This window comes from Pseudomonas sp. MWU16-30323, assembly GCF_020515595.1.
Lineage (GTDB): Bacteria > Pseudomonadota > Gammaproteobacteria > Pseudomonadales > Pseudomonadaceae > Aquipseudomonas > Aquipseudomonas yamanorum.
In genome coordinates this window covers 57,165-112,494 of the sequence record NZ_JAIWYM010000016.1, presented here as the reverse complement: position 1 = coordinate 112,494, position 55,330 = coordinate 57,165, and the positions used below count along the sequence as shown (strand labels likewise).

The 55,330-nt window shown below is 61.1% G+C and carries 56 protein-coding genes (2 of these 56 only partly in view); 21 read left to right on the top strand and 35 right to left on the bottom strand.

From position 1 onward, the window contains the following. From msrB to LIY45_RS19145, 3 genes are all read left to right on the top strand, one after another. Positions 1–316 carry the 3' portion of a peptide-methionine (R)-S-oxide reductase MsrB gene (gene msrB, locus LIY45_RS19155; protein WP_226477239.1) on the top strand. Its footprint begins 77 nt before the window's first position, so the window shows 316 of its 393 coding nt (coding positions 78–393); its start codon lies off the left edge, out of view; it ends in the stop codon at positions 314–316. Between the two features lie 132 nt (positions 317–448). Next, positions 449–934, top strand: coding sequence for a glutathione peroxidase (locus tag LIY45_RS19150; RefSeq protein WP_226477238.1), 486 nt, complete (start codon positions 449–451; stop codon positions 932–934). Next, positions 931–1,383, top strand: a complete 453-nt coding sequence (locus tag LIY45_RS19145; protein WP_017479956.1) for a MarR family transcriptional regulator — start codon at positions 931–933, stop codon at positions 1,381–1,383. The genes LIY45_RS19150 and LIY45_RS19145 overlap by 4 nt, the downstream gene beginning before the upstream one ends. Here the strand turns inward: LIY45_RS19145 and LIY45_RS19140 are convergent. Then, positions 1,367–3,676: a response regulator gene (locus LIY45_RS19140; protein ID WP_226477237.1), complete on the bottom strand. Its 2,310-nt coding sequence runs from the start codon at positions 3,674–3,676 to the stop codon at positions 1,367–1,369. The two genes, LIY45_RS19145 and LIY45_RS19140, sit on opposite strands and share 17 nt — an antisense overlap. 167 nt (positions 3,677–3,843) lie before the next feature. Here LIY45_RS19140 and LIY45_RS19135 point away from each other — a divergent pair, with 167 nt between their 5' ends. Further along, positions 3,844–4,734, top strand: a complete 891-nt coding sequence (locus tag LIY45_RS19135; RefSeq protein ID WP_003209065.1) for an ATP-binding protein — start codon at positions 3,844–3,846, stop codon at positions 4,732–4,734. Continuing rightward, on the top strand, positions 4,731–5,213 hold the full coding sequence (locus tag LIY45_RS19130) for a GAF domain-containing protein (protein WP_226477236.1): 483 nt from the start codon (positions 4,731–4,733) through the stop codon (positions 5,211–5,213). Before LIY45_RS19135 ends, LIY45_RS19130 begins: the two co-directional genes overlap by 4 nt. Before the next feature lie 116 nt (positions 5,214–5,329). On the opposite strand, the gene LIY45_RS19125 is transcribed toward LIY45_RS19130, so the two are convergent. From LIY45_RS19125 to LIY45_RS19090, 8 genes are all read right to left on the bottom strand, one after another. Continuing rightward, a complete protein-coding gene (locus tag LIY45_RS19125) occupies positions 5,330–8,962 on the bottom strand; it encodes a transporter substrate-binding domain-containing protein (RefSeq protein WP_226477235.1) in 3,633 nt (1,210 codons plus the stop codon). Between the two features lie 8 nt (positions 8,963–8,970). Then, complete coding sequence (locus LIY45_RS19120; RefSeq protein WP_017479961.1) at positions 8,971–9,597, bottom strand: response regulator transcription factor; 627 nt, start codon at positions 9,595–9,597, stop codon at positions 8,971–8,973. A gap of 241 nt (positions 9,598–9,838) precedes the next feature. Continuing rightward, the gene (locus LIY45_RS19115) at positions 9,839–10,255 is read right to left on the bottom strand and encodes a response regulator (RefSeq protein WP_226477234.1); all 417 of its coding nucleotides are present in this window, start codon (positions 10,253–10,255) and stop codon (positions 9,839–9,841) included. Positions 10,256–10,480: 225 nt separating this feature from the next. Continuing rightward, positions 10,481–11,812, bottom strand: coding sequence for a deoxyguanosinetriphosphate triphosphohydrolase (locus LIY45_RS19110; protein WP_017479963.1), 1,332 nt, complete (start codon positions 11,810–11,812; stop codon positions 10,481–10,483). 72 nt (positions 11,813–11,884) lie between these two features. Beyond that, a complete protein-coding gene (locus LIY45_RS19105; RefSeq protein ID WP_226477233.1) occupies positions 11,885–13,048 on the bottom strand; it encodes an EAL domain-containing protein in 1,164 nt (387 codons plus the stop codon). Between the two features lie 92 nt (positions 13,049–13,140). Next, positions 13,141–13,482, bottom strand: a complete 342-nt coding sequence (locus LIY45_RS19100; RefSeq protein ID WP_063032051.1) for a hypothetical protein — start codon at positions 13,480–13,482, stop codon at positions 13,141–13,143. After that, positions 13,479–13,865, bottom strand: a complete 387-nt coding sequence (locus LIY45_RS19095) for a phage holin family protein (RefSeq protein ID WP_003209078.1) — start codon at positions 13,863–13,865, stop codon at positions 13,479–13,481. Before LIY45_RS19095 ends, LIY45_RS19100 begins: the two co-directional genes overlap by 4 nt. Positions 13,866–13,867: 2 nt before the next feature. After that, on the bottom strand, positions 13,868–14,182 hold the full coding sequence (locus LIY45_RS19090; protein WP_026078283.1) for a YqjD family protein: 315 nt from the start codon (positions 14,180–14,182) through the stop codon (positions 13,868–13,870). A 348-nt stretch (positions 14,183–14,530) separates the two neighbouring features. Here LIY45_RS19090 and LIY45_RS19085 point away from each other — a divergent pair, with 348 nt between their 5' ends. Beyond that, complete coding sequence (locus tag LIY45_RS19085) at positions 14,531–15,739, top strand: ammonium transporter (protein ID WP_226477232.1); 1,209 nt, start codon at positions 14,531–14,533, stop codon at positions 15,737–15,739. Here the strand turns inward: LIY45_RS19085 and LIY45_RS19080 are convergent. Then, complete coding sequence (locus LIY45_RS19080; RefSeq protein WP_226477231.1) at positions 15,726–17,447, bottom strand: monovalent cation:proton antiporter-2 (CPA2) family protein; 1,722 nt, start codon at positions 17,445–17,447, stop codon at positions 15,726–15,728. The genes LIY45_RS19085 and LIY45_RS19080 overlap by 14 nt on opposite strands. Positions 17,448–17,588: 141 nt before the next feature. On the opposite strand from LIY45_RS19080, the gene LIY45_RS19075 reads away from it, so the two are divergent. The 3 genes from LIY45_RS19075 to LIY45_RS19065 all read left to right on the top strand — a co-directional run bounded on the left by LIY45_RS19075 (position 17,589) and on the right by LIY45_RS19065 (position 19,190). Next, positions 17,589–17,825 carry a glutaredoxin family protein gene (locus LIY45_RS19075; RefSeq protein ID WP_226477230.1) on the top strand — a complete coding sequence of 79 codons (237 nt, stop codon included), beginning with the start codon at positions 17,589–17,591 and terminating at the stop codon, positions 17,823–17,825. Positions 17,826–17,899: 74 nt separating this feature from the next. Further along, on the top strand, positions 17,900–18,235 hold the full coding sequence (locus LIY45_RS19070) for a hypothetical protein (RefSeq protein WP_003209087.1): 336 nt from the start codon (positions 17,900–17,902) through the stop codon (positions 18,233–18,235). A gap of 64 nt (positions 18,236–18,299) precedes the next feature. Continuing rightward, positions 18,300–19,190: a pseudouridine synthase gene (locus LIY45_RS19065; protein ID WP_226477242.1), complete on the top strand. Its 891-nt coding sequence runs from the start codon at positions 18,300–18,302 to the stop codon at positions 19,188–19,190. Between the two features lie 56 nt (positions 19,191–19,246). Here the strand turns inward: LIY45_RS19065 and LIY45_RS19060 are convergent, their stop codons facing one another. Both LIY45_RS19060 and mobA read right to left on the bottom strand, forming a co-directional pair. Next, on the bottom strand, positions 19,247–19,468 hold the full coding sequence (locus LIY45_RS19060; RefSeq protein WP_003209090.1) for a YgdI/YgdR family lipoprotein: 222 nt from the start codon (positions 19,466–19,468) through the stop codon (positions 19,247–19,249). 80 nt (positions 19,469–19,548) lie between these two features. Then, complete coding sequence (mobA, locus tag LIY45_RS19055) at positions 19,549–20,151, bottom strand: molybdenum cofactor guanylyltransferase MobA (protein ID WP_226477229.1); 603 nt, start codon at positions 20,149–20,151, stop codon at positions 19,549–19,551. A 75-nt stretch (positions 20,152–20,226) separates the two neighbouring features. Between mobA and moaB the strand changes: the two genes are divergently transcribed. Further along, on the top strand, positions 20,227–20,766 hold the full coding sequence (moaB, locus tag LIY45_RS19050; protein WP_003209092.1) for a molybdenum cofactor biosynthesis protein B: 540 nt from the start codon (positions 20,227–20,229) through the stop codon (positions 20,764–20,766). Next, complete coding sequence (gene glp, locus LIY45_RS19045) at positions 20,750–21,976, top strand: gephyrin-like molybdotransferase Glp (protein WP_226477228.1); 1,227 nt, start codon at positions 20,750–20,752, stop codon at positions 21,974–21,976. The genes moaB and glp overlap by 17 nt, the downstream gene beginning before the upstream one ends. A 143-nt stretch (positions 21,977–22,119) precedes the next feature. Here glp and LIY45_RS19040 read toward each other — a convergent pair whose 3' ends face one another. From LIY45_RS19040 to minC, 5 genes are all read right to left on the bottom strand, one after another. After that, positions 22,120–23,409, bottom strand: a complete 1,290-nt coding sequence (locus LIY45_RS19040) for a M18 family aminopeptidase (RefSeq protein ID WP_087694780.1) — start codon at positions 23,407–23,409, stop codon at positions 22,120–22,122. 171 nt (positions 23,410–23,580) lie between these two features. Continuing rightward, the gene (locus tag LIY45_RS19035) at positions 23,581–24,216 is read right to left on the bottom strand and encodes a pseudouridine synthase (protein WP_017479975.1); all 636 of its coding nucleotides are present in this window, start codon (positions 24,214–24,216) and stop codon (positions 23,581–23,583) included. Between the two features lie 191 nt (positions 24,217–24,407). Then, positions 24,408–24,662, bottom strand: coding sequence for a cell division topological specificity factor MinE (gene minE / locus LIY45_RS19030; protein WP_003175252.1), 255 nt, complete (start codon positions 24,660–24,662; stop codon positions 24,408–24,410). A gap of 3 nt (positions 24,663–24,665) precedes the next feature. Continuing rightward, on the bottom strand, positions 24,666–25,478 hold the full coding sequence (gene minD, locus LIY45_RS19025) for a septum site-determining protein MinD (RefSeq protein WP_003209098.1): 813 nt from the start codon (positions 25,476–25,478) through the stop codon (positions 24,666–24,668). Positions 25,479–25,678: 200 nt separating this feature from the next. Further along, the gene (gene minC, locus LIY45_RS19020; RefSeq protein WP_017479977.1) at positions 25,679–26,416 is read right to left on the bottom strand and encodes a septum site-determining protein MinC; all 738 of its coding nucleotides are present in this window, start codon (positions 26,414–26,416) and stop codon (positions 25,679–25,681) included. Between the two features lie 118 nt (positions 26,417–26,534). Between minC and LIY45_RS19015 the strand changes: the two genes are divergently transcribed. Next, positions 26,535–27,470 carry a lipid A biosynthesis lauroyl acyltransferase gene (locus LIY45_RS19015; protein ID WP_226477227.1) on the top strand — a complete coding sequence of 312 codons (936 nt, stop codon included), beginning with the start codon at positions 26,535–26,537 and terminating at the stop codon, positions 27,468–27,470. 32 nt (positions 27,471–27,502) lie between these two features. Beyond that, complete coding sequence (locus LIY45_RS19010) at positions 27,503–28,654, top strand: patatin-like phospholipase family protein (protein WP_226477226.1); 1,152 nt, start codon at positions 27,503–27,505, stop codon at positions 28,652–28,654. Between the two features lie 141 nt (positions 28,655–28,795). On the opposite strand, the gene LIY45_RS19005 is transcribed toward LIY45_RS19010, so the two are convergent. The 8 genes from LIY45_RS19005 to puuE all read right to left on the bottom strand — a co-directional run bounded on the left by LIY45_RS19005 (position 28,796) and on the right by puuE (position 36,071). Then, on the bottom strand, positions 28,796–29,581 hold the full coding sequence (locus LIY45_RS19005) for an outer membrane protein OmpK (RefSeq protein WP_017479980.1): 786 nt from the start codon (positions 29,579–29,581) through the stop codon (positions 28,796–28,798). Continuing rightward, positions 29,578–29,973, bottom strand: a complete 396-nt coding sequence (locus tag LIY45_RS19000; protein ID WP_152416422.1) for a hypothetical protein — start codon at positions 29,971–29,973, stop codon at positions 29,578–29,580. The genes LIY45_RS19005 and LIY45_RS19000 overlap by 4 nt, the downstream gene beginning before the upstream one ends. Positions 29,974–30,016: 43 nt before the next feature. Continuing rightward, entirely contained in the window at positions 30,017–31,369 is a 1,353-nt protein-coding gene (locus LIY45_RS18995; RefSeq protein WP_226477225.1) for a nucleobase:cation symporter-2 family protein, read from the bottom strand. A gap of 191 nt (positions 31,370–31,560) precedes the next feature. After that, the gene (locus LIY45_RS18990; RefSeq protein WP_026078287.1) at positions 31,561–32,862 is read right to left on the bottom strand and encodes a urate hydroxylase PuuD; all 1,302 of its coding nucleotides are present in this window, start codon (positions 32,860–32,862) and stop codon (positions 31,561–31,563) included. Positions 32,863–32,912: 50 nt separating this feature from the next. Next, the gene (locus tag LIY45_RS18985; RefSeq protein ID WP_017479983.1) at positions 32,913–33,416 is read right to left on the bottom strand and encodes an ureidoglycolate lyase; all 504 of its coding nucleotides are present in this window, start codon (positions 33,414–33,416) and stop codon (positions 32,913–32,915) included. A 140-nt stretch (positions 33,417–33,556) separates the two neighbouring features. Beyond that, complete coding sequence (gene alc, locus LIY45_RS18980) at positions 33,557–34,552, bottom strand: allantoicase (RefSeq protein WP_003209112.1); 996 nt, start codon at positions 34,550–34,552, stop codon at positions 33,557–33,559. A gap of 80 nt (positions 34,553–34,632) precedes the next feature. Next, a complete protein-coding gene (uraD, locus tag LIY45_RS18975) occupies positions 34,633–35,148 on the bottom strand; it encodes a 2-oxo-4-hydroxy-4-carboxy-5-ureidoimidazoline decarboxylase (protein WP_226477224.1) in 516 nt (171 codons plus the stop codon). After that, positions 35,145–36,071 (bottom strand): allantoinase PuuE, encoded by a 927-nt coding sequence (gene puuE, locus LIY45_RS18970; protein WP_226477223.1) that lies wholly within the window; start codon positions 36,069–36,071, stop codon positions 35,145–35,147. Before puuE ends, uraD begins: the two co-directional genes overlap by 4 nt. Positions 36,072–36,531: 460 nt before the next feature. Between puuE and uraH the strand changes: the two genes are divergently transcribed. Beyond that, complete coding sequence (gene uraH, locus LIY45_RS18965) at positions 36,532–36,885, top strand: hydroxyisourate hydrolase (RefSeq protein WP_226477222.1); 354 nt, start codon at positions 36,532–36,534, stop codon at positions 36,883–36,885. 159 nt (positions 36,886–37,044) lie between these two features. Further along, positions 37,045–42,225: a DUF6543 domain-containing protein gene (locus tag LIY45_RS18960; RefSeq protein ID WP_226477221.1), complete on the top strand. Its 5,181-nt coding sequence runs from the start codon at positions 37,045–37,047 to the stop codon at positions 42,223–42,225. On the opposite strand, the gene LIY45_RS18955 is transcribed toward LIY45_RS18960, so the two are convergent. The 3 genes from LIY45_RS18955 to LIY45_RS18945 form a co-directional block, all read right to left on the bottom strand. After that, positions 42,222–42,848 (bottom strand): LysE family translocator, encoded by a 627-nt coding sequence (locus LIY45_RS18955; protein ID WP_017479988.1) that lies wholly within the window; start codon positions 42,846–42,848, stop codon positions 42,222–42,224. The genes LIY45_RS18960 and LIY45_RS18955 overlap by 4 nt on opposite strands. 63 nt (positions 42,849–42,911) lie before the next feature. Next, positions 42,912–44,243, bottom strand: coding sequence for an NCS2 family permease (locus tag LIY45_RS18950; protein WP_226477241.1), 1,332 nt, complete (start codon positions 44,241–44,243; stop codon positions 42,912–42,914). Positions 44,244–44,460: 217 nt separating this feature from the next. Further along, positions 44,461–44,895, bottom strand: coding sequence for a MarR family transcriptional regulator (locus LIY45_RS18945; RefSeq protein WP_226477220.1), 435 nt, complete (start codon positions 44,893–44,895; stop codon positions 44,461–44,463). 82 nt (positions 44,896–44,977) lie between these two features. Between LIY45_RS18945 and LIY45_RS18940 the strand changes: the two genes are divergently transcribed. Both LIY45_RS18940 and LIY45_RS18935 read left to right on the top strand, forming a co-directional pair. Further along, positions 44,978–46,144 (top strand): PLP-dependent aminotransferase family protein, encoded by a 1,167-nt coding sequence (locus tag LIY45_RS18940; RefSeq protein WP_226477219.1) that lies wholly within the window; start codon positions 44,978–44,980, stop codon positions 46,142–46,144. A 10-nt stretch (positions 46,145–46,154) separates the two neighbouring features. Continuing rightward, positions 46,155–46,757: a glutathione S-transferase family protein gene (locus LIY45_RS18935; protein WP_017479992.1), complete on the top strand. Its 603-nt coding sequence runs from the start codon at positions 46,155–46,157 to the stop codon at positions 46,755–46,757. Between the two features lie 109 nt (positions 46,758–46,866). Here the strand turns inward: LIY45_RS18935 and LIY45_RS18930 are convergent, their stop codons facing one another. After that, the gene (locus LIY45_RS18930; protein WP_226477218.1) at positions 46,867–47,763 is read right to left on the bottom strand and encodes a LysR family transcriptional regulator; all 897 of its coding nucleotides are present in this window, start codon (positions 47,761–47,763) and stop codon (positions 46,867–46,869) included. A 131-nt stretch (positions 47,764–47,894) separates the two neighbouring features. Here LIY45_RS18930 and LIY45_RS18925 point away from each other — a divergent pair, with 131 nt between their 5' ends. The 3 genes from LIY45_RS18925 to LIY45_RS18915 are packed head-to-tail and all read left to right on the top strand — an operon-like array spanning position 47,895 to position 50,837. After that, positions 47,895–49,187 (top strand): citrate:proton symporter, encoded by a 1,293-nt coding sequence (locus LIY45_RS18925; RefSeq protein ID WP_003213142.1) that lies wholly within the window; start codon positions 47,895–47,897, stop codon positions 49,185–49,187. A gap of 1 nt (position 49,188) precedes the next feature. Next, complete coding sequence (locus tag LIY45_RS18920) at positions 49,189–50,520, top strand: acyclic terpene utilization AtuA family protein (protein WP_226477217.1); 1,332 nt, start codon at positions 49,189–49,191, stop codon at positions 50,518–50,520. Continuing rightward, entirely contained in the window at positions 50,517–50,837 is a 321-nt protein-coding gene (locus tag LIY45_RS18915; protein ID WP_226477216.1) for a hypothetical protein, read from the top strand. Before LIY45_RS18920 ends, LIY45_RS18915 begins: the two co-directional genes overlap by 4 nt. A 108-nt stretch (positions 50,838–50,945) precedes the next feature. Here LIY45_RS18915 and LIY45_RS18910 read toward each other — a convergent pair whose 3' ends face one another. The 5 genes from LIY45_RS18910 to LIY45_RS18890 form a co-directional block, all read right to left on the bottom strand. Then, a complete protein-coding gene (locus LIY45_RS18910) occupies positions 50,946–51,317 on the bottom strand; it encodes a glutathione S-transferase N-terminal domain-containing protein (RefSeq protein WP_017479997.1) in 372 nt (123 codons plus the stop codon). 103 nt (positions 51,318–51,420) lie between these two features. Continuing rightward, the gene (folE, locus tag LIY45_RS18905; protein ID WP_003204506.1) at positions 51,421–51,966 is read right to left on the bottom strand and encodes a GTP cyclohydrolase I FolE; all 546 of its coding nucleotides are present in this window, start codon (positions 51,964–51,966) and stop codon (positions 51,421–51,423) included. Between the two features lie 79 nt (positions 51,967–52,045). Beyond that, positions 52,046–52,603 carry a Smr/MutS family protein gene (locus LIY45_RS18900; RefSeq protein ID WP_226477215.1) on the bottom strand — a complete coding sequence of 186 codons (558 nt, stop codon included), beginning with the start codon at positions 52,601–52,603 and terminating at the stop codon, positions 52,046–52,048. Between the two features lie 75 nt (positions 52,604–52,678). Next, positions 52,679–52,999, bottom strand: coding sequence for a hypothetical protein (locus LIY45_RS18895; RefSeq protein WP_003213133.1), 321 nt, complete (start codon positions 52,997–52,999; stop codon positions 52,679–52,681). A gap of 130 nt (positions 53,000–53,129) precedes the next feature. Further along, positions 53,130–53,720: a cysteine hydrolase family protein gene (locus LIY45_RS18890; protein WP_008433198.1), complete on the bottom strand. Its 591-nt coding sequence runs from the start codon at positions 53,718–53,720 to the stop codon at positions 53,130–53,132. Positions 53,721–53,960: 240 nt separating this feature from the next. Between LIY45_RS18890 and prmB the strand changes: the two genes are divergently transcribed. Then, the gene (prmB, locus tag LIY45_RS18885) at positions 53,961–54,869 is read left to right on the top strand and encodes a 50S ribosomal protein L3 N(5)-glutamine methyltransferase (protein WP_017480000.1); all 909 of its coding nucleotides are present in this window, start codon (positions 53,961–53,963) and stop codon (positions 54,867–54,869) included. A 135-nt stretch (positions 54,870–55,004) separates the two neighbouring features. Here prmB and LIY45_RS18880 read toward each other — a convergent pair whose 3' ends face one another. Further along, positions 55,005–55,330, bottom strand: partial view of a hypothetical protein gene (locus tag LIY45_RS18880; RefSeq protein WP_003213127.1) — the 3' portion only. It continues 478 nt past the right edge of the window; the window shows 326 of its 804 coding nt (coding positions 479–804); its start codon lies off the right edge, out of view; it ends in the stop codon at positions 55,005–55,007.

The window sequence follows — 55,330 nt, the reverse complement described above, 5'->3', positions numbered from 1 at the left end:
AGGCACCGAGCGACCGTTCAGCGGCAAGTACAACGGCACCAAGACCGACGGCGTTTACCACTGCATCTGCTGCAATGAGCCGCTGTTCGATTCCAAGGCCAAGTTTGACTCCGGCTGCGGCTGGCCCAGCTTCTACGAGCCGATTGCCAAGCAGGCAATGGTCGAGATTCGCGATATCAGCCACGGCATGATCCGTACTGAAGTCACCTGCGCCAAGTGCGATGCGCACCTGGGTCACGTGTTCCCGGATGGTCCGCCGCCGACCGGGTTGCGTTACTGCATCAATTCGGTGTGCCTGGACCTGGTGCCGCGCTGAACCGTCAAGCTCCTGCGGGCCTTCGTGTCCGCAGGGGCCGTTATATCAAGGCATAAGTCCCGGCAATTAAATTGCACACAATTGAATTGCCTACTATCGTTCAGGTCTTCTTATTTCTTTCGAGGCACTGCCATGAGCGACAACCTGCTGAGCATCCCGTGCACCACCATCAAGGGGGAGCAAAAGACCCTGGCCGATTTTGCCGGCAAGGCGATTCTTGTGGTCAACACTGCCAGCAAGTGCGGCTTCACCCCGCAATACAAAGGGCTTGAGGAACTCTGGCAGCATTACAAGGATCAGGGCCTGGTGGTGTTGGGTTTTCCCTGCAACCAGTTCGGCAAGCAGGAGCCGGGCAACGAAGGTGCCATTTCGGAATTTTGCGAGCTGAACTTCGGTGTCAGTTTCCCGCTGTTCAAGAAGATCGACGTCAACGGCAGCGATGCTCACCCGTTGTTCGTACAGCTTAAAAAACAGGCCCCGGGTTTGCTGGGTTCCAAGGGCATCAAGTGGAACTTCACCAAGTTCCTGATCGGCCGCGACGGCCGGGTGGTCAAGCGTTTCGCCCCGACCACCAAGCCTCAGGACCTGACCCAAGAGATCGAAGCCCTGCTCAAATGACCGACCTGTCTTTGGCGCTTGACGACCAACTGTGCTTCAAGCTCTACGCCGCCTCCCGTGCGGTTACCCGAGCCTACAAGCCGATGCTCGACCAGTTGGGGCTGACCTACCCGCAATACCTGGTGATGCTGGTGCTGTGGGAATGGCAGGCTGCAGCGGTGTCGCAGCCTACGGTCAAGGCCTTGGGCGAGCGCTTGATGCTGGATTCCGGCACGCTGACGCCGCTGCTCAAGCGCCTGGAGCAGCTGGCTCTGGTGCGGCGTCAGCGCAGTGCGCAGGATGAGCGTGAAGTGCACCTGAGCCTGACCGATGAAGGTCGACACTTGCGTGACCAGGTGCAGCCGCTGAAGGCTCGCCTGTTGTGTGACAGCGGGGTTGACCTGAATCAGGCGGACGCCTTGCGTGACGGCCTGGATCAGCTGTTGCGACAGATCAAAGACTTGTCGTAGTCGGCACCCACAGGTCGAGCAAGGCCTTGAGTTCTTCCCGGCGAAACGGCTTGGCCAGGTAGTCATTCATGCCTGCCGCCCGGCAGCGCTCGCGCTCCTCGGACATCGCGTTGGCCGTCAGCGCGACAATCGGCAGGTCCGGCCAGCGCCCGCTGCGACGGATTTGCCGGCTGGCCTCATAGCCATCCATCACTGGCATATTGCAGTCCATCAACACCATGTCGAAGCTTTGCTCTTCCAGCAGCTTGAGGGCTTCGCCACCGTGGGCGGCGACGATTACCTCGCAGCCGAGCTTGCCGAGCATGCCCTTGGCCACCAGTTGATTGACCGGGTTGTCTTCCACCAGCAGGACGCGTGCCCGGTGAGCGAGGGGGCCGGTTTCCAGCTGGATCAGGTCAAGCACCACGTCCGGATCGATGCGCAGGTTGCGTTGCAGAATCTGATACAGCGCCGTGCGGCTCAGGGGCCGGGCTTGTTGTTGCAACGGCGCCAGAGCCGCGACTTCTCCGCTGGGCATGAAGTTGCCGTAGGCGGTCACCACCAGGATCGGCGCGGTGATCGACGGGCGCAGGCGAAACAGGCATTCGGGACAGTCGGTGATCAACAGGTCAGGATGCTGCCCGCTCAAGTCATCGTCGATGGAGTAGCAGCGCGGCGTCAGACCCCAACTCGGCAGCAGGCTGTTGAGGAGTTCCGCCAGGCCGCTGCTGCTGCTGGTGATCGCGATCACGTCCCCTGCCAGCGGCGCCAGGCGCACAGCCGGTAAATGCGTCGGCAGTGGCAGGTCCGCGCAGAACTGGCTGCCAAAGCCGGCCTCGGAGCTGATGCTCAGGCGGCCCTTCATGGCCTCGCACAGGTTATGGGTCAGTGCCAGGCCCAGGCCGGTCCCGCCAAACTGGCGGGTGATGCCCGCACCGGCTTGGGTGAACGGCTGGAAGATTTTGACCTGAGCATCCTGCGCAATCCCGATACCGGTGTCGCATACCTCGATTCTGACCCGGCCGGCCTGGGCGCTGAGGCGCACGTCCACCCGGCCAAAGCGCGTGAACTTCAGGGCGTTGGACAGCAAATTGCTGACGATCTGCCGTACCCGCGTCGGGTCGCCCAGCACTTGGGCGGGAAACTGTGGGTCGATCAGGCACGTCAGTTCCACGCTGGGTGCGGCGTTTTGCGAGAGCAGGTTGGCGGTGTCTTCCACCAGTGAGCCGAGGTCGAACGGGATGCTTTCCAGTTCCAGTTGGCCGGCGTCGAACTTGGACAGGTCGAGGATATCGTTGAGCAACTCCACCAGCACTTTGCCCGAGTCATGGGCGATCGACAGTTGCTGACGTTGCTCGGCATTCAGCGGGCTGTCGAGGGAGAGGGCGATCATCCCCAGCAGGCCGTTGAGCGGCGTACGGATTTCATGGCTCATGTTGGCGAGGAACGCCGCCCGTGCCTGGGCCATGGACAGGGCCGTCATCTTCGCCGCTTCCAGTTCGTCGTTCGACAGCGTCAGTCGATGATTGATGGCCTTGAGTTCGGTGGTGCGCGCAGAAACGATGTCTTCCAGTTGCCCGAGGTATTCAGTCAGGCGGTTTTCGGCGTGTCGGCGTTGCTGGATCTCAGTCTCCATGTTTTCAAACTGCTGGTTGGCAACGTTGACCAGTACGCCGATCTCGTCGTGCTCGTGCCCCGGCGGGCAGTCCAGGCGCTCGTGCTTGCGTGAGCTCAGCTCGCGGATGATGCGCACCAGCGGCTTGGTCAGCATCACGTAGAACAGCGCCAACAGAATGCCGGTGAGGATCAGACTGCGGGCAAAGCCGTTGAGCAGGGTAATCTCGGCGCGGCGCAGGAAGCGGCTGCCGAACGCGTAGGTGTCGACGTCCAGGCGCAATACGCCAAGGGCGTCATTGGGCATATGAGTGAGGTACAGCCGGTCTTCGAATTGGCGGTTGGCGCCAAACAGAAAGTCGCTGATGGGACGGTAGCTGCTTTCCTTGCGCGCGCGCTGGACATCGGCCAGGACCAAACCGTTGTTGTCGATCAGTTGGGCGCGGGTGATGGCAGGGGAGTGCAACAGGCCCAGGGTCAGTTCCTGGGCCAGTTCGGCGTCGATGTTATAGGCGATGCGTGAAGCCGGGTTATGGCTGATTTCAATCAGCGCACGTATTTCCCGGTTGATGGAAGCGTCTTCGCTGGCATAATCAATCCCAATCTGTATCAGGCTGAGCAAGGTTCCCAAGACGAATCCGACCAGCACTGTCAGTCTGGCTTGTTTATAAGACAAGCGGTGGGCGAACTTGATATCCATCGGGTGCTGTACCACTTTACGTTTCCTTTCGCCCGGCAAGCATAGCTGAACATCCACAGGCTCAAACTTGCCCGGCATGAATCGATTTTATTCGGTGCAGCCCTGCACGGTCTGCCCCAGGGTTGCCAATACGCCATCTTTTACAAGAACTTGCCAGAGGAATAGTCGTGGATTCTCGATTGAATGCCTTTCTTGAGCGTGCCGACGCGGTGCTCGCTCGCCTGGAGCCCCTGTTACCCGCCCCACGCGAGGCGGTTGACTGGAACCATTGCCTGGCTGCCCGCTGGCAGCGCGAAGGTCGCAGCGGCTTTTTGTTGCCGCTGGAAGTCAGCCTGGACATGCGCCTGTCCGACTTGATCGGCGTGGATAAACAGCGCGAACAATTGGCCCGTAACACCCAACAGTTTCTCGACGGCCTGCCGGCCAACCATGCGTTGCTCTGGGGTTCGCGCGGCACCGGTAAATCGTCCATGGTGCGCGCCTTGCTGGCCCAGCATGCCAAGGCCGGTTTGCGCCTGATCGAGATCGAGCGCGATCACCTGGCGGACCTGCCGCGAGTGGTCGAGCAACTGATCAAATTGCCACAGCGCTTTGTGTTGTTCTGCGATGACCTGTCCTTCGAAGCCGGCGAGAGCGATTACCGTGTGCTCAAGAGTGTACTCGACGGTTCCCTGGAGCAGGCGCCGGAAAACGTCCTGTTGTATGCCACCTCCAACCGCCGTCACCTGGTGCCCGAGAACCAGAGCGACAACGAAAACTGGAAAACGATAGACGGCGAACTGCATCCCAACGAAGCGGTGGAGGACAAGATTGCCCTGTCTGACCGGTTTGGTTTGTGGCTGTCGTTCTACCCGTTCAATCAGGAGCACTTCCTGGATGTGGTCGAGCACTGGATCGGTGAGTTGGCGAGCAAGGCCGGTTTGCAGTGGCAGCGCGACGAAGAGCTGGACATCCTCGCGGTGCGCTGGGCAACCGGGCGTGGCAATCGCAACGGCCGTTGTGCCTATCAGTTCGCCCGCTATTGGGTGGGCCTCAAGTTGTTGGAGCGTCAACCATGATCGATTTGCAACCGGCCGGAGCCGGCCTTGATGGCTACGCCATGCTGCATGCACAGCTGGAGTCGCTGTTGGCGGATGAGCGGGATTTCATCGCCAATGCGGCGCAGTTTTCGGCGTTTCTGTTCAACCAGCTGGATGACTTGAACTGGGCGGGCTTCTACCTCAACCGCAATGAAGAGTTGGTGCTCGGGCCTTTCCAGGGGCAGATCGCCTGTGTACGCATTCCATTTGGTCGCGGTGTGTGCGGTGCGGCAGCGGTCTCGCGGCAAACCCAGCGGGTGGAAGACGTGCATGCATTCCCGGGGCATATCGCCTGCGACAGCGCGTCCAACAGCGAACTGGTGGTTCCGCTGGTCAAGGACGGGCGCTTGATTGGTGTGCTGGACCTGGACAGCCCGTCGCTGTCGCGGTTTACCCCGCAGGATCAGGCCGGCATCGAGGAGTTGGCGGCGATTTTCCTGCGGTTGACCGATTGCTGACGGACTGAGTCTCCTGTAGGCGCGAGCTTGCTCGCGAAAAACCAAAGAACACCGCGTGCATCCAGAATGACCGCGTTATCGTTGACGATTTTCGCGAGCAAGCTCGCTCCTACAGTTTATCGACGGGCCAGCACGTCCAGTTGCATCTGCAGCATCCTTTCCAGCTCAAGCATGGATTTCTCCATCGCCTTGATACCCACCTCGATAACGTGCCGATTCTCGCCTTGGCCACAGGCCTGCTCCAGCGCCTCGCATTGTCCGGCCAGGATGTCCGCCTGGATGATCCGTGCGGCACCCTTGATCTTGTGAGCCTGCTCGATCAGGTCCTGGGGGGCAGCTTGTTGCGCCAGCAGGGCCATCAGCTCGGCTCGATCATGCCGGCTGCTGCTGAGTAACTCTTCAAGCAGACGCTGGCTCAACTGAGGGTCGCCGCCTGTCATCGCGTCCAGGCTTTGAAGGGTGAACACGCTGCGCATGGGCAGCGGGCAGACTTGCGCCAGTTGCTGTTCCAGCGCGGTGAGGCTGATGGGTTTGAACAGGCAGTCATTCATGCCCGCGTTGAAGCAACGTTGTTTCTCCTCGGGTTGGGCGTTGGCGGTAAAACCGAGTATCACACAGGGCGTTTTTTGCTCACGCTGCTCATACTCGCGGATGGAATGACTCAACTCGTAGCCGTTCATGATCGGCATATTGCAATCGGCAATGACCAGGTCGAAGTGTTCCTCGCGCCAGGCCTGGAACCCCGCAGCGCCATGATGGGCCGCGGTGAACTGATGCCCCAGGAAGCCCAGTTGCTGGCACATGAGCAAGCGGTTGGCAGGATGGTCATCCACCACCAGCACATTGAGTACCGGTGCCGGCGTGGTCGCGGCAGGCTCCAGCTTGTCTACCGCCTTGACCGGCTGCAGGCTGGTCATCTTCAGGTTGACGTGCACCTGGGTGCCCACCATGGGCACGCTGCTCAGGCTCAATTGCCCGCCCATCATGGCGCACAGGCTGCGACAGATCACCAGGCCCAGGCCGGCGCCGCTCCTGGCCAGGTGCCCGGAGTTGTCGGCTTGGGCAAAAGGTTCGAACAGGCGTAACTGGTCTTCGCGATTGATCCCGATGCCGGTGTCCTCCACCACCAGTTTCATCTCGATCTGTTGAGGTTGCCCGGTCGCCTTCAGTTGCACCTTGATCTTCACCTGCCCGCGTTCAGTGAACTTGATCGCGTTGCTCACCAGGTTCGACAGCACCTGCTTGAACCGCAACGGATCGATCAGCACGTCGGTGTCGCCGGCATCGGGGGCGAATTCCAGCACCAGGCTCAGGGTTTTCTGACGCGCCAGGCCGTCGAACACACGGACCACCGACTCGATCACCTCGCGCAGGTTGACCCGCTCCGGCGCCAGGCTCAGGCGGCCGGATTCGATGCGTGCGATGTCCAGAATGTCGCCGATGAGCTCCAGCAGGTCCTTGGCCGAGTTGTAGGCGACCTCGATGGCGGGGCGATCCAGGTGCCCCTGGTCGGCACGCTTGAGTGTCAACTCGAGCATGCCGATGACGGCGTTCATCGGTGTGCGGATTTCGTGGCTCATGGTGGCCAGGAACGTGCTTTTCGCGCGGTTGGCTTCGTCGGCACGCTCCTTGGCGGCGCGAAGTTCATCGAACAACTGGCGCCGTTCACTGATATCGATCCAGCCGCCAATGATGCCCTGGACCTCGCCCATGGAGTCGCGGTAAGGGAGAATCCAGTGGTAGATCGTGAGTTTTTTCCCGTGAACATGCAGGGTGCGATCAAGGATCAGCGGTTTACCCTCGGCCACTACCCGCTGATAGTCGGCATGGTATTGGGCCGACTCCGTCTCCAGCGCCATGCTCATCTGGGTGATGCTCTTGCCGATGACCTCTTCACGCTTGACGTCGAACGTCTGCAGGTAGCTGTCGTTGCAGGTTTGCAGAAAGCCGTTGTGGTCGCGCACGTAGATCGGATGGGGCGTTTCATTGACCAGCGCCCGCATGAACTCGAACTGGTCGTTCAGGGCGCGCTCGGCCAGTTTTCGATGCTTGATCTGGCGCTGCAGGTAGCCGTTCCAGGCCAGGGAAATCAGCAGCAGCAGTCCGGTGCCGATGATGATCTGGGCGATCAGGCGGTGGTAATTACGCCAGTAGCCATCGGACGCCGCGTTGTAGCCGCGCCAGCGGCTGTTGATCGCCGCCATCTCATCCGGGGCGATACTCAGCAACGCCTTGTCCAGAATCGAACTCAGCTCCGTGGCGTCACGGGACGTCGCCAGGGCAAAGGACGCGGGCAACGTGCCGATGCTGGAGCTGATCTGCAATTTGTCCTTGAATGCCGGAGAAGAAAGCAGATAGTTGGCGATCACCAAGGGGTTCACCGCGCCGTCCACTTGCCCTTGTGCCAACAATTCCGATGCTTTGAAGGTATCCCCGGTTTCCACCAGGTTTATCTGCGCAAACGCCTGCTGCAGGAATTTTTCCAGCTGATTGCCCTGGGTAATCGCCAGGCGCTTGCCGGCCATTTGTTCAAGGCTTGTGGGGGCGCCCGGCTCTTTGCGGGTCAGCAATACATAGGAGTTTTCCAGGTAGGGGCGGCTGAAGTTCAACCGGGACTCGCGGCCGGTGCTGGGGGTAATTGCGCCGATGATGTCCGCTGCGCCGGTTTGCACCAGTTCGATCATGTTGGCGACGTTACGCTCGTGTTGAATCTTGAAGCGCAGGCCGGTTCGCAGGCGGATCAGCTCCAGGAGATCGGCTGTGACACCCCGGAAGTTACCGTCGGTGTCAAAGAATGTCAGGGGCGCAAGGGTTTCATTGACCACCACCTTCACCACCGGGTGTTCCTTGAGCCAGCGCTCTTCACGCAGGGTCAGTTGCAGCTTGCGGTCGGTCAGGAGAATGTCGCTGCCCGCACTCCAGCGCTTGGCGATGCTGTCGCGTTCATAGGTTGATATGCCATCGAGCACTGAATCGATGATGCTCAGGAGAATGGGTTGATCCTTGCGCAAGGCGAAGCTGAATCCGTGGGCCTCGTGCTTGCCGAAGTTGGCCATGCGGATATTTTTCAGGTAGCCCTTGTTGATCATGTAATGAGTGGAAATGGTATCGCCCAGGAATACATCAGCCTGGTCGAATGCCACCGCGTTCAAGGCATTTTGATAGGACGAGTAGGCGTGGATGGTCGCCTTTGGATACAGCGCCTGCACTTCATCCATGGGCAGATAGTGGTAGACAAGGCTCAGGCGCAAGCCCGCCAGGCCGTCGCCAAGGTTACGGTTTTCACCTTCACGGGTGACCAGTACCGGCTGATCCACCGCGTAGGGCAATGACAGGGCGATGTCGGGATTCGCCGCTTCAAAGCCGTTGGCGGACCCCAGAAAGTCGATATCACCGTTTTCCAGCGCCTGGATCGCGGCCTCCCGGGTGGAGTAGCGCAATACCTTCAGCGGTATTGCCAGCGTCCTGGCCACCAGGCCCGCGTAATCGGCGGTCAGCCCTTCATAATCCCGTCCGCTGGAGGTGATGTCGAAGGGCGGGTAGTCTGGCGCAGACGTGCCCAGTATCAGCTCCCGTTTGTTCTGCAGCCACTGGCGTTGTGTCTTGTTCAGTGGTGTATCCAGTTGAACGGCGCCGGCGCGTCCCAGCAGCGCGTATGGCTCGGGAGCCGTTTGTTCGGCAGGCACGGCAGTGCTGAGGCACACCCCGATACTCAATATGATTAGATAGTCCTTTATACGCCTGGGCATCCGATTTCTCACACTAGCGCGTTACGTTTTGCCATCTCGATAAGTTCTACCAAGGATTTGGCTTTTAGTTTTTGCATGAGCCTTTTCTTGTAGGTGCTGACAGTCTTGTTACTGAGGAACATGCCTTTGGCTATTTCCTTGTTTGTCCGGCCTTGTGCGAAAAGTTGCAACACCATGAGTTCGCGATCGTTGACGACTTTGAAAAGTTCGAGTTCTTCATTGCAATCTGTTTCATTAGTGCTGCCATTAAGGGCCTGGCTCGGAAAGTAGTTGTAACCCGACAAGACTGCCCTGATGGCACTCAGTAGCTCACTTAAGTCACCTTCCTTGCAGACATATCCGTCGGCGCCGGAGCGCATGCACCGTGTGGCGAACAGCTTCGGGGTCTGGGCGGTGAGGATCAACGTCTTGGTAGGCGTGCTCATTGAGTTGAATCGGCACAACACTTCCAGGCCGTCGAGTTTAGGAATCCCGATATCAAGGATGATCAGGTCCGGCTGGCACTCCTTGACCATTTGTATTGCGTCACAACCGTTGTCGGCCTCTCCAACTACTTTATAACCTTCATGTTCCAACAACATTCGAATGGCAAGTCGTATAACGGGATGGTCATCGATAATAAAAACTGAGTTCATGGTCATATTCCATACAGGCGCAAATAAAGTCGGCACATTAGCTCACATGGCAATGCAGGAGGATGAGCCTGATGTGGAACAAACGTAAAACAAGAATATTCCTACATCAAAAAAAGCAAAGGATTACGCGCTGTCGGGTATTTGTTGCTCGGGTGTAAGAATTTTGCGCGAGCGGAGTTTGAAAATAAGTACCCGTGAGAGAGCAGCGTTATAACGAAGAATGTTCGAAGTGGGCGGGCGTTTAACTTCCTACTTTCCTGTTGAGCGGGGAGGGGCGCGATTGGCGTATGAGTTCGCTCAGCTCAAGGTGGTTCAGCGGCTTCGACAAGGAGCCAAGTAACGGAAAGTTGCGCTCGCGTGCCTGGGCCTCGAGGTTTTGCAGTTCGTTCACGGGCAGGCCGCTGAGCAATATCGCGGATTTTATAAAGCCTCTGCGGTTGGCGATTTCAATCAACTCCAGCCCGGGCAGGTCCGGCAAACATTGATCACACAGCAGAATATCGAATGGCCTGTCGGTTTCTGTCAGCAGGCGCATGGCCTGCTCGGCGTTCTCAGCCAGGGCCAGGTCGTGGTAGCCGTAGTTTCGCAACAGGCATTGGGTGGCCAGCAATTGAAAGGGGTGATCCTCCACCAACAGGATACGAAGTTGTTCGAGCATGGGTTTTTCCATGAAATGGCCAAATGCCCTGAAGACGCTCCGACAGGGCGTGTAATTAGAAGTTAATGGGCCCGCCAGCGATGGGGCGTAGAAATGTGTCGAAAGACTGCGGTCTGGGCGCGCGATTATTCATCGCGGCGGGGAAGAACTTCGATCAGGCCGCTCTGTTCCGTGCGTAGGGCGATTCTTTGAAAAGCAGCCCTGGCCGTAAGCCAGGGCGCTGCTTCATTGCGGGCTGGAGCGCCCGGTCATTTCTCGGGCCATCTCACTGGCGTAGCTGTCCGTCATGCCGGCGATGAAGTCGATCATGCGCAGGAAGGAGGCGTGCAATGACCACGACGGGTCCGGGGCGCTATTGCCCAGCAGGTCGAGGATGCGCCGGTTCTTGAACGACGGGGTGCGACCGCCATGTTGTTCCAGTGCCGCGCCGCAGAAGGCGTTCAAGAGGATTTCCAGGGTGGTGTAGGCGCCGATCTCATGCAGGGTCTTGCGCTTGTCCTGGAAGATCTTCTTGCGCGCCATGTCCTTGGCATCCAATACGCAACGCTTGGCGGGGCCGTGCATATGCTCCACCAGGTCCCCCGGCAGGGTGCCGGCCAGCAGCGCCTCCTGTTGCTCGACGAACGCTCGGGCAGCGGCGTTGGTCAGGTGCTCGATGGCCTTGCCCCGCAAAATCGCCAGCTTGCGTCGCCGGGAATCCTGCGGGCCGAGTTGGCGATAGGTTTGCGGTAAATCGTCGCCCACCAGGTCCAATAGCAGGGACTCGACCTCGGCGTATTCCAGCAGCTCCATTTCCAGTCCGTCTTCGAGGTCGATCAACGCGTAGCAGATATCGTCGGCCGCCTCCATCAGGTACACCAACGGATGCCGGGCCCAGCGCTGTTCTTCCAGTTGCGGCAAGCCGAGCTTCTGGGCGATCTGCTCGAGAATCGGCAGCTCGCTCTGGTAGCAGCCGAACTTGTGTTTCTTGTAGCCCAGCGAGTCGGCGTGGCGCGCGGTCCAGGGGTATTTCAGGTAGGTGCCCAAGGTGGCGTAGGTCAGCCGGGTGCCGCCGTCGAACTGGTGATATTCCAGCTGTGTGAGCACCCGGAAGCCCTGGGCATTGCCTTCGAAATTCAGGAAGTCATTGCGTTCGGCGCTGGTCATGTCATCCAGCCAGCCACGTCCTGACGCCTGCTGGAACCAGTGCCGGATCGCGTCCTCACCGGAATGACCAAAGGGCGGATTGCCGATGTCGTGGGCCAGGCAGGCCGACTGCACCACCATGCCCAGGTCGCTCGGGTCACACCAGTCGGGCAGGGCGCTGCGGAGGGTCTCGCCCACGCGCATGCCCAGGGACCGTCCCACGCAGCTGACTTCCAGGGAGTGGGTCAGCCGCGTATGGATGTGATCGTTGCTGGTCACCGGATGCACTTGAGTCTTGCGGCCCAGGCGGCGAAATGCGCCGGAAAAGATGATGCGGTCATGGTCTTTGTGAAACGGGCTGCGCCCCAGTTCTTCGGGACTGTGCAGCGGTTTTCCAAGGCGTTCGCGGGTAAGCAGGGTGGGCCAATCCAAGGCGGGTACTCTCCGTGCGGTGAATGACGCCTCCCAGCTTCCCGGTTCAGCCAGGCCTTCGCAAGCGAAAATCTACAAGCCGACGGCGTCGATATCGATTAACAACAGGCGCCGACCATTATCAAAGAATTGTCCTGCAGTCAGGCAGTATTGGTTGGTCGTGGCATCGCGATAGGTCGAGGACAGTGTCAGTCGTCGCTCCTCCCAACCTTCGGCCAGCAGGTGATAAAAATACGGGCGCCAAGACCAGTTGTGCCCCAGGTAGCGGCCGTCGGCTTGCCACGCGCCCTGGTGCCATTCGAAGTTGGGCGTCAGTTGCGTGCCATGCCGGTCGCACTGGTAAAAACGCAGCAGCCAGGGAAATGCCGGCAATTGCGGCAGTTGGCTCAGCGGTGCATGGGTGTGGGCCCAGGTTTGCAGGATCTGCATCAGTTCCGCCAGTTGCTGGCGCAGTTGCATGATCCGGCCACGCTCGGCCAGCTTCTGTTGGACATACGCGGTGCGCAGTTGGGCGAAGCGCGGCACGAACGCATCGGTGGCGAACCAGTCCAGCTGGGCCTGGGCGAACAGGTAGCCCTGGACATAGCGCGAACCGCATTCCAGGGCGAAATTCAGCTGGGCCTCGGTCTCGACGCCCTCGGCAATGATCCAGCAACCGGTTTTTTCCGCCATTTGTGCCAGCGCCCGCACCACGTCCCCGCTGGGCCCTCCCCGGGCAGCTGCCTGGAACAGGCGCATGTCCAGCTTGAGGATGTCGGGCTGCAAGGCCAACACGCGGTCCAACTGCGAATACCCGGCGCCGAAGTCATCAATGGCAATCCGCGCGCCGGCCTCGCGGTAGCGTTCTACGACTTCGGCCAGGCGCAGGATATCGCCACCCAGCTCAGTGATCTCGAACACGATGCGGCGCGGGTCGACGTTATGCACCTGCACCTGCTTGAGGCTCGGCAAGGCCTGCCCCGGGCGCAGCCGGCTGATCCAGCGTGGCGAGATGTTCAGGCTGAGGAACCACTCTTGCGGGGCCTCATGCAGACGGCTCAGGGCATTGTCGCGGATCTGCCGGTCCAGGCGGCGCAAGGCCACGGAGGGCGTGCGCGGATCGGCAAACAGCGGACCCACCGAGCGCAGTTGGCCATTCGCCTGGCGTAGTCGGCCCAAGGCTTCTACGCCGGCGATGCGGCCGGTGGCGGTGTCGATGAATGGCTGGAAGCAGGCGAGCGGTTGCCCGTCGATCACAAGGCCTCCTTAAAAGACCGGAATAAAAAAGGCCCGGCCCTCAACGGTGAGGGCCGGGCCTGATCTGTTTGCAAGAATGCAGCCAGCGCGGCTCAACTTTTGCGCGAAGCACCTTGCATGGCCAGTTTGATCAACGGGATCAGACCGGCGCCAAGCCGTACCAGGCGAGTCATGGTGCCGATCCCGCCGCTCTTGGCGCCTTTGCCGGTAAGAAAGCCCAGCAGCGTCACCACGCCTACGCCCCACAGCGGCGCGTGCTTGATGCCGAAACCGTCCTGCCAGCTCTGGCCCATGTTGCGGACCTTTTGCAGCGGCAGCATCAGTTGCTGGGACTCGTGACGAATTTCCTGGCGGTGCATTTCCATGCGCAGGCGGATCAACGCCTTGCGCATCTCCCGCCGGGAAGTGTTTTGCGGCAATTCAGTCATGCTCATGGCAGCAGGCGCTCCCGGTCGTTGGCCAGCTCTTCGAGGGTGGCGTGGAACGGCGTGGACTCATCGAACACCGCCGCCTTCAGGCGCAACCCGCAGAACGCTGCGGCCAGTATGTAGAACACACACAGGCTGATGATCCCGGTCAGGCGGTAGGTATCCCACACCAGAATCATCACCAGCGCCGACAAACCCACCAACAGCAGCAAGGCAAACACCAGCGCCAGGCCGGCGAACAGCAACAGGCTGACGGTGCGGGCCTTCTGCTCCTGCAACTCGATGCCAAACAGCTCGACGTGGCTGTGCAGCAAACCCAGGACAGCCGCGCCCAGGCGCCGCGAGGTAGAACTTGGGCCCGTGGACGAGCCGGATTCGCCGATAGACATAGTTAGCGCCTTGTAGCCAGCAGGCCGATCAAAAAGCCCACGCCCGCTGCAATACCAACGGACTGCCAAGGGTTGGCCTGGACATAGTCTTCAGTGGCCGTGACGGCCGCCTGGCCGCGCTCGCGCAGGGAGTCTTCGGTCAGTTGCAGGGTTTCACGGGCCTTGAGCAGGCTGTCGTGAATCTTGCTGCGCAGCTCGTCTGCCTGGTCACCGGCGAGGATCGCCGTGTCGTCCAGCAGCTTCTCGGTATCGCTGACCAGGGTTTGAAAATCCGCCATCAGTATTTCTTGAGCAGTCTTTGCCGTTTTTCTGGCCATGGTTATCTCCGTGAGTAGCGGGTCTGTTTACTTTTGGTTTCGAGTCACCGGTATCGGTGAAGGTTCACTGCAATTGTCTGGTACAGCTTTTGCTTTGCCTTGGTGCGCAGGCCTGGGGCCTTGCGCTGAATCCGGGCGGTTGGGGCTAAAACCCCGAAAAACCTTACCCTAAATAACTAAAACTCGCGGAAAAACCCTGTCGGATTCTGCCTTTCTCAATGATCGTTGCGCTAAAGCGGTTCACGGCCTCAACAGAGGGTCGGACCGTCGGTGCCAATTTAGTGCGCATCATGAAGGTCGTGAACTGCTTTGGTGCTTTTTCCTGCATGTGCAGGCCTGCCATCCTCCATGGAAAATTTGCAAAGCGCGGTGGATACCCTCGTCCACAGTTCCAACACGCTGTTCATTCTGATTGGTGCAGTCATGGTCCTGGCCATGCACGCCGGCTTTGCGTTTCTGGAAGTCGGCACCGTGCGCCAGAAGAATCAGGTCAATGCCCTGTCGAAAATCCTCAGTGACTTCGCCATCTCCACACTGGCCTATTTCTTTATAGGCTATTGGATCTCCTACGGCGTGACCTTCATGCAACCGGCAGCGGTCATCAGCGCCGACCACGGCTACGGCCTGGTGAAATTCTTTTTCCTCCTGACCTTCGCCGCAGCGATCCCGGCGATCATTTCCGGGGGGATTGCCGAGCGTGCACGGTTTGTTCCGCAACTGTGTGCCACCGCCTTGATCGTAGCCTTCATTTACCCGTTTTTCGAAGGCATGGTGTGGAATGGCAATTACGGGCTGCAAGCCTGGTTGCTGGCGAGCTTCGGCGCGAGCTTCCATGACTTTGCCGGCAGCGTCGTGGTGCACGCCATGGGTGGGTGGCTGGCGCTGGCGGCGGTGTTGCTGCTGGGCCCGCGCCAAGGGCGTTATCGGGAAGGGCGCCTGGTGGCGTTCGCGCCGTCGAGCATTCCATTCCTGGCGTTGGGCTCGTGGATTTTGATTGTCGGCTGGTTCGGCTTCAACGTCATGAGTGCGCAAACCCTGTCCGGGGTCAGCGGGCTGGTGGCGGTCAACTCGTTGATGGCGATGGTCGGCGGCACCGTGGCCGCACTGGTGATCGGGCGGAACGACCCAGGCTTCTTGCACAATGGTCCGTTGGCCGGGCTGGTGGCGATCTGTGCCGGCTCCGACCTGATGCACCCCGTGGGCGCCCTGGTGACTGGCGTGGTGGCGGGCGGCTTGTTCGTCTGGTTCTTCATCGCGGCCCAGGATCGTTGGAAGATCGATGATGTGCTGGGTGTATGGCCGCTGCACGGGCTGTGCGGCGTGTGGGGCGGGGTCGCCTGCGGGATCTTCGGCCAGACCGCCCTGGGCGGCCTGGGTGGCGTGAGCCTGATCAGCCAGTTGATCGGCACTGCGCTGGGGGTAGTGGTAGCCCTGGCCGGCGGCTTGCTGGTGTATGGGGTGATCAAGCGCGTTTACGGCCTGCGCTTGAGCCAGGAAGAGGAGTATTACGGCGCGGACTTGTCGATCCACAAGATTGGCGCGGTCAGTCAGGATTGAGGGGCGAGTCAGTGTCGTTAGGGTTGCAGCCATGCAGTAGCCGATACCGGCTGCGGCGTACCTCATCCACACGCCCTTTAACCTGCTGGTCCGACAACCCCAGCAGGATCAGCGCATGGGAGGCGAGCATCAGGCTCGACTCCAGCAACTCGGGCACCACCTCCGTGGCGCCGGCGGCTTTCAGTTCGGCCAGTTGACTGTCGTCGCGGGTGCGCACCAGGATCGGCACATGCGGGTTGATTCGCCGCGCTTCGTTGAGCACGGTGAGGGCGACGTCACTGTTGTCCACCGCAATCACCACCAGGCGCGCACGCTCCAGGCCGACGGCGCTGAGCAGGGCGCCACGGCGGCAGTCGCCGTAATGCACGGCGCTGTCTTCGGTGGAGGCTTCCTGGACCCGCTCCGGGTCGTCATCCAAGGCGATAAAGGCTTGTTGTTCACGGTGCAGGAAGCGCCCGATGGACTGGCCGACCCGACCGTAACCGCAGATCACCGCATGGCCTCGCAGCTCGGCATTGAGGGCGGTTATCTCTTCAAGCTGCATTTGCTGGTTGGGCTTGCGGTGCAGGCGCAGGGCAATGGCGGGTGCCGCCCTGAGCAACAGCGGAGTCAATAGCATCGAGCAGAAGGTGGCCGCCAGCAGCAGGCTGCCGATATCGGCGGGCATCAGGCGGCTTTGCTGCATTTGCGCCATCAAGGCGAAACAGAACTCACCGCCCTGGGCCAGCGCCAGGCCGCTGCGCCAGGCGGTTTCACCGTCGCTGCCACGCAACTGCACCAGCACCGCGACCACACAGCCTTTGATCAGCATCAGGGTGAGGGTCAGGCCGAGAATCAACAGGCTGTGGCTGATGAACAATTGCAGGTCGATCAGCATGCCGATGCTGACGAAAAACAGCCCCAGCAGGATGTCGCGAAACGGCCGGATATCGGCTTCGATCTGATGGCGATAATGGCTTTCCCCCAGCAACATGCCAGCGAGAAAAGCGCCGAGTGCCGGGGACAGGCCCAGCAGGTGTGTGAGCCAGGCGGTGAGCAGCACAATCACCAACGCCAGCAGCACGAACAGCTCGGCCGAATGAGACGCCGCCACTTCACGGAACAGGCGTGGCAGCAACCAGCGGCTGGCCAGCAGCAGGCCGAGGAACAGCACCACGGTTTTGCCCAGGGTCAGTGGCAATGCCCAATACCAGGCTTGCTCGCTGTTACCGGCGAACACTGGCACGAGGGTCAGCAGCAACACGGCCACTACGTCCTGGAACAGCAACACCCCAATCGCATTCTGGCCATGGCTGCTGAAGATTTCGCCAAGGCTGGTCAGCTCCTTGCTGACGATGGCGGTGGACGACAACGCCAGTCCAGCACCGAGCAACAGCGCGGTCGTCGGCGACAGGCCGAACAGTGCCAGCAAACCTGCCAGCAGCAACCCGCAACACAACACTTGCAAGCTGCCCAGGCCAAACACCACACGGCGCAGGCTGAGCATTTTGCTCAGGGAAAACTCCAGGCCCAGGGAAAACAGCAGGAACACCACCCCCAGTTCGGCGAGGTCCGGCAGCTCTTCGCTGTCATTGACCCAGTCGAGGGCAGTGGGGCCTACGGCCAGGCCAACACACAGATAGCCCAGTACCGGTGGCAGTTTCAGGCGACGAAACAACGCAATCACCACCAGGGAAGAGGCCAGGATAATCAGCAGGTTCGCAAACACGCGCAGCTCCATTGCAGGTATTACGGGAAAAAAGTCGCGAGACTCGCCGAATCAGTTATACGCCATGCTGATCTGGGTCAGGCTTTTGCCGTGTCCCGACGCTGTTAGAATGGGCACCTGATTCTTCTCGGACCCTTTGCCATGCTTCCTGAATGTCAGTTGTTCGGCACCCCGGGCTGCCATCTTTGTGAGTTTGCCGAAGCCGAAATCATGCCGTTGGTCGAACACGGCCTGCTGGTGGAGTTGGTGGATATCGCCGATTCCGAGGCCCTGTTCGAAGCCTACGGCCTGCGGATTCCGGTGCTGCGCCGGGTAGACACGGGCGCTGAGCTGGACTGGCCCTTCGATGAAGCGCAGGTGGTGAGCTTTCTCCTCTAGCACTCGGCGATGGCGAGTTCCCGATTATTCGGTTACTGTATGTTTGTACAGCGATTGAATGAGAGGGAACGCCCGTGGTGAATGTTGAACAACTGAAAAGCAGCGTCAATCGCATGTCCGCCGACGTCGTGCGCGATGCGGTGAACGAGCTGCGCCTCGATGGCCTGGTCACGGAAGGCAAGACGCCGTTTAACAAAGTGCATTTCAATACCTGCTTTGCCGAGATCGAGGCGCTGTTCCAGCGCGCCGGTTATCACAAGCAGTTGGATGTGGTGGGCTATCAGGGCTTGCTGTATGCGCTTTACGATCCGGGCCGCTGGGAAGCGGTGGATGTGCTGCGCTGGCTCAAGGAATTCACCGAGGCGGCCAGTGCATCGCCGGTACTGCGCGCGGAATTGGCCAAGGCTTGAATCTGTGCTGGGCCTGATCCGGCCGCATGCGGGATAATGCCCGCCTGTATGTCACGTTTTGAGCCTGCCCATGTCCGTTTTTTCCGCTGCCCAGCATCAAGCCAGCACCTTGTACCTGCCGCCGGGCGCCTGGGCGACCGTGCTGGATTGCCTGTGCGAGCACTTCCTGGCCATCAGCCGCGAACAATGGCTGGACCGCATTGCCCGGGGCCGGGTGCTGGACATCAACGGTGCACCTATCACTCAGGACCTGGCCTACCGCGAAGGCCTGTGCATCTACTACTTCCGCGAAGTGCCGAACGAGAAAGTGATCCCGGTGCAGGAGACGATCCTCTACGCCGATGAACACCTGGTGGTGGCCGACAAGCCGCACTTCCTGCCGGTCACGCCTGCCGGCGAGTACGTCGAGCAGACCCTGTTGCGGCGATTGATCCGTCGCCTGGACAACCCCTCTCTGGTGCCGCTGCATCGCATCGATCGGCATACGGCGGGGCTGGTGCTGTTTTCGGCTAACCCGCAGACGCGCTCGGCGTATCAACAGCTGTTTCCCACGCGCAAGATCGACAAGTTCTACGAAGCCATTGCTCCGGCATTACCGGGGCTGACCTTTCCGCGGGTGCACAAAAGCCGGCTGGTGGACGGCGAGCCGTTCTTTCGCATGCAGGAAGGCGAGGGCGCGAGCAATACCGAGACGGCGGTCGAGGTGCGGGAAAAAAATGGCGACCTGTGGCGCTATGGCCTGTTTCCGGTGACCGGCAAGAAACATCAGTTGCGGGTGCACATGACGGCGTTAGGCGCGAGTATCTGCAACGATCCGTTCTACCCCGACGTCATCAAGGATGCCGAGGACGACTACGCCAACCCACTCAAGCTGCTGGCCCAAGGCGTGCGCTTCATCGACCCGGTCACCGGTCTGGAGCGAAACTTTCGCAGCGAGATCAGCCTGGACTGGTAAACCCCAGGAACGAAAAAGCCCGCATTACGCGGGCTTTTCGTATCTGGCGTTAAGACTTACAGGTCTTTAACGGTGCGAACCTGATCCTTGTTGATCTGGGTGCGCTTGCCATCCAGCTGTTCGAATTCGTAGAAGCCGGTGGACTTATCGAATTTAGGAGTGTCGACGGCCTGGATTTCGCGACCGTCATTCAGGGTGATCACTGTAGGCGAGGCGCAACCGGCAAGGGTAGCGAGGCCCAGTGCAAGCATGAGAGCGGCGATGGTCCGTTGAGTCATGAGTTTGTCTCCGAGAGAATGCTTTGTTGAGTACTGACCTTGTGACGTGTGCAACGTCGGCAAAGTTCCTTGTTCGACGTTCATTCTGACACGCTGGGCGGGCGGTGCAACAACTCAGGTGTATTGAGGTTGGCCAGGCGTGGGTCGTCGGCGGGGCAATCCAGGGCTTTGGCCCCCAGTGCCTGCATGATTCGGCGCGGGCTGCGCTCGCCGGCTGCCCAGGCCTCATCGAACCGCTCGCGCAGCAGCGTCGGTATGACGCAGAGCAGAGGCTCCCAGAAATCGCCGTGGCGCACCATCACCGGCTGCAATGGATTCTGCTGCGCCGTGCTGCGCAGGTCGGCGAGCAATCGCGCGTCGATCTGCGGCACGTCGCACGGCAATACCAGCAAATGCCCATGCTGCGCCACCGCCAGCCCTGCGCGAATGCCGGCCAGTGGTCCCGGGAAGTCCGGGCTGTCATCGCCGACCAATTGATCGGCGTAGGCCGCGTACTGCGGCTGGTTGCGGTTGCAGGAGATGATCAGGTCGTCGGTCAAAGGCCGCACCAGGCGATGCAGGTGCGCAATCAGCGGCTGTCCGTGCCAGTCCAGCAGGCCCTTGTCGAGGCCGCCCATGCGCTGGCCACGGCCGCCGGCCAGCAACAGGACGGAGCAGGACAGAGGGGAAGAATGGCTTGGCATGGCAGCTCCTGCGGGCAGTGAAATGGGGGGCTGTGATATAACATCGGGCTGTTCCTTCGACAACCGGACCGAGCCATGAAAGCCAAGGCTGATGCGCCCTTTGTACCCCTGAATATTGCTGTTTTGACGGTCAGTGACACCCGCACCCTGGAAACCGACACCTCGGGCCAGGTCTTCGTCGACCGCCTGACCGCCGCCGGCCACCTGCTGGCCGAGCGCGTGTTGCTTAAAGATGATCTGTACAAAATCCGTGCGCAAGTGGCGCACTGGATTGCCGAAGACGTGGTGCAAGTGGTGTTGATCACCGGCGGCACCGGCTTCACCGGCCGCGACAGCACCCCGGAAGCGGTGAGCTGCCTGCTGGATAAACAGGTGGATGGTTTCGGCGAACTGTTCCGGCAGATCTCCGTGGCCGATATCGGCACCTCCACCGTGCAGTCCCGCGCCCTGGCCGGCCTGGCCAATGGCACTCTGGTGTGCTGCCTGCCGGGCTCCACCAACGCGGTGCGCACTGGTTGGGACGGGATTCTCGCCGAGCAACTGGATAACCGTCACCGCCCGTGCAACTTCGTCCCGCATTTGAAGCAGGCCGAGCCCTGTGAATCCCGTGGGTAAGGCGGGCAAGACCGGCGCGTTGATGCCGGTGGAAGATGCCCTCGAACAACTGCTGGCGATGGCCGAGGCAGCGCCGATTCGTGAGCAGGAAACGTTGCCGCTGGCCGAGTGTGATGGGCGGGTGTTGGCCCAGGCGCTGATCTCTACCCTGGACTTGCCGCCCTGGCCCAACAGCGCCATGGACGGTTACGCCCTGCGCCTGGCGGACTGGACCGGCGAGCCACTGGTGGTCAGCCAGCGCATTTTCGCAGGCACGGCACCGGAGCCTTTGGCAGCCGGCACCTGTGCGCGGATCTTCACCGGCGCCCCGGTGCCGGAAGGCGCGGACTGCGTTGAGATGCAGGAAAACGCCGTGGTCCACTCCGATCAGCGGGTGAGCTTCACCGAAGCGTTGCAGGTGGATCAAAACATCCGTCCCCAAGGCCAGGAAACCACGGTGGGCGAGTGGGTGTTGCCAGCAGGTACACGCCTGGGCCCGATCGAATTGGGCCTGGCGGCCTCACTGGGTCGCGATCGGCTGGAGGTGGTGCGACGCGCCCGCGTGGCCGTGCTGTCCACCGGCGACGAACTGATCGAGCCGGGCCAGCCGCTGGGCCCCGGGCAGATCTACAACAGTAATCGCCGGGTGCTGTGCAGCTGGCTGGAGCGCCTGGGCTGCGAAGTGGTAGATGCCGGGATCCTGCCGGATGACCTGGAAAAAACCCGCGAGCGCCTGGGGGCATTGGGCTCGGTCGACCTGATTCTGTCCACTGGCGGTGTGTCGGTGGGGGAGGCGGATTTTCTCGGGATTGCGCTGCGGGAAGAGGGCGAGCTGGCGCTGTGGAAGCTGGCGATCAAGCCGGGCAAGCCGCTGACGTTCGGGCATTTCCGTGGCGTACCGGTGATCGGCTTGCCGGGTAATCCGGCGTCGACCCTGGTGACCTTTGCCTTGCTGGCGCGGCCCTACCTGTTGCGCCGCCAGGGCGTGGAAGACGTGCAGCCGTTGCGCATTGAAGTGCCGGTGGGGTTTGTCTGGGCCAAGCCGGGGAATCGCCGTGAGTATTTGCGCGGGCGGCTTGAGCAGGGCAAGGCGATCATCTACCGCAACCAGAGCTCCGGTGTGCTGCGCAGTGCGGCGTGGGCCGAAGGTTTGGTCGAGGTGCGGGAAGGCACGACGCTGGAGATCGGTGATCGGGTCAACTTCATTCCGTTGAGTGAAGTCTTGAACTGAGCCCGGTCTATCAAACAATGAAAACCAACTGTGGGAGCTGGCTTGCCTGCGATAGCGGTGGGCCAGCCAACATACCTGTTGACCGTGCCGACGCCATCGCGGGCAAGCCCGGCTCCCACCCTTGATTGGTGTCAGCCTGCCGGTTACGGCAAATCACGACTCGCGTAAAACGCACTCAACACCTTCACCAGGTGCGCGAGGTCGTGGCTGCCGCACAGCTCGCGAATCGAGTGCATGGCAAACGTCGGCAGGCCGATATCCACGGTGCGCACGCCCAGGTGGCTGGCGGTGATCGGGCCAATGGTCGAGCCGCAACCCATGTCGCTGCGAACCACAAAGCTCTGCACCGGCACTTCTTCGGCCATGCACAGGTGGCGGAAGAACCCGGCGGTTTCGCTGTTGGTGGCGTAGCGCTGGTTGCTGTTGACCTTGATCACCGGGCCGGCATTGAGTTTCGGGCCGTGGTTGGCGTCGTGTTTCTCGGCGTAGTTGGGGTGCACGCCGTGAGCGTTGTCGGCAGACACCAGCAGCGACTTCTGGATGGTGCGTACGAATTCATCACCTTCCGGCAGCAGGCGGCGCAGGGTCTGCTCCAGCATCGGGCCGTCGGCACCGCAGGCGGAGCACGAGCCAACTTCTTCGTGGTCGTTGCACACCAGCACGCAGGTTTCGTCGGTTTCGGCGGTGAGCAGGGCTTGCAGGCCGGCGTAGCACGACAGCAGGTTGTCGAGGCGGGCGCCGGCGATAAAGTCGCCATTGAGACCAATCACAGCGGCGCTCTGGGTGTCGTAGAAACTCAGCTCATAGTCGAGTACCACGTCAGCGTTCAAACCGTGTTCACGGGCCAGTTGTTCGGTAAGCACCGCGCGGAAGTCCACACGCTCGTCACCGGCGAACTGCGCGAGGATCGGTGGCAGCTCGGTCTGGGCATTGATCGCCCAACCCTGGTTGGCTTCACGGTTCAGGTGAATGGCCAGGTTGGGGATGATCGCGATGGGCAGCTTGAAGTCGATCAGCTGGCTTTCGACCTTGCCGTCACGGCGGAAGGTCACGCGGCCGGCCAGGGACAGATCGCGGTCGAACCAGGGCGCCAGCAACGCGCCGCCGTACACTTCCACACCCAGTTGCCAGAAGCCCTGGCGTTGCAGTTCAGGCTGTGGCTTGACCCGCAGGCACGGGCTGTCGGTGTGGGCGCCGACCAGGCGAATACCGCCTTGCAGGGGCGAGTGGCGGCCGAGCTTGAAGGCGATGATCGAGGAATCGTTACGGGTCACGTAGTAGCGACCGTTGGCCTCGGTGGCCCAGGTCTCGCGCTCGTCAAGACGCTGGAAACCGGCGGCTTCCAGGCGCTGTGCAAGGGCGGCGGTGGCATGGAATGGGGTAGGGGAGGCCTTGAGGAAGTCGATCAGGCCTTGGTTCAACTCTTCGCGCATAAGTAGCTCCAGACAGCAATGGCGCGAGTTTACCGTCCGACGGGATAAGTGCACAGAACAAATGTGGGAGCGGGCTTGCTCGCGAATGCGGTGGACCAGTTAGCTCATTCAGCGACTGACACACCGCATTCGCGAGCAAGCCCGCTCCCACATTTTAATTGCGTTTACAGGTTAAAACGGCGCGGGGCACTCGAAGCGCAGGCGCTCGCCGCTCTGGGGATGGGTGAAGCTCAACATGCTGGCATGCAGGCACAGGCGCGGCCAGGCAGCCAAGGCCTGTTCATGGGCGTACAGGCCATCGCCCAACAACGGATGCCCGATGGAGAGCATATGCACACGCAGTTGATGTGAACGGCCGGTGATCGGCGTCAGCTCAACCCGGCACCAGTCGCCGCAACGCTCCAGGACTTTCCAGAAGGTCAGCGCATTCTTGCCGAACTCATGGTCCACCACGTGCCGTGGCTTGGTCGGCGGGTCGTAGCGCAAGGGCAAATCGATGCTGCCGCTGTCCAGTTCCGGTTGGCCCCAGCAGAGTGCGGTGTAGGCTTTTTCGGTTTCCCGGTCATGAAACTGACGCGACAATTCACGGTGGCTGTCGGCGTCGCGGGCCAGCAGGATGATGCCCGACGTTTCCCAGTCTAGGCGATGGACGATGCGGGCTTCGGGGTAGCCGTTTTCCTGCAGGCGGGTGATCAGGCAGTCCTTGTTGTCTTCGGCGCGACCGGGCACCGAGAGCAGCAGGGTAGGCTTGTTCACCACCAGGACAGCGGCGTCCTGATGAAGGATGTGGACATTGGACAACGGCATTAAAACAGCCTCGTAACAAACGCCAACGGCGGCTGGGTTGCCGAAGTTCCTGTAGGCGCGAGCTTGCTCGCGAAAAACTCAAGAACAACACGCTCATTCAGGATGAGCGCGTTATCGTTAACGTCCTTCGCGAGCAAGCTCGCTCCTACAGAAGTCCAGTAACCCAGCCGCCGTGGCGACCGCCTTTTCGATCAACGATCAGGCAGGGTGATATTGAGTTCCAGAATCGAGCAGCTGCCGTCATTTTCCAGGGCGACATGCACGTCATCGTTACCGATATTGACGTACTTGCGGATCACCTCCACCAGTTCCTTCTGCAAGGCTGGCAGGTAGTCCGGGGTGCTGCGTTGGCCGCGTTCGTGCGCCACGATGATCTGTAGACGCTCTTTCGCTACCGACGCGGTACTTGGCTTTTTGTTGGCGCGAAAGAAGTCGAGAAATTTCATTGTTTAGTTGCCTCCAAAGATACGCTCGAAGAATCCCTTCTTCTTAACATCGAGGAAGCGATGTTCCACGGTCTTGCCCAGCAAGCGATCTACCGCATCGCTGTACGCCTGGCCGGCGTCGCTCTGGTCGTCAAGAATCACCGGCACGCCTTGGTTGGATGCCTTCAGGACGGCCTGGGATTCCGGGATCACACCCAGCAGGGTCACGGCGAGGATTTCCTTGACGTCTTCAACGCCGAGCATTTCGCCGTTGCTGACGCGCTCCGGGTTGTAGCGGGTGAGCAGCAGGTGTTCCTTGATCGGGTCTTCACCTTTCTCGGCGCGCTGGGACTTGCTGGCCAGCAGGCCGAGCATGCGGTCCGAGTCACGTACCGACGACACTTCAGGGTTGGTCACGACGATGGCTTCGTCGGCGAAGTACATCGCCAGGTGAGCGCCGGTTTCGATACCCGCCGGGGAGTCGCACACTACGTATTCGAAGGTTTCCTTGAGTTCAGCGAGGACTTTGCCTACGCCTTCCTTGGTCAACGCATCTTTGTCGCGGGTCTGGCTGGCGGCCAGCACGTACAGGTTCTCAAGGCGCTTGTCCTTGATCAGGGCCTGTTGCAGGTTCGCTTCGCCGTTGACCACGTTGACGAAGTCGTACACCACGCGGCGTTCGCAGCCCATGATCAGGTCGAGGTTGCGCAAGCCGACGTCGAAGTCGACGATGACTGTCTTGTGGCCGCGCAGAGCGAGGCCGGTACCGATAGCGGCGCTGGTGGTGGTCTTACCCACACCACCCTTGCCGGATGTAACCACGAGAATCTTGGCCAAGGTGTTTCACCCCTAAGGAAAAAGGACATTCAGTCCCTGAAAAACATCTCTTGAAACTCGCTGCAGGCGGACAGCCTTCGTAGGAAAAAGATGTGGTTTCCGTAGGGGAAACGCCAACTTTCAATTATTCCTACACAAGTATTGCCGGTTTCGCTGTGCTATCAGAGTCTAGAGATGCTTGGAAAATGCGGCAGTATCCGTTAAAGACGGATGATGTTCAACACATCGCCCGACAGGCTGACTTGCACCCCGGCCCCCCACAGCGGATCACGGCGCAAATCTTCCGAAACCTTGTACTGGCCTGCGATGGACACTAGCTCAGCGGTCAATTGCTGGCAAAAAATACGGGCCTTGGTGTCACCCTTTATACCGGCCAGTGCGCGACCGCGCATGGGGCCGTATACATGGATGTTTCCGTCGGCAAGAAGTTCCGCCCCCGGGCTTACCGGGGCGATGACGACAAGGTCGCCACCCTGGGCGTAAATCTGCTGCCCGCCCCGTACGGGAGAGGTGATGATCTTTGTAGGCTTGACCGTCGGCTCCGGCGGTTTCTCCGGTTTTTTCTTCTCTTCGCCGACCAACGGGTCGAGCGGACGCTCGCGGGCACCGGACGGCGGCAGTACTGGCAGTTCAATAGCGATTGCGGCGGCAATGTCTTCGATACGGCTGGCACGAATCGCCAGGGTACGCAGGCCATGCTGGCGGCACACGCGCATCAGCCCGGGCAGGTCGACAGCGCCTTGGCCGGCGGGGAGTTTGTCCAGGGCCAGCACCAGCGGCGCATTGTTGAAGAAGTTCGGCGCGAGGGCGACCTTGGCGGCGAGCTGGCGGTCCAGGGCGTCAAGGTCATTGCGGGCCAGTTCCAGCACGGTAATGGCGAGCATGCTGCCTTTCAACTGGAACACGGGATCTTGGTCTAGCGGTTCGGTTTGGCTCATGGTCGGCAAAGCGGCTTGTCACGAAAAGTGTCGAGACTTATAACGAGAACATCCGCTAGCCGCAAGCCGGGTCGAACCGTTGTAGAATGCGCGGCCGTTGTCTTTACCGGAATCTTTAATGGATCGCCCGCGTTTTCGAGCAGTATTTTTTCACCCGCGCTTCTGGTTGTTATGGCTGGGGCTCGGTTTGCTGTGGCTGATTGTGCAGTTGCCGTACCGGGCTTTGCTGGGGATTGGCCGTGCCTTGGGGGCGGGAATGTACCGGGTAGCCGGTGAACGTCGGCGCATTGCCGCGCGAAACCTGGAACTGTGCTTCCCGGAAAAGTCCGCCAAAGAGCGTAAACATTTGCTCAAGGAAAACTTCGCGTCCACCGGCATCGCCTTCTTCGAGATGGCCATGAGCTGGTGGTGGTCCAAGCCGCGCCTGGCGCGCCTGGCCCATGTCGAAGGGCTGGAGCACCTCAAGCAGGCGCATCTGGAAGGCAAGGGCGTGATCCTCATGGCCCTGCACTTCACCACCCTGGAAATCGGTGCCGCCTTGCTCGGGCAGAAGCACACCATCGACGGCATGTACCGCGAGCACGGCAATCCATTGTTCGATTTCGTCCAGCGCCGTGGCCGCGAGCGGCACAACCTTGACTCCCTGGCCGTAGAGCGTGAAGACGTGCGCGGCATGCTCAAGCTGCTGCGGGCCGGCCGTGCAATCTGGTACGCACCGGACCAGGACTACGGCGCCAAGCAAAGTATCTTCGTGCCGTTGTTCGGCATTCAGGCCGCCACCGTCACGGCCACCAGCAAATTTGCGCGTCTGGGCAAGGCGCTGGTGGTGCCGTTCACCCAGGAGCGCCTGGCTGACGGCAGCGGTTATCGGCTGGTGATCCATCCGCCGCTGACCGACTTCCCGGGTGAAACCGACGAGATCGATTGCCTGCGCATCAACCAGTGGGTCGAAGCTTCCGTGCGCGAATGCCCGGAGCAATACCTGTGGACCCACCGCCGCTTCAAGAGCCGGCCGCCAGGTGAGCCTAAGCTGTATGAAAAACGCCGTCGTTGATCTGAAGTCCCCAAGCACCATGGAGTGATGCAATGCGCCCAGCTGAACCGGTCACAGGCCTGATTCTTTCCGGCGGCGGGGCGCGGGCCGCCTATCAGGTGGGGGTATTGGCGGCGATTGCGGAGCTGTTGCCGCCGGGGGCCGCCAATCCGTTTCCGGTGATTGTCGGCACCTCGGCGGGGGCGATCAATGCGGTCAGCCTGGCCAGCGGCGCCATGGACTTTACCGCCGCCATCCAACGCCTGACCGCCTTCTGGCAAGGCTTTCGCAGCCACCTGGTGCTGCGCAGCGACTGGCCCGGGGTGATCAGCCAGGCCAGTCGATTCCTTATCCACAGCCTGCTGGGGCTTGGCGCACAGGTGCCGGTGGCGCTGCTCAACAGTTCGCCGTTGCGGGACTTGTTGCGCGACAAGCTGCACCTGGAAGGCATCGAGCAGTCGATCCGCGAGAAACACCTTCACGCCGTGGCTGTGACCGCTTTCGGGTACGAGTCCGGGCAAGCCGTGACCTTCTATCAGGGCGGTGGCACCATCGATGCCTGGTTGCGCCATCGGCGTATCGGCATTCCCACCCAACTGACCGTTGAGCACCTGCTGGCCAGCTCGGCGATTCCGTTGCTGTTTGCCCCGGTCAAACTCGATCAGGAATATTTTGGTGACGGCGCGGTACGGCAATCGGCGCCGATCAGTCCCGCGTTGCACCTGGGAGCCAGCCGGGTGCTGGTGGTGGGCGTCAGTGGCAACCCGCGCGGCAACGACCCTTCGAACCCGGCACGTACCTTCACCGGCCAGGAGCCGACCTTGGCGCAGATCGGTGGGCACATGCTCAACAGCACGTTCATCGACAGCCTGGAAAGCGATATCGAATTGCTTGAGCGCCTGAACCAGTTCAGTCATGTGTTGCCGAGCAACGCGGCGATACAAGGTTTGGCGCCGGTGGACGTGCTGGTGATTGCACCGAGCCAACCGATCGATGAAATCGCGGCACGTCACCGCCAGGAATTGCCGGCGGCATTGCGCCTGTTTCTGCGTGGGCCGGGGGCGACTAAAACCAGTGGTGCGGGCGTGCTCAGCTACCTGCTGTTCGAGGCGGGGTATTGCAGCGAATTGATCGAACTGGGAAGGCGGGATGCGCTGGCCAAGCGCGAAGAGTTGCAGCGGTTTCTAGGCCTGACACCGAACTAAATGTGGGAGCGGGCTTGTGTGGGAGCGGGCTTGCTCGCGAATACGCAGTGTCAGTCAGCAAAGTAAGTCACTGACCCACCGTATTCGCGAGCAAGCCCGCTCCCACATAAACCCTATTCCACAGGGGATAGGCGGTGTTGGTTAGAAGTGGTACTTCACCAACAAACTCGCCGTGTCCTGATTGGTCTCGAACGCGCCGCTGTCCTGGATCCCGTACTTGTTCTTCCAGTAGTCGTATTCGATACCGACATACAACTGCTTCTCGCCCCAATGCAGCGCCTTGCCCAGGTCATATTTGATCTGCGGGTTGAAGTGCAGGTTGGCGTGGTAAGTGCCACGGGCGTTCTTGTCGTTATCCACGACCCAGTCCATAAAGCCGTCGATCAGCACATTGGAGTTGCCCACCGGGATCGTGTACGACCACACCGGCGTGATCTGCCACACACCATCACCCGGGCGATTGCCTTCGGTCTGGCGCTGGTAGAAGTTCAGCTGGAAGTAGTCGAAACCAGGGATTGCCAAGTCGAAGCCCGGGCCGAGCAAGTACGACTCGTTGTCGCCTTCGCCGAACTCGTAAGTGAACGCCAGCAACACGTCCTTGATCGGACCGAACGACAAGTCTTTGTCGAAGATCTTGCCGAACGACAAGCGTGGGCTGAACTCACCGTAGTAAGTACTTGGGCCGACATTGCCGTCTTCCTTGCCGTTGTAAAAGATGCGGTCGACGAAGAAGAAGTTGTCGCCGTACTTCCACGCATCGGCGTGTTCGAAGGTCACGGTTTGCTGGATCTGCGGGTTAACAGTGAAGTTCTTGCCCCACAGATAAGTCAGGCTGTTGTTCTGCCACTGCAGCAGATCACCGGCCATGGCCTGGCCCCCGGCCAGCAGGGATCCTGCCAGCATCAGGCTGTTCACGGTACGTTTCATTCGGTTGCTCCCGAGGTAAAGGTTTCTGGTTTTTTTTCTAAGCGGACGCTCTGGTGTGGCGTCTTTTTGCTTGCCGCAAAAATCGTCTGTTCGGTCAGCTTTAATGCTTTTAGCAAGAGCTGCGCCAAGGTGTTTAAAAAGCCAAAAAATCCCCGTCGGCTGTGATGAACACAGTCGAATTCGGAGAGTTTTTGCACACGTTGGCTGCGGACTTGGGGCCCGGATAAGTTGGCCTTGCAGTCAGCTTTTACATTCGCTGTTTTTTTTTGAGTCGATTTGAGCGGGCGCCGAGAATACTGACTCCGAGGCTGGTGCTCAAGTGCGCTGTTACAGCGCGCGCGGGGCGAGAATGGGGCACGGCGCGTGGCCGGCCCCGGGTGAATGGCGTGCATGCTGTGTTCCCTGATCGTTATTGTTTTTGTTGTGACGCAGGAATCAATGTGGGTGTGCGTGAGCGCTTGCGGCAGCGCGTTCGGCGCCGCCCAGAATGTTGAATAACAGGTTCAGCGACAGCGCGCTGAGGGTGGCCATGGCGATGCCGCTGTGAGTGATCGGGCTCATCCACAGCGGCAACTGTGCAAAGAACTCGGGACGTACGACCGGGATCAAACCCATGCCGATACTCACCGCCACCAGCAACTGGTTACGGCGGTCGGCGATGTCGGCTTCCTGGAGGATCTTGATCCCGGTGGCCGCCACCATGCCGAACATGGCAATCGCTGCGCCGCCCAGCACTGCGGGTGGAATCGACGCTACCAGGAACGCGGCCTTGGGCAGCAGGCTCAGCACAATCAGAAACGCCCCGGCCACGATCGTCACCGAACGGCAGCGCACACCGGTCATCTGCACCAGGCCGATGTTTTGCGCGAACGAGGAGTGGGTAAAGGTGTTGAAGAACCCGGCAAAAAACGACGCGCCGGCATCACACAACAGGCCGCGACGCAGCATCTTCGGCGTGACGTCCTGGCCGGTGATCTTGCCCAGGGCGAGGAACATCCCGGTGGACTCGACGAAGATAATCACCACCACCAGGCACATCGACAGAATGGGCGCCAACTCGAACTTCGGCATGCCGAAATGCAGCGGCGTCACCACTTGCACCCACGGTGCCTGGGCCAGGCCGCTGAGGTCGACCATGCCGATCATCCCGCACAGTCCATAGCCCAGAGCCATGCCGATCAGCACCGAGATATTCACCCAGAAGCCGCGCATGAAACGGTTGATCAGCAGGATAGTGGCCAGCACCAGCGCGGCAATCGCCAGGTAAATCGGCGAGCCAAAGGTGGAGGCCGCCGCGCCACCGCCGGCCCAATTGACCGCGACGGGAAACAGCGAGAGGCCAATGGCGGTGATCACAGTGCCGGTCACCAGCGGCGGAAAGAAGCGTACGACCTTGGACATGAACGGCGCGATCAGGATGCCGAAAAAGCCGGCGGCGATGGTCGCACCGAAGATCCCTTGCAGGCCGATGCCGGGCATGCCTGCCATGGCGACCATGCTGCCGACTGCGGCGAAACTGGCGCCCATCATCACGGGCATGCGAATGCCCACCGGGCCGATGCCGAATGACTGGACCATGGTTGCGATGCCCGCCACCAGCAGGTCGGCGTTGATCAGGAAGGCGATTTCTTCACGGCTCAGGCCTGCCGCCTGGCCGATGATCAAAGGCACGGCGACGGCGCCGCCGTACATCAGCAAGACGTGTTGCAGGCCCACCAGAATCAGTTGCAAGAGGGGAAGCCGCACCATGGCGGGCGCGGCAAGAGTCTGCGTTTCTAGCTGGGACATGCAACACCTCGGATCTTTTTTATTTTTGTTGTTTCAGCAATCTGTGTGGCAAAAGCGCTTGTTGTGGCGAGGGAGCTTGCTGTGGCGAGGGAGCTTGCTCCCGCTGGGCTGCGTAGCGGCCCCAAAAAAGCGGGAGCGCTGCGCACTCCAGCGGGAGCAAGCTCCCTCGCCACATGGGATCTCATCCCGACTTAATTGGTACGCGCCCCCTGAGTGATCCAGGTGCCAATCAAGTCCCGTTCCTGCTGGGTCATCTGGGTGATATTGCCCAGTGGCATGATCTGGCTGGCCACGGCCTGCGCCTGGATCCGTGGCGCCATCTGCTGGATCTGCTGCGGCGTATCAAACATCACCCCGGCCGGTGCGGCGCTGAACAGTGGGCTGGTGGGCTTGGCCGAATGGCATACCGCACAGCGCTCCTGAATCACCCCGTGGACCTTGTCAAAATCAACCGATGCCTGGGCCGGTGCTGCTTCGGCGGGCGCCGGTGCAGGGGCTGTTGGCGCCGCCGGTTTAAGCCCGCCACCCAGCGCCGTTTCCGGCAGTGGCTGGTACTCGATGGCCGCGGGTGCCTTGGCCACTTCCGGTGCAGTTGCCACTGGTTTTGGACCGGTCACGTAGGCCAGGCAAATCATCGCCAGCGCGCCCACCGGCAAGGTCCAGGCATATTTCTGGCTGTTGTGACGGGTGTTGAAGTAGTGACGCACCAACACCGCCGCCACCGCGATACCCGCCAGGATCAGCCAGTTGTATTGGCTGCCGTAGGTGCTCGGGAAGTGGTTGCTGATCATGATGAACAGCACCGGCAAGGTGAAGTAGTTGTTGTGGCGCGAACGCAGCAAACCCTTGGCCGGCAATGCCGGGTCGGGCGTGCGGTTTTCCGCAATCGCCGCCACCAGCGCACGCTGGGCCGGCATGATGATGCGGAACACGTTGCCCACCATGATGGTGCCGATCACGGCGCCCACATGCAGGTACGCACCACGGCCACTGAACACTTTGCTGAAGCCGTACGCGGCGCCGATCAACAGCACGAACAGGATCAGGCCGAGCAGGGCAGGGCGTTTGCCCAGTGCCGAGTCGCAGAGAAAGGAGTAGATGAACCAGCCGGCCAGCAGCGAGCCCAGGCCCAGCAACACACCTTCCGGACCACTGAGGCTGCTGCCCGGGGCCAGCAGGTACAAGGTCGGGTTGGCATAGAACACCACGCACAGCAGCGCGATGCCGGACATCCAGGTGAAATAGGCTTCCCATTTGAACCAGTGCAGGTTGTCCGGCATGGTCGGTGGGGCCAGTTTGTATTTTTCCAGGTGGTAGATACCGCCACCGTGGATCGCCCACAAGTCACCGGCGAGGCCGTCCTTGGGGTTCACGCGATTGAGGTTGTTTTCCAGCCAGACGAAGTAGAACGAAGCGCCGATCCAGGCGACGCCAGTGATCATGTGAACCCAGCGCACGCTCAGGTTCAGCCATTCCATCAAATGTGCTTCCACAGTCTTTACCTCTCGCCTGTCACTCTGTCGTCGAGTGATCAGACCTTCTCTTATTGGTGGGGGGCGAGGATCAACCGCTCATCCTCTTTGAAAAAATGCTCATCGCAGTTATTGCCTGTGCCACTGCGATCAACCACCAGGAAGTCATCCCGCTTTTCGATCGTCAGCACCGGGTGGTGCCAGACGCCGCGATGGTAATTAATGCCCTGCCTGCCGTTGGTAACGAAGGCGCGGACCAAGCCCGATACAGGTTCATCGCCAAGTGGCGCGACCACGATCAGAAAGGGGTTGCCGAGCAGCGGGATGAAAGCCTGGCTGCCCAGCGGGTGTCGTTCCAGCATGCACACGGTCAGCGGCATGTCCTGCGCGTCGGCGCGGAAGATGCTGATGATCGCGTTATCTTCTGGCGTGGCGGTTTGCACCGTCGCCAGTTTATGAAAGCGCATGGTCGACCCGTTGTTGATCATGAAGTGATCGCTGCCATCGGTTTCGATAACGTCTCCGAAAGGGGCGAAGGCTTCTTTGGTCAGGGGTTCGATCATCAGTGTGCGCATGGCTGTCTTCTTATCCGGATTCTGTGTTGTTTGCTTTTGTGGCGAGGGAGCTTGCTCCCGCTGGACTGCGTAGCCGTCCCATTTCCTGGGGCCGCTTCGCGACCCAACGGGAGCAAGCTCCCTCGCCACAGGTTCACCGCTTACTTCGAGACCTTGCCCAAAACCCGCAGGCGGCTCACACCACCATCCGGGAATACATTCAAACGAATGTGAGTGATCGGCCCCAGCGCCTTGATCTGCTCGGCAAACGTGTGTTCAGCGTGCATTTCCAGTTTCTGCGCCGGCAGCAGTTCGCGCCAGAACAGCGATTGGGTTTCGATCTGGCTGTCGGTGCCGCCCTTCACGAATGCGCCCTGGATCGAGCAGGTGTCCGGGTAGTTGCCCTTGAAGTGCAGGGTGTCGACCACGATCTTCTCGATCTCGCCCGGGTGGCCCAGTGCGACGATCACCCAGTCATTGCCCGGCGTACGACGACGTGCGGTTTCCCAGCCATCGCCCATGTTGATGCCACGGCCCGGGTTGAGGATATTGCTCATGCGCCCGAAGTGTTCATCGGAACAGGCCAGTGCACGGCCGCCGTTCAATGCAGCAGCCAGGTCCACCTGTTCGTTGTCGCCCACCGCCGACCAGTCGCGGAACGGAATGCCGTACACACGCAGGCGGGCCACACCACCGTCCGGGTAGATGTTGAAACGCAGGTGGCTGAAGGCCTGGTCGTTGTTGATCTCGTGGAAGTGATGGCTGTTGCCTTGCAGCTCCACCGCCGACAGCACTTCAACCCACTGGGTGTTGTCATCCGGCTCGCCTGACGCCAGGAAGCAGGCTTCCAGGGACGCCGATGGCGGGAAGTTGCCGGTGAAGAATGAAGTGTCGATGTCCACGCCTTTGATCGAACCCGGTACGCCCAGGCGAATCACGGCGCTGTCGTAGCCTTCGAAGCGCTTGCGGCGCGACTCCCAGCCGTCCATCCACTTGCCGTTGTCATCGAAAACGCCCTCCTTCCACACGGCCGGGGTCGGCTGGAACAGGCGGTTGGCGTCGGCGAACCAGTCATCGGTGACAGAGATGATCTTGGTGCCCAGGCGGGCGTCGGCCAGGTTGACGAACTTCTCGAAAGGTACGGGTTGCGCTTTCATTCTTCTTGTCTGCCTTAAAGTAAGTGGCTTGGGATGCTCGCCAGGCCCTGGGCGTTCATGAACCGCTCGGGCCAGGTCTGCTAAAGGGTCAGTAATCGGAACAACGCGATTTTATTGATCTCGGCCAGCGCGCATTTGAACTCGGCTTCCACCGAGTGGTGAATGCGCGTTTCAAACGCAGCGAGGATCTGGTGCCGGTTGCTGCCTTTTACCGCCATGATGAAGGGAAACTTGAACTTGGCCTTGTAGCCATCGTTCAGCTCGGTGAAGCGAGAAAACTCTTCGGCCGTGCATTGGTGAATACCGGCGCCAGCCTGTTCATTAGTGCTGGCTTCGGTCAACTGGCCCTGGACGGCCGCTTTGCCCGCCAGGTCCGGGTGAGCGTTGATCAGGGCCAGTTGGCTTGCGTGATCGGCGCTCAACAGGATGTCGCTCATGCGCTGGTGCAGGGTTTCGATCTCGTCGATCGAAGCGTCCTGGCCCAGGTCGAAGGCCTTTTCGGCCACCCATGGCGAATGTTCGTAGATGTCGGCGAAGGCTTTGACGAACGCGTCGCGGCTCAGGGTCGAGGGTTTCAAGGTCTGGAACGCAGTCATTTGGCGGCTCCCTGGAAAGGGTGCACGTCATGCCAGTGACGGGCAATGTCGACGCGGCGGGCGAACCACACCTGGTCATGGCCCTTGGCGTATTCGATAAAGCGCTTGAGGGCGGCCAGGCGCGCCGGGCGGCCGATCAGGCGGCAGTGCAAGCCGATGGAGAGCATCTTCGGTGCCTCGCTGCCTTCGGCATACAGCACGTCGAAGGCGTCTTTGAGGTATTCGAAAAAGTCGTCGCCCTTGTTGAAACCCTGGACCTGGGTGAAGCGCATGTCGTTGGTGTCCAGGGTGTAGGGGATCACCAGGTGCGGCTTGCCGGTCGGGTTGTTGGGTTCCCAGTAGGGCAGGTCGTCGTCGTAGGTGTCGCAGTCGTAGAGGAAACCGCCTTCCTCCATCACCAGCCGCCGGGTGTTGGGGCCGGTGCGCCCGGTGTACCAGCCCAGTGGGCGCTCGCCGGTGAGTTCGGTGAGGATGCGGATCGCTTCGAGCATGTGCTCGCGTTCCTGGGCCTCGTCCATGTATTGGTAGTCGATCCAGCGGTAGCCGTGGCTGCAGATCTCGTGGCCGGCGGCGACCATCGCGCGGATCACGTCCGGGTGGCGCTGGGCGGCCATGGCCACGGCGAAGATGGTCAGCGGGATATCGAATTCCTTGAACAACTTGAGGATGCGCCACACGCCGGCCCGGCTGCCGTATTCGTACAGCGACTCCATGCTCATGTTGCGCTCGCCTTGCAGCGGTTGCGCCGAGACCATTTCCGAGAGGAAGGCTTCCGACTCTTTGTCGCCGTGCAGGATGTTGCGCTCGCCACCTTCTTCGTAGTTGAGTACGAACGACAGGGCGATACGGGCCTTGCCTGGCCAGTGTGGGTGAGGAGGGTTACTGCCGTAACCGATCAGGTCGCGTGGGTAGTCAGCGCTCACTGCAGTCTTCCTTCTTGTTCGTGGTAGCGGTGTGTGTGGCGGCCGGGCAGCGGAAAGACTGGGTGGCGTCACAACGATGGCTGATTGTATACAACTTAGTGCGCACTTTGTAAGCCTGTATTTCTGCATTTTTTCCGCAGGGTCTTCGCAGAATAGCACTGCAAGAAACCTGCCTGACTGGTCAGCTAAATTGAAAAAAACCTCATTCACTGTAGGAGCGAGCTTGCTCGCGAAAAACCTGAGAATGCCTCGGTAACCCTGAAGCGCTGCGTTCTCGTTGACGATCTTCGCGAGCAAGCTTGCTCCTACAGAATCGATGTCAGCAACGGAAAGCAGGCTTGTTGAATTTATTGTGTACAATTTTTTTGAAAAGTGTCTTAATCAGCCATCGCCGGCTTTTTCAGTGACCTGAAAAGGTGCGGTCTTTCACTTTACCGACTTCGGGAGGCGCGTAGACGCTATGGGACGTTTGACCACACACGTATTGGACGCCGCGCATGGCTGCCCCGGCAGCGCGATCAAGGTTGAGTTGTACCGTGTCGAGGGTGCACAGCTTGAGCTGGTGGCGAGCACCCTGACCAACAACGATGGCCGCTGCGATGCCCCCCTGCTGCAAGGCGATGACTACCGCAGCGGTGTCTATCAGTTGCAGTTCAGCGCCGGTGATTATTACCGCACTCGCGGTGTGCAACTGCCCGAACCTGCGTTTCTCGATGTGGTAGTGCTGCGCTTCGGCATCAGTGCCGAACAGGATCACTACCACGTGCCTCTGCTGATTTCGCCTTACAGCTACTCCACCTATCGCGGTAGCTGAGTCGTCACCGCGCTTCACACCCCCAAAGCTCTTCGTTGGTTTCGCCCGCTCACACTGCGGGCTTTTTTTCGTCTGCCGGTTGAGGTCCGGTAACTATGTATAGCCTGCGGGGTCCGGCGCCTGCTTACCCTCGGTGTTTCATTTGGAGCCGTTGGCGACATGACTACCGAACAAGACGATGCCGACACCCTGGACCAGCCAGCGCAGATTCGCCAGCGCCTGACTCGGCGCCTCGACGCCAGCGCCCAGCCCAGCCGGTTCATCAATGAGCTGCATGCCGCCGAGGTGCGTTGCCGCGACGCGACCAGACAGTTGCGCCGCCTGCTGGAACCGGCGCCGGGCATTTATCGCCTGGTGCGCAAGGCTTTGCGTGAAGCCTTTTTCCTTGACCCCGACACGCTGTTGTTCAGCGAGCCGTCGACGCCTGGCGGGTCGCCAGTGGTGGACAGCCTGACTGACCGGGCGCTGGGCTTGCTGGACAATCCGCTGTTCCCGATCAACATCAATCGCTACACCCGCCTCAGCATGAGCACTGATGCCAGTTTCAAAGTGGCTTTCACCGCCAGTGACGCGCTGCATAAGGTCAATGCCTTGGGGTTGCCCGCACAGATCAACTCGGCGATCGCCGACTACTGGCAGGGGTTGGCGTTTGGCAGCGCGGTGTCGCGCGAGGAGCGTTGGGTGCAGGTGCACAGCGACTTCTTCGCCGAGCGGGCGTTTCTGGCCCATGCCCTGTACGACTTGTCGGACCATGGTTTTGCCATGGCGCTGGGCATCCTGGACGCGCCCACCCCGCAGGCGCGTGAGCAGGCGGGTGGCGCGTGGGGGCGCTTGCAGGTCTGCGAGCTGGTGTGGCCAACAGGTGAAGGGCACGGGGTGCCGTTCAGCGGCGCACTGCATATCTACCGCGAGGGCGATGAGCGAACCAGGCGCCAGGTGGTCTACCTGCCGGGCTCGGACAAGGTCTTTCATGAATTCGCCAGCCTGGCGCAGATGCAACTGAAATTGCCCGAACGGGTCCACGGCCCTGAGCGCGCCGCCCTCTGGCAGCGCCTGCCCCTGGCGCGCCGACAGGCGTTGGCGCACGCGTTCACGGTGCGTCGGTCGGCGGCGCTGACGGATGACGCCCTGCGGTTCAGCGCACTGGCGCAACTGAATACCCAGCGGGACAACGAATGGAGCAGCCTGCTGGCGCGGCATGCCCCGTGGGTGATCGATGGGCCGGCAAGCGCCACGTTGAGTGCTGCGCAGCGCCTGAAAATAGTAGAGCGGGGCCGGCGCCCGGCACCCGCCAGCGAACGGCTGAGAGCCGCACTGGACCAACTGCTGGAGTGGGATCGCCGGCGCCGTGGCCAGGAAGTGAGTTGCGCCACACTGAGCCCGGGCCTGGCGATGCGCACCGCCGAGGATCTGGTGCGGCGTCACGAGCAGGGCGCGCTGGCGCTGCTGAACAAGGCTGACCTGAGCGAAAAGTCCCGCCCTTACGACAGCCTCCAGACCCTGCAGGCGCAATGGCATGACCAGGTATCGGCTGTGCACGCGTTGCTCGACGGGCAGGAACATCGTGTGAGCCAGCGCGAGTTCTGGCTGGAAAAGGCCCCGGGGTCGACCCGCCATCGCGCAGCTCAACGCCTCAATGCCCAGCGGTCTGCGCTGGCAAAAGAAGCACAGTTGCAATTCAGCCTGGGGTTGATCAATGGCACCGACCTGGCACTGCTCACCGAGGTGCTCGACCAACCGCTGGACGCTGAGCCGGGCAAGAGCACCACCCGAGTTCTGCAACTGTCCGTCGGCCAGGCCCGGCAGCCGCTCTACCGGTTGACCGGGGCGTTTGTGGTCACCACCGCTGAGGCCCTGGAGGACATGGCTCGACAGCTGCCGGTGGTGCTGCATCTGCCGGGTAAGGACGGCGGCCTGCAAGCGTTCGATTGCCTGGATGAACTGTCGAAAAGCCTCGACCTCAGCCTCAAATGCCCGGACGGTTCGATGCTCTGGCACTGTATCGGGCGTGACCAGCGCCGGGAGGCGCGCGCAGTGATCGCTGCGTTGGGCCAGGCGCCGACGCTGGTGTACTTCGAGGTGCTGGAGAGCAATGTGCTGTCAGAGACCTTCAAGGAGCAGATCAGGCAATTCGCGCGGGTTGAGCGCTGGACGGCCGAGGGAGGGCGGCCCTTCAGCGAGGTGACGGACCAGGCGCTGGCCCGAACCTTGCTGGCTCGCGAATGGGCAGACACGCTGCAACTGCCCCGCAGTATCGCTCGGGCGCAGGCACTGGCCAATGTCAGCGTACTGCGCCTGGCGGTGGCCCAGGCGAAGACGCTGCCGGCCTGGCTGGCGAGTGCATCGCCAGTGTTGCGCAAGCGTTATCAGCGCCAGCAAACGCATTGCCTGGCCAGCGCCATGGTCGTGGAGCAGCAACTGGCAGAGGCGCTGCCGAGCCTGGAGGATTTCGCCCGGCGTACGCTGATCGCGCAACTGATGCAGGATGAGTTGCACCCGCTGCTGGACATCGATACTCCATTCCTGGACATGCCCGACGATGTCAGCACGCACTGGGAGTCTCATCCCCAGCGGCCGGTGGGGGATTCTGGAATCAGGACCGTGGTCAGCAGGACACGCCATACCTACAGCCTGTTGCAGTTGGCGCTGCATAACCTGGACCCCGACGCGCCCTGGACCCGCTGGCGATTGCAGCACAGCCGTTACCTTGAGCCGCTATGGGTGAAGCATTTGCCCCCCAGGCAGTTGATCCAGCTGATCGCCGAGCTGGACCTGGCGGGACAGTATGAGCGGCTGATTGCCCGGGTGTTTTACCCCTCGTCTGCGCAGGTGCCGGCGCGGTTATCCCAGGCCCTGCTTGAGCGGCCGTTGATCCAGCGGGCGCGGCTGGAGCAGTTCAGCGCTGCGCAGCAAGGTCTCAGTGAAGCAGCCCTCAGCCTGTTCTCCACCGCCCTGGCGGCGAGGACGCCTGCCGACCTTGAAAAAAACGGCCATCACATTCGGCTGTGCTGTGCCCATCTGGCAGCGCTGACCCTGGAGCAACCACGCCATATCGGCGGGATGCTGATTATCCAGGATCATCTGTCGGCCAAGACCCTGCTTTACTGGCCTGGCGTGCAGGGTTACCCGGCGCTCACCGAACACGACACGGTGGCAGCGGCCCGGCGGGCGTTGCTGGAAATGGCGGCTGCGCCTGGAAACCTCAAGGTCCTGGCGACAAAAGTCGCGCCGGGTTGGGAGCAGCAAGCCCTCGAGCGTTACCCCGTGACGCTGCGCTCCACCGGCTCGATGCTTGAGCCTGGTGTGTCGTTCATTGTGCGTGGAAATTCATTTTTTCCGTTACCCATCAGGGGGGTGTGGTGGGCAGTGGATGGCATCCGGCGCTGGTTCAGGGTGCGACGCGCACAACCGGCGACGGCGTTATCGGAGGTTGAAAAGGAGATCCGGGAGCAACTGGAAGCCGACCCTGGGCAGTGGCTGGGTATCACCGGCACCAACGGTTGTGACCTGTTGCGCATCCTTGCGCACGGCCAGGTGCTGGGGCTTGAGCGAGCGGTGCGCGCCGTCGCCAACTCGGCCAGGGAGCTGGCGAGCTATCGCGAGTTGCGGTTGGGCGAACAATCCGCGGCACGGGTGCGCGGGCTGTTGTCGTTCATTCCCGGGGTGAGTATCGGGGTCAATCTGTATGAGGTTCTGCTGGCGGCGCGTCGGTTCCATCACAGCGGTGATCCCAGGGATGGCATGGCCATGGGGTTTGCCACCCTGATCTTGATGGCTGATGTGGCGCTCACTGCGATGCCACATGTCAAAGGGGCGCCCAGGATCGGTATGCCGATCCGGCCCCTGTCGATGGTACCGGCGCTGAACCAGATACGTCGCCAGCACCGGCCCATTATTACCCTCGGCTTGCCGCCTGCCCGCAAGGCGCTGAAGGACCTGGAGGCCTATCGCAAGGCGCTTTCGACAGAGGGGGCCGTCAGCTTGCACGGGCCGGTCAACCAGGGCAGCCGCGTCAGGGCCGGCGAGCAGTTTATTGTCGAAGAGGGTCACGTCTACCCGGCTTATCGTCGCCGCAACGAACAGGTGTTACGCATCAAAAACCCAAAAGCCAGCGGCGAGGACGAGCTGTTCCTGACCATCGAGCAGCCCGGTGAATGGCTGTTGGGCGCCGATAATCCGCGCCCGGGAACCAGCACCGGGGTGCGCAGGCCATGGGAAACACCGGTGGGTGGGCCCGGGTGGGTCGCGCCGACGGTTTCTTATACCGAGCGCGTGGCCCGGCAGCCGCCATTGGTTGCCAGTTATTGGCAGGCCTGGGGGCAGCGGTTGGAAGGGCGCCCCGTACAGGAGATTTCTGCGTCACGCCGGCTGTATCGGGTTCAGGGCGATCACGCTTACGACGCCGTCAGGCTGGGGGACCATTATTTTGAGCTGCTGCCCAACGGTTCGAATGTCTCTGAAGGCATCATTTTCATCAGAAATCCCCAGGTGCCCGACGCGAGGCCCGGTCATGATTTATTGCGCAGGCTGTCGTCCGACGTGCACGAACAACCCGTCCCCGCGACGTTTGGCGCCGACCAGTTATGGACGCCTCGCCAGCCGCTGTTCAGCCGCCCGCTGTTTGACTCGGTGAGGGATGCCTTTCCCGGCTTGACACCGGCCAGCAACCGTTTCTTGACCGAGCGTCTTGTGGAGTTGGCGGATTCCGGCCGGTCGATGACGGTGAGTCGAATGCTCAACGTGCGCACGACGCTGGACGACTGGCTGCCGCCGGCACCCCGGGCGGCGGGCAATACCGATGATTTATTGCGCATGCTGCGGCCGGTGGTGCGCAGCGGGCGGGTCAGCGTCAATATCGGTATAGACGGGCTGGTGCCAGGCCTGGAGCGCGTGGATTTCCAGCTGCCGATGCCCCTTGCCCCGTCCATCCTCAATAACACGCGGACGGCGACCGGCCATCTGCGGCCGGTCGCGGCCCAAACCGCGGTCAGGCAAGTGCTCGAAGGGCAGGGGTTTGCTGTTCAGCCACTTTATAAAAGCAGCTCGGCCCAGTTGTTCAACTTTTTTTGCACGCATCCAAAGTCAAACAACCTGTATTACGTGCTGACGCGTTGGGCCGAGTCGCCGAGTATCGCGCTGGGATCGGGGAGCATGTTGCTATTGTCCGACGCCTGGTTTCGCGCGCCTAACCGGTCGGCGATGCGGCACCAGGCAGCCCTGCACCGGCCCATCTTGCAAGCGCTGGATGAGGGCCGGTTGGTCAGAATCATTGCGGGTATACAGCGGGTTGAACGGTCAAATCGCGTCACAGTGTTTTTCGTCAAGCTGTCGGATGTCTAGCGGCTCAACAACGACGCCGCACCCGCGCCGGAGAACAACCCGGCGCTGATCCGGTTGAACCAGCTCTGGCCCTTGCCGCTGCGCAGGTAGCGCGCCGCGCCATGGGCGCCGAGGCCGTAGGCCAGCTTGCACAGCAGGTCGAGCACGGTCCAGGTGGCGATCATGATCAGCAACTGCGGCAAAAAGGCCTGCTGGGCACTGAGAAACTGCGGCAGGAAGGCGGCGAAGAACAGAATGTCCTTCGGGTTGCTGGCGCCCAGCACAAAGGCCCGGCCAAACAGCGCACGAAAACGCGGAGTCGCCGCCACTTGCGGTACGTCGGCACCGTGGGACGGTTGCCGCGATTGCTGCCAGCTCTGCCAGGCGAGATAGAACAGGTACACCGCACCGACGATCTTCAGGGCGCTGAACAGCTGTTCCGAGGCCAGCAACAACGCCCCCAATCCCAGCGCCGAGGCGCTTAGCAGGCAGATCGAGGCAATCACCCCGCCGAGAAATGCCGGATACGAACGGCGCAGGCCGTAGTTCAAACTGTTGCTGATCATCAGCAGGGACAGGGGGCCGGGGATCAGGATCACCACCAGCGCAGCGCCGCTGAACAGCAGCCAGGTTTCCAGACTCATTGCATTCCTCCATTCGTACAAAAGCCCCACCCGACGGGGTGAGGCAGGGGCAAGCGGGTTGGCCTACAGGAACGCGAACTTGGCGATGAAGATCGCGCAAAGCACCCACAGGCTGATGGAAATTTCCTTGTGTTTACCCGTGCCGGCCTTCAGCGCCACGTAGGTGATAAAACCCAATGCGATGCCATCGGCGACGGAAAAGGTCAGAGGCATCATGATCGCCGTGACAATCGCCGGAATGCTGTCGGTGGCGTCGTCCCAATTGATATGGGCCATGCCGCTCATCATCAGCATCGCCACATAGATCAACGCGCCTGCGGTGGCATAGGCCGGAATCATGCCAGCCAACGGAGCAAAAAACATCGCGGCGATAAACAATACGCCAACCGTAACGGCCGTCAGCCCGGTACGGCCACCGGCGGCCACCCCGGCGGCGCTTTCCACGTAACTGGTGACGGGTGGCACGCCAACCATGGCGCCGAACACGCTGGAAGCACTGTCGGCTTTCAGGGCGCGGGAGAGGTTTTCGATCTTGCCGTCGGCATTCACCAAGCCTGCACGCTGGGCGACGCCCATCAAGGTGCCGGCGGTGTCGAACATGTGCACGAACAGGAAGGCGAACACCACGCTGATCATGCTGACGTTGAACACGCCCATCACGTCCATGGCCATCCAGGTCGGTGCCAGGCTTGGCGGGGTGGCCATGATGCCGTGGTATTCCACCAGGCCCAGGCCCCAGCCGGCGAGGGTCACGGCGATGATGCTGATCAGGATCGCGCCGAATACCCGGTGGTAGCTGAGGATCGCAATCAACAGGAAGCAGATGGCCGCGAGCAAGGGGGCGGGTTCATGCAGGGAACCGAGCTTGATCAGGGTGGCCGGGCTTTGCACGATGATGCCGGCGGTTTTCAGGCCGATCACCCCGAGAAACAGCCCGACACCGGCGCCCATCGCGTGGCGCAGGCTCACCGGAATGCTGTTGAGCAGCCACTCGCGAATACGCGAGAGTGTCAGGATCATGAACAACACCCCGGAGACAAATACCGCACCCAGCGCCGTCTCCCAGTTGTAGCCCATGGTGCCGACCACGGTGTAGGTGAAGAACGCGTTCAGGCCCATGCCCGGCGCCAGGCCTACGGGCCAGTTGGCGTAGAGCCCCATCAGCAGGCAACCCAGCGCGGCGGCGATGCAGGTGGCGACAAACGCCGCGCCATGATCAATGCCGGCGTCGGCCATGATGTTGGGGTTGACGAAGATGATGTAGGCCATGGTGATAAAGGTCGTGAGGCCAGCGATCAGCTCGGTCTTCACTGTGGTGCCATGCAAGCGGAGTTTGAACAGGCGTTCCAGCCAGCCATGCTTCGCGGGTGAGAGCTGGGGGGGCGATAGGTCCAGCGGGGCTTCGGATTTGCGGCTTTCCACAGCAAGTACTCCTCAAGAGTTTTATTGTTATTTCCAGCACCGGTCACATGAGTGGGCAGCAGCGCTTTGAGGTACCAGCGGGTTTTATTGACCAATAGGTCAGGAACTCGCACGAAGCGAATTATGCTTTTGTATACAAATAAAGCAAATAATGTTTTGTATTTTGTGTGCGAAAAGGATGAAAGGCAATTCAGGATTGGCCACTGAGTGCCTTGTTTACCGCCAGCCAGCCTTCTACTGCCGTCTCGCCAGCCTCGGCAAACGCCCGTTGCAGCAGCTTCACTTGCTCGCGCCGCAGGGATTGTTCGAAACGCTGACCTTCCTCGGTCAACTCCAGCAAGCGCTTACGCTTGTCGGTCTCGGACGCCACGCTGTTCACCAGGTGCATTTCCTGCAGTTGGCGCAGCGGCATGTTCAACGCCTGTTTGCTCACGCCGAGCAGTTCCAGCAGTTCCTTGACGCTCAACGCCGGGTAGCGCGCGATAAAGAACACAATGCGTTGATGCACCCGGCTCAAGCCGCGACGTTCAAGCATTTCGTCGGCCTTGGCGGTGAATGCCTGGTAGCCGAAGAAGAAGGCTTCCATGGCGGTTTGTTGGCTGGTCTGGTTTTTAAGGTCAAGCATATTGACGTATCTGCCCAAGTCGTCGTAATTTCGGTCAACCAGTTTGACGTATTTCCCTCAGGCTTCGCTACCGGTGACCCTTATGGCCTTTTCAGAACGTGTTTCGCGCCTTAAAAGCTCCTTGATCCGTGAAATCCTCGCGGCAGCGCAAAAACCGCAGGTGATGTCCTTCGCCGGTGGCCTGCCGGCCGAAGTGATGCTGCCCAAGCTGGATTGGACGGACATGCCGCTGAACATCGGCCAGTACGGCATGAGCGAAGGCGAGCCGCAGTTGCGTGAACTGCTGGCGGCCGAGGCGCGGGGGCTGGGTATTGCGTGTGAGGCCAGCCAGGTCATGGTGGTCAGTGGCTCACAGCAAACCCTGGATCTGGCGGCCAAGCTGTACATCGACAAGGGCACCAAAATCCTGCTGGAAGGCCCGACCTACCTGGCGGCGTTGCAGATATTCCAACTGTTCGGCGCTGATTGCCTGACCGTGCAGCTTGAGGCGGACGGTCCGGACCTGAAGGCGCTGCGCAACAGCCTTGAGCAGCACCGTCTGTCCTTCGTCTACTTGATCCCGACCTTCCAGAACCCGTCGGCGGTTCGCTACAGCGAGGCCAAGCGCCAAGCCGTCGCCGCGCTGTTGGACGAGTTCGGCGTGACCCTGGTCGAAGACGAGCCCTACCGCGAACTGACTTTCGACGGCGGCAGCGCGCAACCCATCGTCAGCCGGTTGAAGAAGGCCAGCTGGATCTACACCGGCACCGTGTCCAAGACCCTGTTGCCCGGCCTGCGGGTCGGTTACCTGATCGCCAGCCCCGACCTGTTCCCGCACCTGCTCAAGCTCAAGCAGTCGGCGGACCTGCACACGAACCGCGTCGGCCAGTGGCAGGCGATGCAATGGATCGGCACCGAGAAATACCAGCACCACCTGGTGGAACTGCGCAGTTTCTACCGAGGCCGCCGCGATGCATTCCAGGCTGCACTGGCGCGGCATTTCAGCGACCTGGCCGACTGGCAAATACCCCAGGGCGGATTATTCTTCTGGCTGACCTTGAAACAGCCGCTCGATACCCGCACCTTGTTGGCACCTGCGCTCGACCAGGACATCGCGTTCATGCCCGGTGAGCCGTTCTTTTCCGAGCCGGACAATCATCACGGTCACTTGCGGCTCAATTTCAGCCATATCGACCCGGCGCGCTTGGACGAAGGTCTCAAGCGTCTCGCTGCGGTGGTCCGTCAAGCACAGCACGCGCAAGCGGCATAGGGGAGCCTCCATGTACAAGGTTTACGGCGATTACAAATCGGGCAACTGCTACAAGGTCAAACTCATGCTCAGCCTGTTGGGCATCGACTATGAGTGGATTGATGTCGACATCCTGAAGGGCGACACCCAGACCCCGGAGTTCCTGGCCAAGAACCCCAACGGCAAGATCCCGGTGCTGGAGCTCGAAGACGGCACCTGCCTGTGGGAATCCAACGCAATCCTCAACTTCCTCGCCGACGGCAGCGAGTTCCTGCCCACCGAACCGCGCCTGCGCACCCAAGTGCTGCAGTGGCAGTTTTTCGAGCAGTACAGCCATGAGCCGTACATCGCGGTGGCGCGGTTTATCCAGTTTTACCTGGGGCTGCCGGAAGACCGGCTGGAGGAGTACAAGAAGCTGCACAAGGGCGGTTACAAGGCCCTGAAGGTGATGGAGCGCCAGTTGCAGTTGACGCCGTATCTGGTGGGCGACCAGTTCTCCATTGCCGATGTGGCGCTGTATGCCTACACCCATGTGGCGGATGAAGGTGGTTTTGACCTGGGCGCCTACCCGGGCGTGCAGGCCTGGTTGAAGCGCGTGGCCAGCCATCCAAAGCATGTGCCGATGCTGGGCTGAAATGCGCTCAAAAATGTGGGAGCGGGCTTGCTCGCGAATGCGGTGGATCAGCCAGCCTATGTATGGGCTGACCCACCGCCTTCGCGAGCAAGCCCGCTCCCACATACATTTAGTTTTGCGGTGCGCCAGGTAATTCTTCACTGAGCAGCTCAAAACAGCGCTGCGCCGCCGGGCTCAACGGCTGCCCACTGCGACTGATCAACCCGATCTCCCGGTTCACCCCCGGGTGATCAATCGCAATCCGCTTCAACCCTTCCAGACTGTCCGCCGCCGATTCCGGCAACACACTGATCCCCAAGCCCTGCCGCACCAACGCCAGCACGGTCGACATGTAGTTGGCCTCCATCCCCGCGAGCATCGTCAGGCGCGTCTCGTCGAACAACGCGTCCACCTGTTCCCGCACGCTGCTGTCGCGGCCGGTGAGGATGATCGGCTGGTCGGCCAGTTGCTCCAGGTTCAGCTTGGCATAGTGCGTCAGCGGATGATCCAGCGGCACAAACGCACACAACCGATCATTCAGCACCGGCACAAACGCCAACCCGTGGCTCAGCCTCGCCCGCACACCAATACCGAAATCCACCTCGCCCGCACGCACTTGCGCGTGAATGCGGTGAGCCACCAGGTCATGCAAGCGCACCTCGATCCCGGCAAAACGTTCGCGAAACAGGCGCAGGGCAGGCGGCAATGCGCCGGCGCACACCGAGGGCAGGGCGGCGATGGTCACCACGCCTCGGCGCAAGGCGGCAAGGTCACGGGAGCCGGTAACGATGTTGTCCAGGTCCAGCAACAGCTTCTCCATCGGCCCGCGTGCGTCCAGGCCGGCGGCGGTGATGCTGACGTGGCGCGGGCTGCGGTCGAGCAGGGCAACGCCCAGCCATTCCTCCAGTTGTTGCACCTGCACGGTCAGTGCCGAGGGCGATAGGTGCAGTTCGTTGGCCGCCTTGGTAAAGCTGCCTGTACGGGCAACGGCGAGAAACGCCTGGATATGCTGGATCGAATTTTTCATTTTTATTTTGCTCGAGCGTTTTGTTTTTTCGAATGTGGAGTGCCGAATATTCCAATTTACAAAGCCTAACGCGATTCCAATACTCCAGGGAAAACAATAACCGGCCGAAAACGCCGTTCTGGAGCTACCCCATGCTCGCTACCCTGGGTGTCATCACCATCCTGTGCCTGCTCACTGCCGTCATGAGCAAACGCCTGTCGCCACTGGTGGCCCTGATCGCCTTGCCGATCATCGCCGCACTGCTGGGCGGTTTCGGCCTGCAAACCAGCGCCTTCATCATCACCGGCATCAAGAACGTCGCCCCCGTGGTGGGCATGTTTGTGTTCGCGATCCTGTTCTTCGGAATCATGACCGATGCCGGCATGCTGGATCCAATCATTGATCGCATCCTGCGCACGGTAGGGACGCGTCCTACAAGGATTGTCGTCGGTACCGCGACCCTGGCCCTGCTGGTGCATTTGGATGGCTCCGGCGCGGTGACCTTTCTGGTGACGGTGCCGGCGATGTTGCCGCTGTACACGCGGCTGGGGATTGATAAACGTATCCTCGCCTGCGTGGCGGCGATGGCGGCCGGGGTCAACTTCCTGCCCTGGACCGGCCCGGTGTTGCGCTCTTCGGCGGCGTTGCATGTGCCGGTGGCGGACCTGTTCCAGCCACTGATCCCGGTGCAGATCGTCGGCCTGGTCTTTGTGTTCGCCTGCGCCTGGTGGCTGGGCCACCGTGAAGAAAAACGCCTGGGGCTGGGCGCCGGTTCCAGCGTGGACGCGGTGCCGCAACGGGTGCTCAGCGACGATGATATTGCCCTGCGTCGCCCGCGGTTGTTCTGGGTCAACCTGGTTCTGACCGTACTGGTGATGGTGGTGATGATTGCCGGCTGGGTCGACCCGGTGGTGATGTTCATGCTCGGCACCGTGGTGGCGCTGTGCATCAACTACCCGAACGTCGACGCCCAGCGCGCACGGATCGATGCCCACGCAAAAACCGCCCTGACCATGGCCAGCATCCTGCTCGCCGCTGGTGTGTTCACCGGCATCATGCAAGGCACCGGCATGCTCAAGGCCATCGCCGAAGTGGCGGTGGCGCAGATTCCGGCGGGCCACGGCAAGTTGATCCCGGCGGTGGTGGGTTTCCTGTCGATGCCGTTGAGCATGCTGTTTGACCCCGATTCCTACTATTTCGGCGTGATGCCGGTGATCGCCGAAGTCGGCAAGGCCCTGGGCGTCGACCCGTTGCAAGTGGCCCAGGCCTCGTTGCTGGGCGTGCACACCACCGGCTTCCCGGTCAGCCCGCTGACGCCCGCGACCTTCCTGTTGGTGGGCCTGTGCAAGATCGAATTGGCCGATCACCAGCGCTTCACCATCCCCTTTCTGTTCGCCGCGTCGGTGTTGATGACCCTGACGGCTTTGCTCCTGGGAGTGATTTGACATGAAAAACTTGCGCATCGGTTCCGGCGCCGGCTACTCCGGCGACCGTATCGAACCTGCGGTGGAATTGGCCGAACAGGGCGACCTGGATTACCTGGTCTTCGAATGCCTGGCCGAACGCACCATCGCCCTGGCGCAACAGGCGCGGATCAGCGATCCACAAGGCGGTTACGACCCGCTGTTGAGTGAGCGCATGCGCCGCGTGCTGCCCTTTGTCGGCCAGCCCGGCGGGCGCCGGCGCTTGCGGATAATCACCAACATGGGTGCGGCCAACCCGGTGGCGGCGGCAGTGGAAGTGCGCCGGATTGCCGGTGAACTGGGGCTGAACCTCAAGGTGCTGGCGGTGACAGGCGATGATGTACTCGAAACGTTGCGGGGCCAGCCGGAGCAACGGCTCGACAACGGCCAGACTCTTGGCTCATTGGGCGACCGGCTGATTTCCGCGAACGCCTACCTGGGCGCCGAGGGCATTATCGACGCCTTGCGCGCCGATGCCGACGTGGTGATCACCGGCCGGGTGGCAGACCCTTCGCTGTTCCTGGCGCCGCAGATGTTCGAATTCGGCTGGGCTGCGGATGATTGGCAACGGCTGGGGCGCGGCACGCTGGTGGGGCATTTGCTGGAATGTGCCGGGCAGGTCAGCGGTGGCTACTTTGCCGATCCGGGCTTCAAGGATGTGGACGACCTGGCGCGCCTTGGCTTTCCGTTGGCCGAGATTGATGCAGACGGCGAGGCACTGATCACCAAGGTCGCCGGCTCCGGCGGGCGGGTCAGCCGGGCTACGTGCACCGAACAACTGATCTACGAAGTGCACGACCCGGCGGCGTACCTTACGCCGGACGTATGTGCCGACTTTTCCCAGGTGTCGTTTGCTGAGGAGGCCGTCGACCGGGTGCGGGCCCACGGCGCAAGCGGGCGGCCACGGCCCGAGCAGTTGAAAGTCAGCGTCGGGTATCTGGACGGCTGGATCGGCGAGGGTCAGATTTCCTACGGCGGCCCGGGCGCGGTCGCTCGTGCACAACTGGCTCGCGACGTAGTCCTGAAACGGTTGGAACTGACCGGCGTACGCCTGCAGGACGTGCGTGCCGAACTGATCGGCATCGACTCCCTGCACGGCCCGCGCAGCACTGTTGAACCGTGGGAAGTTCGCCTGCGCATTGCTGCCCGCTGCGAAGAGCGCAGCGAGGCGGTGCGCGTCGGCAATGAAGTGGAAACCCTCTACACCAATGGCCCGTCCGGCGGCGGCGGTGCCAGCAAGAGCCTGCGCCAGGTGGTGGCGATGGCATCGTTGCTGTTGCCCCGTAACGCGGTCAACCCGAGGATCGAAGCATGAAGCTGCACACCCTGGCCCACTCCCGCACCGGCGATAAGGGCGACACCTCGAACATCTCGATCATCGCGTATCGGGCCGAGGACTATCCGCTGCTCTGCGAGCAACTGACGGCTGAGGCGGTGGCGGCGTTTTTTGCGCCGTTACTGGAGGAGGGCGCAGCACCAGTGCGGCGTTATGAGCTGCCCAATGTGCAGGCACTGAACTTCGTGTTGCCGGGGATCTTGCGGGGCGGGGTGACGCGATCGCTGGCGCTGGATGCCCATGGCAAGTGCCTGGGCTCAGCGCTGCTGGATATTGAATTGGCCATACCAAACTAATGTGGGAGCGGGCTTGCTCGCGAATGCGGTGGATCAGCAAACCTATGTATTGGCTGACACACCGCATTCGCGAGCAAGCCCACTCCCACACCGGATCCTCGCTGTTTGTCAGGCCGCCGCAAACCGTTTGTCCAGGTAATCGATGATCACCTTGGAGTCGTACATCCAGGTGGTCTGGCCGTTCTCTTCAATGCGCAGGCACGGCACCTTGATCTTGCCGCCTTGTTCCAGCAGGGTCTGGCGGTCCTGCTCGTTGTTCTTCGCGTCCTTCAAGGCCACCGGCACGTTCAGGCGGTGCAGGGTGCGGCGGGTCTTCACGCAGAACGGGCAGGCGTGGAATTGATACAGGGTCAGGTCCTTGGCCGCTGCGTTCACCTGCGCCTGTTGTTCGGCAGGGCGCTGCTTTTTGCGCGGACGGGTCAGGAAGTCGCCGGCGATGATGACGTGGCCGAGGCCCACTCGAAGTGCTTTGACGAACATGGCTGAAACCTCTTGCCCTAGACTGAAGGGGCCGCAGCTTACCTGATTTTTCACAGGCGAAAAAAAACCGGCGATGAACGCCGGTTTTTCCAGGTGCTGCGTATTACTTGATCAGGCTGAGAAACTCGCTGCGGGTCGCCGCGTTTTCGCGGAACTCACCCAACATCACCGACGTGATCATCGACGAATTCTGCTTCTCCACACCGCGCATCATCATGCACATGTGCTTGGCCTCGATCACCACCGCAACGCCCAGGGCGCCGGTGACCTGCTGGACCGCATCGGCGATCTGGCGGCTGAGGTTTTCCTGGATCTGCAGGCGACGGGCATACATATCGACGATACGCGCGACCTTCGACAGGCCCAGCACTTTGCCGCTCGGGATGTACGCGACGTGAGCCTTGCCGATAAACGGCAGCAGGTGGTGTTCGCACAGCGAGTACAACTCGATGTCCTTGACCAGCACCATTTCGCTGTTGTCAGAGCTGAACAAGGCACCGTTGGTGACTTCTTCGAGGGTCTGTTCATAACCGCGGCAGAGATACTGCATGGCCTTGGCGGCACGTTTTGGCGTGTCGAGCAGGCCTTCGCGGGAAACGTCCTCGCCGAGCTGGCCGAGGATCGCGGTGTAATTCTGTTCCAGGGACATGAAACTACCTAGTGGGGTTTTCGCAAAGGGCAAGGGTACGGCGGCCAACACATCGCTGCAAGCCTGACGATGGCACTTGTTACTCGTCGCGGCCTTCCATCATGGTGCGCTTGAGCATCACGTACACCGCGCCAGCGCCGCCGTGACGTGGCTGGCATGAGGTAAAACCCAGCACTTGGGAGTGCTGGCGCAACCAGGTGTTGACGTGGCTTTTGATCATCGGCCGCTTGCCGTCCAGGCGCACGGCCTTGCCGTGGGTGACGCGCACGCAGCGGATTTCGAATTGGGTGGCTTCGGCGAGGAACGCCCAGAGGGTTTCGCGGGCTTTTTCGACGGTCATGCCGTGCAGGTCGAGGCTGCCTTCGAACGGGATCTGGCCGACCTTGAGCTTGCGCATCTGGCTTTCCTGCACGCCGTCGCGGGCCCACATCAGCTCGTCTTCGGGGCCTACATCGATAACGAACTGATCCGACAGGCCGTCCACGGTGGTGGCGTCCGTACGCACGGTCGCGGCCTGGCGCAGCTTGGCGATCTGGGCGCGATCGGTCTTGGGTTTGCCGGTGTCGGCGCGATCATGCTTGATCGGCTTGACGCCGCGCAGCTCGTTCTTGAATAGGGAAAAATCGTCGTCTTGCATGTCAGCCTCCGCGAAGGGCGGGCAGTTTACCTAATCGCGGCGGCTTGATGCGCAACAAACGCTATCGGCATGCCATCAGTCGTGCTTTTTCATCAGGTGCGAAGCGATGTTCAGTGACAGGGGCTGGCGCATGCGCCGACGGCAACGGCGCCACAGCCAGACGCCAAACCACAGCACCAACAGGCCGATCACCAACAGTATTGCAGAACCGCCAGGGCTGGCGTTCAGTTCGCCCAAGGCCGGTGAATGTCCAACCAAACCAGCGCCGCCGGCAATTGCCAGTAGTACGCCACCTATCGCCAACAGCGCGGCAAAGCCGGCGCCGATGCGCAGACGCCAGTTGCTCGGGCCCTTGGGGCGCAAGCGACGAGCGTCAAAACCATCGGATATCTTCATTCCGACCTTTCCTCCAGGGTATCGGCCCTTCGACCGGAAGATACACAGGTTGTTCCGGGTACAGAGGCAATTGCAGCAAATGACAGGTTTTTGCGGATGAGCGGGCGGCTACCCGCTCATCTGAGGTCGATCAGATCAGATCTTTGGTCAAGGCGAGGGTGGCGAAGTTGTCGGCCATGATGGCCATTTCGGTCTGCTGCACGTGGTCGGCGCTGAGGATGCCGCCCTTGTAAGGCAGGTCGCGGGTGGCGCAGGCGTCTTCTACCAGGGTGCAGCGAAAGCCCAGGTTCTTCGCCGCGCGCACGGTGGTGCTGACGCTGGAGTGGCTCATGAAGCCGCAGACAATCAGGTCCAGGGAGCCGAGGTCTTGCAGGTGCTTCTCAAGGCCAGTGCCGTGGAACGCGCTGGGCAGCAACTTGCCGATGATGGTCTCGTCGGCCTGGGGCTCGAGGCCTGGAATGAATTCACCGCGCTCGCCCTGGGGATCAAACAGCCCGCCGACCGTGCCCAGGTGGCGCACATGCACGATCGGGCGCCCGGCGTTGCGCGCGGCAGCGGCCAGTTGCTTGATGTTTTCGACAGCCGCGTCCATGCCCGAGAGGGCGAGGGGACCGCTGAGGTATTCCTTCTGGGCGTCGATGATCACGAGGGTCGCATGGTTCAGGTTCGCCGCTGCGTAACCACGACCGCTGAGTTGAAACATCGTCTTTGGAACGGACATTCTGGGGCTCCTGTGAGTGGGGCTTTTGTGACATTGTCCTCCGGCTGAGCGCTTCTGTGAATCGCTACCCTCGTAAGGTACGCCGTTGTTGGCGTGCAGCGATGTCAATAGGGCACTACGTTTAGGCAAAAACCGTGTTTAAGATGAAATCCGACGTGCGGCAAAGGGTTTTTTCGTACATCGTCGGTACAGCTTAAGACTGTTAGAATCGCCGGTCGTTTTTTCCAGGAGCTTGCCCCCGTGATCACTTCTCGCCTGCGCACCTTGCGCGACCACATCCGATGGGCTGTCAGCCGTTTCCATGGGGAAGACTTGTTTTTTGGCCATGGCACCGACAACGCCTGGGACGAAGCCCGGCAACTGGTGCTCGGCGCCCTGCATCTGCCGTGGGAAATTGCCGACAGCTACCTGGATTGCAACCTGGAAGAAGAGGAAATTTCCCACGTGCAACGGTTGTTGCACCGCCGCATCCATGAGCGTGTGCCTACCGCTTACCTGCTGAAGGAAGCCTGGTTCTGCGGCATGTCGTTTATCGTTGATGAGCGCGTACTGATTCCACGCTCACCGATTGGCGAACTGATCGAAAACCGCTTCGAACCGTGGCTGGGCAAGCCGCCGGCACGCATTCTGGACCTGTGCACCGGTTCCGGTTGCATCGGTATTGCCTGCGCCTACGAGTTCCAGGATGCCGAAGTAGTGCTGGGCGACCTGTCCTTTGAAGCCTTGGAAGTGGCCAACCAGAACATCGAGCGCCATGGCGTCGATGAGCGCGTGTATACCGTTCAGGGTGATGGCTTTGATGGTTTGCCGGGCCAGCGCTTTGACCTGATCGTGTCCAACCCGCCGTACGTCGACGCCGAAGACTTTGCCGACATGCCGGATGAGTACCAGCACGAACCGGAACTGGGCCTGGCCTGCGGGGATGACGGCTTGAACCTGGTTCGGCGGATGCTGGCCGAGGCGGCAGATCACTTGACCGAGAAGGGCTTGCTGATTGTCGAGGTGGGCAACAGCCAGGTTCACGTCGAGGCGTTGTACCCGGAGGTGGACTTTGCCTGGCTGGACTTCCAGCGCGGTGGGCATGGGGTGTTCATGTTGACGGCTGAGCAATGCCGGGCGCATCAGGCGGTGTTTGCCGCCAGGGTCTAAACCCTGCCTGCAGTATGCTGATCATTGTGGCGAGGGAGCTTGCTCCCGCTGGGCAGCGTAGCGGCCCCAAGAGTCTTGGGAGCGCTTCGCACTCCAGCGGGAGCAAGCTCCCTCGCCACAAATACACTTTATGATTCAGCGATGCGTCGCAATCCAGATCAACAACCCCGCCTGAAACACGGTAAACGCCACCAGACACGTAATCGTGAAGCGCAACCCGCTGTCTTCGCGCTTGAACTTGGTGACCTTTTCCTCTTCCTTGCGCAGCTTCACTTCCTGTTCCGCCAGGTTCTGCTCGGCCTGTTGCAGCATCTGCGCCGCTTCCAGAATCTCCACGAACTGCAGCTTCTCGGTGTTCCAGCTGTCCAGCACATCGCTGACCTTGCCCGGCTGCACGTTGCCCTTCAAATGCTGGACATCGGCATACGCCACATCAAAACCCTGGATACGCAGGAAGTGAT

What these genes read in the sequence shown, in the direction of transcription:
- LIY45_RS19125 (WP_226477235.1), bottom strand. Translation starts at nt 8,962, where the DNA reads ATGCCCAGGCGTATAAAGGACTATCTAATCATATTGAGTATCGGGGTG.
- LIY45_RS18920 (WP_226477217.1), top strand. Translation starts at nt 49,189, where the DNA reads ATGAAAAACTTGCGCATCGGTTCCGGCGCCGGCTACTCCGGCGACCGT.
- minE (WP_003175252.1), bottom strand. Translation starts at nt 24,662, where the DNA reads ATGAAATTTCTCGACTTCTTTCGCGCCAACAAAAAGCCAAGTACCGCG.
- LIY45_RS19000 (WP_152416422.1), bottom strand. Translation starts at nt 29,973, where the DNA reads ATGCACGCCATTCACCCGGGGCCGGCCACGCGCCGTGCCCCATTCTCG.
- LIY45_RS18910 (WP_017479997.1), bottom strand. Translation starts at nt 51,317, where the DNA reads ATGTTCGTCAAAGCACTTCGAGTGGGCCTCGGCCACGTCATCATCGCC.
- LIY45_RS19035 (WP_017479975.1), bottom strand. Translation starts at nt 24,216, where the DNA reads ATGCCGTTGTCCAATGTCCACATCCTTCATCAGGACGCCGCTGTCCTG.
- moaB (WP_003209092.1), top strand. Translation starts at nt 20,227, where the DNA reads ATGAAAGCCAAGGCTGATGCGCCCTTTGTACCCCTGAATATTGCTGTT.
- LIY45_RS19100 (WP_063032051.1), bottom strand. Translation starts at nt 13,482, where the DNA reads ATGAGCATGACTGAATTGCCGCAAAACACTTCCCGGCGGGAGATGCGC.
- LIY45_RS19140 (WP_226477237.1), bottom strand. Translation starts at nt 3,676, where the DNA reads ATGGATATCAAGTTCGCCCACCGCTTGTCTTATAAACAAGCCAGACTG.
- uraD (WP_226477224.1), bottom strand. Translation starts at nt 35,148, where the DNA reads ATGACTGCGTTCCAGACCTTGAAACCCTCGACCCTGAGCCGCGACGCG.
- LIY45_RS18985 (WP_017479983.1), bottom strand. Translation starts at nt 33,416, where the DNA reads ATGCGCACACTGATGATCGAACCCCTGACCAAAGAAGCCTTCGCCCCT.
- LIY45_RS19120 (WP_017479961.1), bottom strand. Translation starts at nt 9,597, where the DNA reads ATGAACTCAGTTTTTATTATCGATGACCATCCCGTTATACGACTTGCC.
- LIY45_RS19060 (WP_003209090.1), bottom strand. Translation starts at nt 19,468, where the DNA reads ATGACTCAACGGACCATCGCCGCTCTCATGCTTGCACTGGGCCTCGCT.
- LIY45_RS18935 (WP_017479992.1), top strand. Translation starts at nt 46,155, where the DNA reads ATGTACAAGGTTTACGGCGATTACAAATCGGGCAACTGCTACAAGGTC.
- LIY45_RS19040 (WP_087694780.1), bottom strand. Translation starts at nt 23,409, where the DNA reads ATGCGCGAAGAGTTGAACCAAGGCCTGATCGACTTCCTCAAGGCCTCC.
- LIY45_RS18890 (WP_008433198.1), bottom strand. Translation starts at nt 53,720, where the DNA reads ATGTCCGTTCCAAAGACGATGTTTCAACTCAGCGGTCGTGGTTACGCA.
- LIY45_RS18960 (WP_226477221.1), top strand. Translation starts at nt 37,045, where the DNA reads ATGACTACCGAACAAGACGATGCCGACACCCTGGACCAGCCAGCGCAG.
- LIY45_RS19090 (WP_026078283.1), bottom strand. Translation starts at nt 14,182, where the DNA reads ATGGCCAGAAAAACGGCAAAGACTGCTCAAGAAATACTGATGGCGGAT.
- LIY45_RS18955 (WP_017479988.1), bottom strand. Translation starts at nt 42,848, where the DNA reads ATGAGTCTGGAAACCTGGCTGCTGTTCAGCGGCGCTGCGCTGGTGGTG.
- LIY45_RS19130 (WP_226477236.1), top strand. Translation starts at nt 4,731, where the DNA reads ATGATCGATTTGCAACCGGCCGGAGCCGGCCTTGATGGCTACGCCATG.
- LIY45_RS18900 (WP_226477215.1), bottom strand. Translation starts at nt 52,603, where the DNA reads ATGCAAGACGACGATTTTTCCCTATTCAAGAACGAGCTGCGCGGCGTC.
- LIY45_RS18940 (WP_226477219.1), top strand. Translation starts at nt 44,978, where the DNA reads ATGGCCTTTTCAGAACGTGTTTCGCGCCTTAAAAGCTCCTTGATCCGT.
- uraH (WP_226477222.1), top strand. Translation starts at nt 36,532, where the DNA reads ATGGGACGTTTGACCACACACGTATTGGACGCCGCGCATGGCTGCCCC.
- LIY45_RS19075 (WP_226477230.1), top strand. Translation starts at nt 17,589, where the DNA reads ATGCTTCCTGAATGTCAGTTGTTCGGCACCCCGGGCTGCCATCTTTGT.
- LIY45_RS19145 (WP_017479956.1), top strand. Translation starts at nt 931, where the DNA reads ATGACCGACCTGTCTTTGGCGCTTGACGACCAACTGTGCTTCAAGCTC.
- LIY45_RS18895 (WP_003213133.1), bottom strand. Translation starts at nt 52,999, where the DNA reads ATGAAGATATCCGATGGTTTTGACGCTCGTCGCTTGCGCCCCAAGGGC.
- mobA (WP_226477229.1), bottom strand. Translation starts at nt 20,151, where the DNA reads ATGCCAAGCCATTCTTCCCCTCTGTCCTGCTCCGTCCTGTTGCTGGCC.
- LIY45_RS19010 (WP_226477226.1), top strand. Translation starts at nt 27,503, where the DNA reads ATGCGCCCAGCTGAACCGGTCACAGGCCTGATTCTTTCCGGCGGCGGG.
- LIY45_RS18945 (WP_226477220.1), bottom strand. Translation starts at nt 44,895, where the DNA reads ATGCTTGACCTTAAAAACCAGACCAGCCAACAAACCGCCATGGAAGCC.
- LIY45_RS18995 (WP_226477225.1), bottom strand. Translation starts at nt 31,369, where the DNA reads ATGTCCCAGCTAGAAACGCAGACTCTTGCCGCGCCCGCCATGGTGCGG.
- LIY45_RS19085 (WP_226477232.1), top strand. Translation starts at nt 14,531, where the DNA reads ATGGAAAATTTGCAAAGCGCGGTGGATACCCTCGTCCACAGTTCCAAC.
- LIY45_RS19015 (WP_226477227.1), top strand. Translation starts at nt 26,535, where the DNA reads ATGGATCGCCCGCGTTTTCGAGCAGTATTTTTTCACCCGCGCTTCTGG.
- LIY45_RS19095 (WP_003209078.1), bottom strand. Translation starts at nt 13,865, where the DNA reads ATGTCTATCGGCGAATCCGGCTCGTCCACGGGCCCAAGTTCTACCTCG.
- LIY45_RS19115 (WP_226477234.1), bottom strand. Translation starts at nt 10,255, where the DNA reads ATGCTCGAACAACTTCGTATCCTGTTGGTGGAGGATCACCCCTTTCAA.
- LIY45_RS18925 (WP_003213142.1), top strand. Translation starts at nt 47,895, where the DNA reads ATGCTCGCTACCCTGGGTGTCATCACCATCCTGTGCCTGCTCACTGCC.
- minC (WP_017479977.1), bottom strand. Translation starts at nt 26,416, where the DNA reads ATGAGCCAAACCGAACCGCTAGACCAAGATCCCGTGTTCCAGTTGAAA.
- alc (WP_003209112.1), bottom strand. Translation starts at nt 34,552, where the DNA reads ATGAAAGCGCAACCCGTACCTTTCGAGAAGTTCGTCAACCTGGCCGAC.
- LIY45_RS18915 (WP_226477216.1), top strand. Translation starts at nt 50,517, where the DNA reads ATGAAGCTGCACACCCTGGCCCACTCCCGCACCGGCGATAAGGGCGAC.
- LIY45_RS18930 (WP_226477218.1), bottom strand. Translation starts at nt 47,763, where the DNA reads ATGAAAAATTCGATCCAGCATATCCAGGCGTTTCTCGCCGTTGCCCGT.
- LIY45_RS19005 (WP_017479980.1), bottom strand. Translation starts at nt 29,581, where the DNA reads ATGAAACGTACCGTGAACAGCCTGATGCTGGCAGGATCCCTGCTGGCC.
- LIY45_RS19150 (WP_226477238.1), top strand. Translation starts at nt 449, where the DNA reads ATGAGCGACAACCTGCTGAGCATCCCGTGCACCACCATCAAGGGGGAG.
- folE (WP_003204506.1), bottom strand. Translation starts at nt 51,966, where the DNA reads ATGTCCCTGGAACAGAATTACACCGCGATCCTCGGCCAGCTCGGCGAG.